This window comes from Pseudomonas sp. PDM22, from assembly GCF_014851965.1.
GTDB lineage: Bacteria > Pseudomonadota > Gammaproteobacteria > Pseudomonadales > Pseudomonadaceae > Pseudomonas.
Genome location: NZ_JACVAR010000008.1, coordinates 110,751 through 166,919 on the forward strand (window position 1 = coordinate 110,751; position 56,169 = coordinate 166,919).

Consider the following 56,169-nt stretch of genomic DNA (forward strand, 5'->3'; position numbering starts at 1 on the left):
GTGGTGCAGGCCGACGGCAACGACGTGCAGCCGGTGACGGTGGACGAACTGCGCATCGCCGTGGCCGAGACCTACGATGTGATAGTCCAGCCGCAGGAGGATCGCGCCTACACCTTCTTCGCCGAGGCCATGGACCGCAGCGGCTACGCCCGCGCCACCCTGACCCCGCGCGCCGGGTTGCAGGCCGAGGTGCCGGCGCTGCGCGAGCGGCCACTGCTGACCATGGCCGACATGGGCATGAGCCACGAGGGCATGGACCATGGCGGGATGGCGATGGCTGGCCCTGAGGCCGCGGATATGTCCGGCATGGATCATTCCAGCATGGCCGGCATGGACCACTCGCAGATGACGGGCATGGATCACTCGGCCATGGCCGCGCCGAAGTCCGACTACGCACCGGGCAGCGGGCTGACGCCGCAGCCGGCCGAGCCGGGCAATCGTCTGCTGGTCTATGCGGACCTCAAGGCCATGCGCCCCTATGCCGACTACCGGGCGCCGGACCGCACCATCGAGTTCCGCCTGACCGGCAACATGGAGCGCTACTTCTGGTCCATCGACGGCAAGAAGTACTCCGAGGCCGAGCCGATCCGCCTGACCTACGGCGAGCGGGTGCGCATCCGCTTCGTCAACGACACCATGATGACTCACCCCATGCACCTGCACGGCATGTGGATGCAACTGGACAAGGGCAACGGTCGCTTCAACCCGCTCAAGCACGTGGTCAGCGTGGCGCCGGGCAGCACCCTGGACGTCGACGTGCCCGCCGATGCGCTGGGCGAATGGGCCTTCCACTGCCACCTGATCTACCACATGGCCGCCGGCATGATGCGCAAGGTCATAGTCGAGCCGGCTCCCGCCAGCGCCAGCCTCTGAGGAACCGCCATGAAACGCATAGCAACGGTGGCCTGCGCGGCGACCCTGGGCCTGGCCTTGCCCGCCGAAAGTGCCGAGATGGACGACATGCCCATGGGCTCGCTGCTGATCCAGCGCCTGGAAAGCCGCTTCCACGGCAACGACCAGGCGCTGGGCTGGGAAGCCCAGGGCTGGTACGGCACCGATTACCAGAAGCTGCGCCTGAAACTGGAAGGCGAGCGCGACGCCGGCGGCCCGACCACCGACAACGAAGTGCAGCTGCTCTACCAGCGCATGGTCGCGGACTTCTGGGACTGGCAGGTGGGCGTGCGCCACGACGACCAGCCGGGACCGTCGCGCAGTTATGCGGTACTGGGTATCCAGGGCCTGGCGCCGCAGTGGTTCGAGGTGGACGCCAACCTGTTCCTCAGCGAGCGTGGGGATCCATCCCTGCGCCTGGAAACCGAGTACGAACTGCTGCTGACCCAGCGGCTGATCCTCGAACCCTCGCTGGAATACAACCTGGCGCTGGCCGATGACCGCGACATCGGCGTGGGCGCCGGTGGCAGCGAACTGGAGGCTGGCCTGCGCCTGCGCTACGAAGTGCGCCGGGAGTTCGCGCCGTACTTCGGCTACGTCTGGAGCAAGACCTACGGCCGCAGCGGCGACCTCGCCCGCGCGGAGGGCGAGGACGACGAGGAGGGGTACTGGGTCGCCGGTGTGCGCATGTGGTTCTGATTGGCTCTACGCCATCCTACAAAGGCATACGCCTTACACGCCTAAGTGCCCGGTTTGTCCGCCGCCTGCTGAAAGGGCCGGCGGATTTGTATACACTCGCCGCCTCGCGCCACCACCCGCATCGCCGATCCAGCAGGTCATCCCCATGCAGCATCCCGCCGAACACTCGCCCCTGGGCAAATCCAGCGAATACGTCTCCACCTACGCGCCGGAGCTGCTGTTCCCGATCTCCCGCACCACCAAGTGGGCGGAGCTGGGCCTGACCGCTCAGACCCTGCCGTACCAGGGCGTGGACCTGTGGAATTGCTACGAGTTGTCCTGGCTCACCGCATCGGGCAAGCCGGTGGTGGCCATCGGCGAATTCGCGATTCCGGCGCAGTCGCCGAACATCATCGAGTCCAAGTCCTTCAAGCTTTACCTCAACTCGCTGAACCAGACCGCCTTCGACAACGCCGAGGCCGTGCGGGCGGTGATGGAGCGCGACCTGTCCGCTGCTGCTGGCGCACCGGTGGGCGTGCGTGTGCGTGGGTTGGACGAAGTGGCGGGCGAGGGCGTGGCCGTCATCGAGGGCACCTGTGTCGACGACCTGGACATCGCGGTGGCGAGCTATGACCACCCGCGCCCGGAGCTGCTGCGCTGCGATGACACCCGCCGTGTCGACGAAGTGCTCTACAGCCACCTGCTCAAATCCAACTGCCCGGTCACCGGTCAGCCGGACTGGGGCACGTTGGTCGTGGAATACAGCGGTCCGGTGCTGGATGCCGCGAGCCTGCTGGCCTATGTCGTGTCCTTCCGCCAGCACCAGGACTTCCACGAGCAGTGCGTCGAGCGCATCTACCTCGACCTGCAGCGCCTGCTGCAACCGACCCGCCTGACCGTCTATGCGCGCTACGTGCGTCGTGGCGGGCTGGACATCAACCCCTATCGCAGCAGCGAAGCGGTGCAGCCGGACAATCGCCGGCTGGTGCGCCAGTAACGCTCGGCGCGCCTGTAAAACGCGGATACGAAAAACCCGGCCTTGGCCGGGTTTTTCACGTCGGGAGCGTCTGTCAGGGGCAATTAGATCCCCATGTTCGCCAGGCTCTGCACGATGGAGCGCAGCGTGCCGGCCAGCGTCGGATGGCTCGCCTCGAAGCGCTCCACGGCCAGGTTGACGTTGTCCATCAGGGTCTCGTCGGCCAGCGCCTCTTCGTTGGCCAGCTGCATCTCGATGTCCTTGATCAGGGCTTGCAGTGATTCGCGCTCTTCCGCGTTCAGCGGCGGCTGACGTTCCAGCTGGTCGCGCAGGGCCTGGAGTTCTTCCTGGAGGCGTTGTGTCGGCATGGTGGTGTCCTTCTGCGGTACGTACCCAAAGATGGACCTCGCCCGGCGGGGAAAAGGTCCATCGCCATGCCTTTGAGCTTAACTCGCCGCGCGCACCCTTGCCTGATGCCGATCAATTCGCAGGAGTCGTTCGAGCAGTGGGAAGAAGTGCTCCAGCTCCGGTGTGCGCATGGCCGGGTCCTTGCCCAGGTCATCCAGCCGGCGCAGGGTCAGCGCGTCCTGGGAGAAAGGCGCGTTGAGGAAGGCGCTGGAGCCGCGCTCATCGAACGGTCCACCCTGCAGCGCCAGGCTCTGCCGCGAAGCCCAGGACAGGCCGGCGTGGTAGGCCGGGTCGACCGCGCAGAGGTAGCGCTTGGCGGCCACGTGCAGGCGAATCGGCTGCCAGACGGATTCGGGCAGCAGTTCGCGCAGCAGTTGGGCGCCGAACTCCTCGTGGCGCTGGTCCTGTTCGTCGATCAACTGCGGGTCTTCATAGAGGTGGCCGATGTCGTGGAGCAGGGCGGCGATCACCAGGCTGTCGGAGCAACCGGCGCGCTCGGCCAGGGTGGCGCACTGGAGTGCGTGCTCGGCCTGGCTGACAGCTTCGCCATAAGGCTCGGCGCCGTGGCTGGCGAAGCGCTCGGCCAGCTCGTCGAGGAAACGGTGGCGTTCGTGCTTCATGGCTTTTCTCCTTTCAGGCGGCGGCCGGCGATGTCCTGCAGGCAGGAATCCAGCTCGCCCAGGTGATCGATGACCGAATGCACGCCGAGGCGGTACAGGCCCAGCGTTGCCTGCGCGCGCAGGCGGTCGCGGTCGAGGTTGCCGAGGGCGTCCCAGTCCCCCGGTGCGTGGCCGCAAAGAGGCCCGCTGGCGGCCAGGCCTATGGTCCACAGGCCGGCGTTGAGCCCCGCCTGGAGCAGGCGCGGCTGGCCGCTGACCAGCACGCAGCCGTCCAGGTGCGGGCTGTCCAGCTGCATCAGCGCCTGCCAGCAGGAGTCCGGTGCGGGCCATTGGCGCCCGGCGATGTCCAGGCCGGTGGCGAGGCGATCATCCAGGGCAGCGGCCAGGTGCAGCGTGGTGGCGTTGGGCAGCTCATCGAGCCAGGCGCAGGGCACGCCGCGCTGGTGCAACGTCTGCAGGGCGTCCAGGGCGCCGGGAGTGGCCTCGGCGTGGGCCTGGGCGGCGTCGTCCAGGGCGGCCTGGAAGCGGTTGCGCTCCTGCGGCTCGGCGCAGCGGCCCAGGGCAAGGTCCAGCGCATCCTGCGGGGGCAGGGCGAGGGCACTGGTCAGGCGCTCCGGCGGACAATCGGGGCAGGTGCGTTGCAGGGCAACCGGCAGCGTCCTTGCGCCGAAGTCCACCAGGTCGCCCGACAGTCCGAACAGCAGGGAGGTGAAGCGCGGAAGGTCGGCGGTCGCAGGCATGGTGGGCTTTTCTGATAATTGGTCTAGGCCAGACTAGCGGGCCAATGTGACGGTCCGATGAAGTCCGGCGCCATGTCGCTATAATCGCCGCGCCTTTTTGCGGAAGACGCCCATGCCGGTCGAACCCACGCCTCATTACCTGCGCATCCGTGACCAGCTGGCGCAGGACATCGCCAATGCCACCCTGAGCCAGCGCCTGCCCGCCGAGCGCGAGTTGGCCGAGCGCTTCGGCTGCACCCGCGTGACCCTGCGCGAGGCGCTGCAGCAACTGGAGACCGAGGGCGTGCTGTACCGCGAGAACCGCCGCGGCTGGTTCGTCTCGCCACCGCGCATCCGCTACAACCCGACTCGCACCACGGGCTTCATGGATTACGTCGAGGCCCAGGGCCGCGTACCGCGCACCGAGGTCCTGGCCGCCGAGCGCCGCGCCGCCGGGCCGGCCCTGGCGCGCCGCATGGGGCTGGACGAAGAGGCCGAGGTATTCCACATACTGCGCCGCCGCTGGGTTGACGAGCGGCCGGTGATGCTCGAGGAAATCACCCTGGACGCCTGCTGGTGCCCCGGCCTGCTCGATCACGGGCTGGATACCTCGCTCACCCGCGTGCTGCGCGAGGAGCTGGGGTTGAGCCTGTCGCGCTCCGAGCTGGCCATGCACTCCACGGCGTTGGTGGAGGCGCGGGCGACGCCGCTGCAATTGACGCCGGGCTCGCCGGGGCTCTACGTGGAACGCGCCAGCTATGTCGAGGGCGGCAGGCTGGTGGAGTGGGACCAGGAGTTCTGGCGTTCCGATGCGCTGGAAATTGTCATCGACGCACGGTATCCCGACTGAAGTGGCACTATGCTTTCAACTGCAAGCAAGCGAAACGGCACCCCACGCCCCTGAATCGAAATCCTGCGAGTTCGGTCCGGGTCTGCAAAACCGTTGCGCCTCTATATAATCTGCCCGCATAGCGGGGCCGCCATGGCTGGCCCGATTCACATTCACTGGAGAATTCCCGATGCGCCCACTAGGCGTCCAATGGACGAAACGCTGCTTCAGCCTGCTCGCCGCCGCCGGCCTGGCCACCATTCCCTTCCTGGCGCAAGCCGCCAGCGAAGACGACCCGTGGGAAAGCATCAACCGTCCGATCTTCACCTTCAACGACACCCTGGACACCTACGCCCTCAAGCCGCTGGCCCAGGGTTACCAGTACGTCACCCCGAACGTCGTGCAGGATGGCGTGCACAACTTCTTCGGCAACATCGGTGACGTGAAGAACCTGGTCAACGACCTGCTGCAGTTGAAGTTCCGCGATGCCGGCGTCGACACCAGCCGCCTGCTGTTCAACACCACCTTCGGCCTGGCCGGCTTCATCGACGTGGCCACCCACATGGGCCTGCGCCGCAACGACGAAGACTTCGGCCAGACCCTCGGCCATTACGGCGTGGGCAGCGGCCCCTACGTGATGCTGCCGCTGCTCGGCCCGAGCACGCTGCGCGATGCGCCTTCGCTGATCCCGGACTCCTACACCGGACCTTATCCGTACATCGACAACGTGCCGGTTCGTAACAGCATGCGTGCCGTGGACGTGGTCGACACCCGTGCCGACCTGCTCAAGTCCGAGAAGCTGATCAGCGGCGACAAGTACACCTTCATCCGCAACGCCTACCTGCAGAACCGCGAGTTCAAGGTCAAGGACGGCGAGGTCGAAGACGACTTCTGATCGGCCTTGCACGCAGGTCCCTCCTGTCCTCCAGCCCGCGCCATTCGTGGTGCGGGCGGCGCCTGCTTGAACCCTTGAGCGGATGGGAGTAGTGTCTGCGCCTTGTCGCGACCGACCCGCGCCGCTGTTCCCTAGAATGAGCGCCAAACCACAACCCCGGCGCCGTTTGCCTGGATGACCCATGCACAAAGCCAGTGCCTCGCTGCTGATTATCGATGACGACGACGTCGTCCGCGAAAGCCTCGCCGCCTACCTGGAAGACAGCGGATTCAAGGTCACACAGGCCACCAACGGCCTGGAAGGCCTGAAAGTCTTCGAACACGAACTCCCCGATCTGGTGATCTGCGATCTGCGCATGCCGCAGATGGACGGCCTCGAGCTGATCCGTCGCGTCAGCGAGATGGCGGTGGAAACCCCGGTGATCGTGCTGTCCGGTGCCGGCGTCATGAGCGACGCCGTCGAGGCCCTGCGCCTGGGCGCCGCCGACTACCTGATCAAGCCGCTGGAAGACCTCGCCGTCCTGGAGCACTCGGTTCGCCGTGCTCTGGATCGCGCCTACCTGCGCTCGGAAAACCGCCGCTACCGCGAAAAGCTGGAAACAGCCAATCGTGAGCTGCAGGCCAGCCTGAACCTGCTCCAGGAAGACCAGAACGCCGGTCGCCAGGTGCAGATGAACATGCTGCCGGAGACGCCGTGGGAATCCGAGGGCCTGGCCTTCTCCCACCAGATCATCCCGTCGCTGTATCTGTCGGGCGATTTCGTCGACTACTTCCGCGTGGACGCCCGTCGCATCGGCTTCTACCTGGCCGACGTTTCCGGCCATGGTGCTTCGTCGGCCTTCGTCACCGTGCTGCTGAAGTTCATGACCACGCGGCTGCTGTACGAGTCCAAGCGCAACGACATGTTGCCGGAGTTCAAGCCGTCGGACGTTCTCGGCCATATCAACCGCGGGTTGATCAACTGCAACCTGGGCAAGCACGTGACCATGCTGGGTGGCGTGATCGACCTGGATACCGACCGTCTGACCTACAGCATCGGCGGTCACCTGCCGCTGCCTGTGCTTTATGTCGACGGCGAAGCCCGCTACCTGGAAGGCCGTGGCCTGCCGGTGGGGCTGTTCGACGAAGCGACTTACGAGGATCATGTCCTCGATCTACCCAAGTCCTTCAGCCTTTCCCTGTTCTCGGACGGCATTCTCGACGTCCTTCCGGGAGCTACGCTGAAGGAAAAGGAGACGGCCCTGCCCGAACAGGTCGTCGCCGCCGGCGGAACCCTCGATGGCCTGCGTCAAGTCTTCGGACTGGCCAAGTTGTCCGAGATGCCGGATGATATTGCCTTGCTGGTGTTGAGCAGGAACCTTGCATGAGTACCGGTAAAATCCAGTTCGCCGAGCAGGATGGCTCATTTGTCCTGAAGTTTGTGGGCGAAGTCCGACTGACCCTGTGTTCGGCGCTGGATGCCACCATTGAAAAAATTTTCGCCGCGTTGAATTTCTCGGCGATCATCATCGATCTCACGGAAACCCAGAGCATCGACAGCACCACGCTGGGCCTCCTGGCGAAGCTGTCCATTCTCTCGCGGCAGAAGGTCGGTCTGTTGCCCACGCTGGTCACCACCAACGCGGACATTACCCGGCTGCTGCAATCGATGGGCTTCGATCAGGTGTTCAACATCGTCGATCGCCCGATCCCGTGCTCGGATTGCCTGACCGATCTGCCTCCCCAGGACCAGTCCGAGGAGGTGGTGCGCGGCAAGGTGCTCGAAGCCCACCGTATCCTGATGGGCCTGAACGAGACCAACCGCGAGGCCTTCCATGATCTGGTGAGCGCACTCGAGCGCCACTGATTCGATGAGCTCCAATGCAAACCGGCGCCCTGGGGCGCCGGTTTGCTTTTGCTCGTCTACAGCATTTGCCGCGATCAGCGGCCGGCGAGCAGCGCCTCGAGCTTCTCCTGGTCGCGGGCGAACAGGCGGATGCCTTCGGCGAGCTTCTCGGTGCCCATGGCGTCTTCGTTCATCTGCCAGCGGAAGGCACTCTCGTCCAGCACCTGGCGGGCTTCGCCGCCGCCCGGCTGCAAAGCGCGCGGCAGTTCGCCTTCGGCGTCGGCCAACTGTTGCAGCAGGTCCGGGCTGATGGTCAGGCGGTCGCAGCCGGCGAGCTGCTCGATCTGTCCGAGGTTGCGGAAGCTGGCGCCCATCACCACGGTCTCGTAACCGTTGGCCTTGTAGTAGCGATAGATGCGCGAGACCGACTGCACGCCTGGATCTTCCGCGCCCACGTAGTCGCGGTTGTTGGCCTTCTTGTACCAGTCATAGATGCGCCCGACGAAGGGCGAGATCAGGAATACGCCGGCGTCGGCGCAGGCCGCAGCCTGGGCGAAGGAGAACAGCAGGGTCAGGTTGGTCTGGATGCCTTCGCGCTCCAGCTGCTCGGCGGCGCGGATGCCTTCCCAGGTGGAGGCGATCTTGATCAGCACGCGATCGCGGCCGATGCCCTGCTGGTCGTACAGCTCGATCAGGCGATGGGCGCGCTGCAGCGTGGCTTCGGTATCGAAGGATAGGCGGGCGTCCACTTCGGTGGAGATGCGCCCCGGAATCACGCCCAGGATGTCCTTGCCCACGGCGACGGCGAAGCGGTCGCAGGCCAGGCCAGCGTCACCCTGCGCGCCTTCGGTGGCGCGAGCCAGGTGCTCGGTGTAGCGGGGCAGGGCGGCGGCCTTCAGCAGTAGCGACGGGTTGGTGGTGGCATCCACCGGCTTCAGGCGGGCAATGGCGTCGAAATCGCCGGTATCGGCGACAACCGTAGTGTACTGCTTGAGTTGTTCCAGCTTGGAGGTCATGGCGCGTCTTCCGTAGAGAGTGCATCGACCTTACCCGAGGCCGATGCGCCACTCAACGGGACTCAGTGACCGGCGAGAAGTTCTCCGGCCTGATCGAGCAGTCCGAGGGAATCCTTGGTCTTGTGAACGTCCACCGAGAGCAGCTGGCGGAAGCGTCGCGCCCCTGGGAATCCCTGGGCCAGGCCGAGCACGTGGCGGGTTACGTGGTGCATCGCGCCACCCTCGGCGATGTGCCGCTCGATGTACGGACGCATCCGCGCCAAGGCCTCGGCGCGGGTGATGGCCGGTTCCTGGGACCCGTACAGCGCGGCGTCCACCTGGGCCAGCAGGTAGGGGTTGTGGTACGCCTCGCGGCCGAGCATCACGCCGTCGAACACCTGCAGGTGCTCGCGGCATTCCTCCAGGGTCTTGATGCCGCCGTTGAGGACGATCTCCAACTCTGCGAAGTCGCGCTTGAGCTGCGCGGCGATGTCGTAGCGCAGCGGCGGGATTTCGCGGTTTTCCTTGGGCGACAGGCCTTCGAGGATGGCGATGCGCGCATGCACGGTGAAGCTGCGGCAGCCGGCGTCGCGCACCTGGCCGACGAAGTCGCAGAGCTCTTCATAGCTGTCACGACCGTTGATGCCGATGCGGTGCTTGACCGTCACCGGGATCGATACCGCGTCACGCATGGCCTTCACGCAATCCGCTACCAGGGCCGGATGGCCCATCAGGCAGGCCCCGATCATGTTGTTCTGCACGCGGTCGCTGGGGCAGCCGACGTTCAGGTTCACCTCGTCGTAGCCCGCTTCCTCGGCCAGTTTCGCCGCGGCCGCCAGGTCCGCCGGGATGCTGCCGCCCAGTTGCAGCGCCAGCGGGTGCTCGCATTCGTCGTGGCGCAGGAAGCGCGCGGCATCACCGTGCAGCACGGCGCCGGTGGTGACCATCTCCGTGTAGAGCAGCGCGTGGCTGGAAAGCTGGCGCAGGAAGTACCGGCAGTGTCGGTCAGTCCAATCCATCATCGGCGCCACGGAGAAGCGGCGGGAAGGCTCGGGGCGGGAGGTGGCGGTCGGTGCGGCAGTGGTCATGGTTACGTCGAATCTGGCTTCGCAAGGGGCGCGAAATCGCTCGCGCCGACGGAAAGGGCAAAGATTTTACCGGGGTTGCCGGCGCCGCGCACGGAAACCGGCAGGCGGTCTGCCGTCGGCTTGACCTGGTCGGGCGGTCCGCATCGATACAACTGCTACCCTCTGGGTTCCTGACAGAAGGATCTCACTCGATGAAACCCCTATTGTTGACGCTGCCGCTGATCCTGCTGGCCGCCTGTTCCTCGCCGGGCAAGCTTAAGGAGGAGGCGCCGGCATTGCGGCTCGAGAGCGGCAAGTCGCCCTCGGTCTACATGACCTGCCTGCTGCCAAAATGGCAGGCTATACGCCCTTCGGCGGCGGTGAAGGAAATCCGTTTCGGCTATCGGCTGCTGGCGCCGGCCGCCTCGGGTGATACCGCCGAAGTGCTGCTGGAGACGACGGCGGCGGACAAGGGCAGTGATGTCGTGCTCTATCGACGCAGTGCGCCGAGCCCGGACGATGCGATCACCCTGGCAGCGCGCAGCTGCCTGTAGCGACTCAAGCAGCGCCTCGTCTACCACTAAGGAACGATAGCCGCCGGGTGCAGCAGGCGGCCTAATGGCTCTGACAAGAATAATCGGGTTCCCCGGCAGCGTGCCCGCGCTGCGCAGCGGCAGGGCCCGCCAGAAGAGAGCTGTTGCCATGGATATCGCGCGCCCGCGTATCGTCCTCATTCTTACCCTGCAGACTTGCGGCCTGGTGCTGCTGTTCATTGCCCAGGCGCTGGGCGGCTGGCCGTTGTCTGTGTGCCTGCTGCTTGCCGCGATACTGCTCTGGGGGCCGTGGTTCGTCCCCGAGCGGGCGGCACCTGCTGGCGCGCTGGCGGTGCTGCCGGACGTCGCCGAGTTGACCCGCGAGCTGTCCCAGGGCACCAGTCGCAATGCTTTGTCCGCCGCCGGCGTGTCCTTCTCGGTGCAGCGGCTGGTGGAAAAGCTGGAATCCCAGGTGGTGGCCGCCGAGCAGATCGTCGGTAGCGCCGAAGTGATGATCCACACCGAGCGGGCTACCTCGAATCTCGCGCGCCAGGCGAAGGAGGCCGCCACGCTCGCTCGTGCTGGCAGTGATAGCGGGCGCAGCGAACTGCAGGCGGCCATCGATTGCATGCGCCAACTGAGCCAGCGCGCCAGTGCCAGCCGTGCGCTGATCGAGACCCTGAATGCGCGCAGCGAGGATATCCAGCGCGTCACCCAGGTGATCCAGTCCATCGCCAGCCAGACCAACCTGCTGGCCCTCAACGCGGCCATCGAGGCGGCGCGGGCAGGGGAGCACGGCCGTGGCTTCGCCGTGGTGGCCGAGGAGGTTCGCGGGCTCGCCGGGCGCACCGCCGAGGCTACCGACGAGGTGGGGCAGATGATCGAGGATATCCAGCGCCAGACCGGCGAGGTGGTGGAGCAGATTCGCCAGCTTACCGATGACCTGGGCCTGGGCGTCAGTCAGGTGGAGAGCACCGGCCGCCAGTTGCAGGATATCGCCGGGTTGGCCGCCACCGTGGAAACCCAGATCACCGAGATCGCCGAGGGTGCGGAGATCAACCGCAACCAGCTGGACAGCCTGTTCGCCGCCGTCGAGCAGGTGCGCGGCGACTTGCGCGCCAGCGACGAGCAGACCCACCGTCTGGCCGATGCCGCGATGCAGCTGGAAAGCCAGGCAGAGACCATCAGCGAGCGTCTCGCCGAGGTGGCACTGGACGACTATCACCAGCGCGCCTACGACCTCGCCCGTGCCGGCGCCCAGGCCATCGGCGCGAAGTTCGAGACGGACATGGAGAACGGCCGGATCGGCTTCGACGACCTGTTCGACCGTGACTATCAGCCGATGCCCGGCACCCGTCCGCAGAAGTTCCGCACGCGCTTCGACCGCTACACCGACGAGGTGCTGCCGCGCATCCAGGAAGACCTGCTGCAACGCCACGAAGGGCTGGTGTTCGCCATCGCCTGTACCGCCGAGGGTTATGTACCTACGCACAACCAGGCGTTCAGCCATCCGCCGAGCGGCGACCTGCAGGTGGACATGCTCAAGAGCCGCAGCAAGCGCCTGTTCAACGACCGTACCGGCGTGCGCTGCGGCAGCCACAACCAACCGATGCTGCTACAGACCTACTGCCGCGATACCGGCGAGTTGATGCATGACCTGTCTGTGCCGATTTACGTGCGCGGGCGCCAATGGGGTGGGTTGCGTCTGGGTTACCGGCCGGAGGCCTGAGACCCAAAGCCGAATCGCAGGCGAAAAAAAGCCGCGAGGAGTTGGACGCGGCTTGGTGCGGGCGTCCGGGAGACGCCCGCGAAAGGGACTCAGTGATGCCCGCAGAGGGCGTCGCGACCTTGTTCGCCGAGGATGTTGAAGAGGATGTTCAGCACCACGGCCCAGATCGCGGTCATCGCGATGCCGCTGTGGGTGATCGGCTCCATCCACTGGGGCAGGGCGGCGAAGAAGTCCGGGCGCACCACCGGCACCATTCCCATGCCAATGCTCACCGCCACCAGCAGCTGGTTGCGGCGGTCGACGATGTCCGCTTCGTGGAGGATGCGAATGCCGCTGGCGGCGACCATGCCGAACATGGCGATACCGGCACCACCCAGCACCGCCGGCGGGATCGAGGCGACCAGGAAGGCGGCCTTGGGCAGCAGCGACAGGGCGATCAGGAACAGCGCGGCGGCGGCGGTGACATAGCGGCTGCGCACGCCGGTCATCTGCACCAGGCCGATGTTCTGGGCGAACGAGGAATGGGTGAAGGTGTTCATGAAGCCGGCGATGAACGATGCGCCGGCGTCGCACAGCAGGCCGCGGCGCAGGCGGTTGGGGCAGATTTCGGTCTCGGTGATCTTGCCCAGCGCGAGGAACATGCCGGTGGACTCGACGAAGATAATCACCACCACCAGGCACATGGACAGCACCGGGGCGAGGTGGAACTCCGGCGTGCCGAAATGCAGCGGAGTGACCACGTCGAACCACGGGCGCTGCTCGATGCCGTCCAGGCTGACCATGCCCATGCTGGCGCCGATGATGTAGCCCAGCAGCATGCCGATCAGCACAGAGACGTTGACCCAGAAGCCCTTCATGAAGCGGTTGATCAGCAGGATCACCGCCAGCACGAAGGACGACAGGGCGAGGTATTCGATGGCGCCGAAATTGGCGGCTGCCTTGCCGCCACCGGCCCAGTTGATCGCCACCGGGAACAGGCACATGCCGATGGAGGTGATCACGGTGCCGGTCACCAGGGGCGGGAAGAAGCGCACGATGCGGCTCATGAACGGCGCGATGACCATGCCGAAGAACCCCGCGGCGATGGTGGCGCCGAAGATGCCGGTCATGCCCACGCCGGGCATCCCGGCCATGGCCACCATGCTGCCGACGGCGGCGAAGCTGGCGCCCATCATCACCGGCATGCGGATGCCCACCGGGCCGATGCCGAGCGATTGCACGAGCGTGGCGATGCCGGCGACCAGCAGGTCGGCGTTGATCAGGAAGGCGATTTCTTCGCGGGAGAGACCGGCGGCCTGGCCGACGATCAGCGGGACGGCGACGGCGCCGCCATACATCAGGAGAACGTGCTGGAAGCCGACCAGCAGCAGTTGCAGCAAGGGCAAACGCTGGTCGACGGGCGAGCCGGTATGGGAGCGCTCAGTTACCACGGACATGCAACACCTCGGTTTTTATTGTTGTCAGTCGCTGGTTGCCGGACGGGCACGACAACCGGGAAGTACTGGCCGATCTCACCCCCGGGGCCGAGCGGGTGAAGCGGTGCGGGACTTTATAAACGCGATGTGTATTACGTTCAATCGATTTTTGTATACAACTCGTCGGTCACGTTTTGTCTCCATGGTGCTGCATGGCTCTAGGCCGCATGTTTCCTGGCTTCGGTAATTCTGTAGCCATTGGTCGAGTGGACTACATTTTTTGTTTCAGCATTCGGCCCAACCTGTAGGAGCGCCATGCGGGCGATCGCGGGCATGGCCCGCTCCTGCAGGGAAATGCCGATCTGCGGGCATAAAAAAACCGCACCCGAAGGTGCGGTTTCTCTGGCCGTGCCGCAGGCTCAATTAACCTGGGCGCCCCTGGAGATCCAGTCTCCGACGAGCTTGCGCTCTTCCGGGGTCATCTGGGTGATGTTGCCCAGCGGCATCACCTGCGAGGCTACGGCCTGCGCCTGGATGCGCGGGGCGAGCTGCTGGATCTGCTGCGGGGTGTCGAACATCACGCCAGCCGGCGCGGTGCTGAACAGGTTGCTGGTCGGCTTGGCCGAGTGGCACACGGCGCAGCGTTCCTGGATGACGTGGTGAACCTTGTCGAAGCCTTCGGTCGAGCCGGCAGTGGACGCCTGGGCTGGAGCGGCCTGGGCCTGCTGGGCAGCGGCAGCCTTGGCGGCTTCCTCGTCCTTGGCGCGCTCGGCCGGGGTCTTGCCGCCGATGGCGGTTTCCGGCAGCGGCTGGTACTCCACCTTCGCCGGCTGGGCGCTGGCAGTGTTATCGCTGCTGGGGAGGTTCGGGCCGGTGACGAAGGCCAGGGCGATCATGCCGACGGCGCCGGCGGGCAGGGCCCAGGCCATGCCGTTGCCATTGTGGCGGGTGTTGAAGTAGTGACGCACGATCACTGCCAGCGCCGCGATGCAGGTCAGGATCAGCCAGTTGTAGTGGCTGCCGTAAGTGCTCGGGAAGTGGTTGCTGATCATGATGAACAGCACCGGCAGGGTGAAGTAGTTGTTGTGGCGCGAACGCAGCAGGCCTTTGGCCGGCAGTACCGGGTCGGGCTCGCGGCCTTCCTCGATGGCCTTAACCAGCGCGCGCTGGGCCGGCATGATCACGCGGAACACGTTGCCCACCATGATGGTGCCGATGATGGCGCCCACGTGCAGGTACGCACCGCGACCGCTGAACACCTGGCTGAGCAGGTAGGCAGCGAGGACCAGCAGGCCGAACAGGATGGCGCCGAGCAGGGCGGGTTTCTTGCCCAGCGGGGAGTCGCACAGGGTGCTGTAGACGAACCAGCCGGCGATCAGCGAGCCGATGCCGATGGCCACGGCGGCGGCCGGAGCGAGGTCGCTGCCCGGAGCGATCAGGTACAGGGTCGGGTTCAGGTAGAACACGATGGTCAGCAGGCAGACACCCGACATCCAGGTGGAGTAGGCCTCCCATTTGAACCAGTGCAGATTGTCCGGCATTTTCGGCGGGGCGAGCTTGTACTTCTCCAGGTGGTAGATGCCGCCACCATGGATCGCCCATAGGTCACCGGAAAGCCCCTCGCGCGGGTTGGCGCGGTTGAGGTTGTTTTCCAGCCAGACGAAGTAGAACGAGGCGCCGATCCACGCGATACCCACGATCATGTGGATCCAGCGGACCAGCAGGTTCAGCCATTCGATGAGATGTGCTTCCACAGTTTTTTACCTCTTGCCCGGGCATCGCCGTCGCGCTGCGCGGGCCTCTCTTATTAGTTCGCTTGGGGGTCGAGGAGGAGCTGTTCGTCCTCGGTGAAGAAATGCTCGTCGCAGTTGTTGCCAGAACCGCTGCGATCGACCACCAGGAAGTCATCCCGCTTTTCGATCGTCAGCACCGGGTGGTGCCAGACGCCGCGGTGGTAATTGACGCCCTGCTTGCCGTTGGACAGGAAAGCGCGGACGAGACCCGATACAGGTACATCGCCAACTGGCGCGACCACGATCAGAAATGGGTTGCCGAGCAGCGGAATGAACGCCTGGCTGCCCTGCGGGTGACGTTCCAGCATGCGGATGCGCAAGGGCATCTCCAGGGATTCGGCGCTGAAGATGCTGATGATCGCCTTGTCATCGGGCTGCGCCGTTTCGACGGTGGCGAGCTTGTGATAACGGCGGGTGGAACCGTTGTTGATCATGAAGAAGTCACTGCCTTCGGTTTCGATGACATCACCGAACGGTGCGAAGGCTTCCTTGGTCAACGGCTCGATCTTCAGGGTACGCATGGCTGGTCTTCTTTTTCGTTGTTCGCATTGGCCCCGTCGCTGGGACAGGGAGTGAAGGTCCGCTCGCTCAGAGCTGCTGCAGGCGGAACATCGCGATCTTGTTGATCTCCGCCAGGGCGGTCTGGAACTCCTGCTCCGGCGTGTTGTGGATGCGCTCTTCGAACGCGGCCAGGATCTGGTGGCGGTTGCTGCCCTTCACCGCCTTGATGAAGGGGAAGCCGAACTTGGCCTTGTAGGCGTCGTTGAGTTCGGTGAAGCGGGCGAACTCCTCGGCGGTGCAGTCCTGGATGCCGGCGCCGGCCTGTTCGGCGGTGCTCGAGGCGGTCAGTTCGCCACGTACGGCGGCCTTGCCGGCGAGGTCCGGGTGCGCGTTGATAAGCGCCAGTTGGGCATCGTGGCTGGCGGACAGGAGGATGTCGGCCATGCGCTGCTGCAGCAGTTCGATGTCGTTCAGGCTTTCGTCGACGCCCAGGTCATAGGCTTTCTCGGCGACCCACGGGGAGTGCTCGTAGATGTCGGCGAAGGTGGCGACGAAGGCGGCGCGGTCGAGGCTGGCCGGGGTCAGGGTCTGGAAGCGGCTCATGCCTGGTTCTCCTGCGCTTTGTACGGGTGGTTCTCGTGCCAGTGCTTGGCGATGTCGACGCGACGGGTGATCCACACCTTCTCGTGACCCTTAACGTACTGGATGAAACGCTCCAGCGAGGCCATACGCGCCGGACGGCCCAGCAGGCGGCAGTGCATGCCGATGGAGAGCATCTTCGGCGCGCCCTCGGCACCCTCGGCGTAGAGCACGTCGAAGGCGTCCTTGAGGTACTCGAAGAAGTCGTCGCCCTTGTTGAAGCCCTGTACCTGGGTGAAGCGCATGTCGTTGGTGTCCAGGGTGTAGGGGATCACCAGGTGCGGCTTCTCGGCGGTGCTCGCCGGGTCCCAGTAGGGCAGGTCGTCGTCGTAGGTGTCGGAGTCGTAGAGGAAGTTGCCGTCTTCGCGGACGATGCGCCGGGTATTCGGGCCCAGGCGGCCGGTGTACCAGCCCTGCGGCCGCTGGCCGGTCAGCTCGGTGAGGATGCGCACGGCCTCGAACATGTGCTCGCGCTCCTGCTCCGGGTCCATGTACTGGTAGTCGATCCAGCGGTAGCCGTGGCTGCAGATCTCGTGGCCGTCGGCGACCATCTGGCGGATCGCCTCGGGGTGGCGCTGGGCGGCCATGGCCACGGCGAACACGGTCAGCGGCAGGTCATACTTGCGGAACAGCTTGAGCAGGCGCCACACGCCAGCACGGCTGCCGTATTCGTACAGCGATTCCATGCACATATTGCGCTCGCCCTTGAGCGGCTGGGCAGCAACCATTTCGGAGAGGAAGGCTTCGGATTCGGCGTCGCCATGGAGGATGTTGCGTTCGCCGCCTTCTTCATAGTTGAGGACGAAGGACAGGGCGATGCGCGCATCGTTCGGCCAGTGCGGATGGGGGATGTTGTTGCCGTAACCGATCAGGTCGCGTGGGTAGTCAGCGCTCACTGCAGTGTTCCTTCTTGTGGTTGGCGGTCGGCGCCGGGTCGGTGGACTGTGCGCTGCCGTTGATGGGTGCATTGTATACAAAATGTGGAGCGGTCTGTAAATACAGTCTGCGCAACGGTCGTTTCATTGCTTTCGCCAGCGTTCGACAGGGCGTAGATGCCGGGTGTGCCCTGTTCTGGCGCGCGCTGAGGCGGGTTTGCCAGCTGTCTGGCACCAGGGTGTCGGTTGGCGCTGCAGGGGCTTTTTGCAGGATTGAATCAGTTTTTTGTATACAATCAATTGTGCCGCTGGGTATATTCGCTTCACCAAACGCACCCGCGGGCCGCTTCGATGGCGACCCGCTCATTCGCATCAACAAGACAGAGGAGGAAGGTGTCGGCCGGCTCCGCCGCAGGACACCGTTAAGCCCATGGGACGCCTGACCACTCACGTACTGGATTCCGCCCACGGCTGCCCCGGCCATGGCATCAAGATCGAGCTGTTCCGCGTCGAAGGCCAGCAACTGGAACTGATCGCCACCCGCGTGACCAACGACGATGGCCGCTGCGACGAGCCGCTGCTGCAGGGCGACGACTTCCGCGCCGGCGTTTACCAGCTGCTGTTCAACGCTGGCGACTATTACCGCGCCCGTGGCGTCGAGCTACCCCAGCCGGCATTCCTCGACCAGGTCGTGCTGCGCTTTGGCATCGCCTCGGAAAGCGACCACTACCATGTGCCGCTGCTGATTTCCCCCTACAGCTATTCCACCTATCGCGGCAGCTAGTCCCCGCCCGTAGGTCTTCCCCCGGACTCTTCGTGGAGTCTTCCTCAGCCCGCCCACACTGCGGGCTTTTTTTTGCCTGTCGTTCAGAGAAATGCGTAGGAATCACAGGCGGAAAGGGCACATTTGGGCTAGAAGAAAGGAGGGAAAAATCCGTTTCAAGGAGTGGTATGAGCAGGATTCTGATCGTCGATGAACAACCGGTGACCCGTCACGCGCTGCGGCTGATGATGGAAGCGGATCGGCACGAGGTCGTCGGCGAGGCGGACAACGGGCCCGATGCACTGCACCAGGTGCGGGTATGCAAGCCGGACCTGATGATCCTCGAACTGTCGATTCCACGCCTGGGTGGGCTGGAGGTCCTGCAGCGCCTGGTGGCACAGGAATCCCCCGTCAAGGTGCTGGTGCTCACTTCACAGGACTCCGAGTACTTCGCCGGGCGCTGCCTGACTGCCGGCGCCGCCGGCTTCGTCAGCAAGCAGGAGAACCCCCAGGCAGTGCGCGAAGCGGTGCGGGCCATCGCCCAGGGGCACAGTTATTTCCCCAGCCACGCGCTGGGCAGTGTCAGCGCGGCAGAAGAGGCCGGGCATGGCGAACTGATCAAGGGACTGTCGGTCCGCGAACTCAGCGTCCTGCAGCTACTGGCGCGAGGCTTGAGCAACATCGCCATCGCCGACCAGCTGGCCATCAGCGACAAGACCGTGAGCACCTACAAGGTGCGGCTGATGCAGAAGCTGCACGCCAAGTCTCTGGTCGAGCTGATCGATATCGGTCGCCGACATGGATTGGTGGAGGGCGGTGCCAGGGAAGAACCCGTTAGCGCAATGCCCGAGCTGGACGAGGCGCAGCATCGCGAGCTGGGCCTGTTGCGCAAGTTCATGGAATCCATTCCGTATCCGATCAGCCTGCGCGGGTTGGACGGTCGCATCCAGTACTGCAGTGATGCTTCGCTGGAAGCCTTGGGTAGAACACGCGAAGAGGTTATCGGCAGCACCTGGTCGGAGTTGGGCGTATTCGCCAGCACTGACGAGGCACGGCTGCTGCAGGAGCGCTTCCTGGCAGCGGTCGGCAAGGGTGAGAGCCTGGACTGGGATGTCGAATTCCAGGGAGCTCAGAATCGTCAGGTGATTCACGTCTGGGCGAGGCCCTACCGGGACGAGCAGGACGCCCTGCTGGGTGTGTTGAGCGGTGTCGTCGATATCACCCACCAGGACAATGTGATTCGCGGACTGCGCAATGCCAACGCCCGGATTGGCACCATCAGTCGGGGCAAGGGGTTGTTCCTCGCGAGCATGGGCAGCGAGTTGCAGGGGCCGCTGCAGAATATCCTGGCGATGATCGGCATGGCGCTGAACCAGGATGATCCTGCGCGGCGCGTCGAGCCGTTACAGGTGGCGCGCAGCATGGCGGAGAACATGCTGCACATGCTGGACGACCTGAACCTGCTCAGCCGCGCAGACCTGGGGCGGCTCCAGCTGGCGCCGGAAGAGGTGGACCTGAAAGCACTCGCGCAGCGTCAGTTGGATATGCTGGCTGAGCCGGCGATGGCGAAAGGACTGTCGCTGGATGCGGATTTCAGTCTGGCCTTGCAGCCCCGGGTCTGGTGCGATCCGATGCGCCTGCGGCAGGTGCTGAACAACCTGCTCAGCAATGCGCTGAAATTCACCGATCATGGGGCCATCATTTTGCGGCTGCTCGCGCGCGGTAGCGGGGAGGGCATGGTGGAGGTCCAGCTGGATGTCATTGACACAGGCGTGGGCATTCCGCTGGAAGAACAGGAAACCCTGTTCGAGCCCTTTACCACGCCGTTGAAGGGCGAGCGGGTGCGCCGTGGTGGTACTGGCCTGGGGCTGGCCCTGTCGCGCAGCCTGGTCGAGCTGATGGGAGGTGAGCTGACCATGAGCAGCCGCCCTGGAGTCGGCACCGAGTTCAGCATCAGGCTGCTGTTGCCTGCTGTGGAAGGCTGAGCCAATACCGCCTCGCTCCGATCGGGGATGGCCCACGGTCCCCCGCAGGGCGAAACAAAAAGGCCCCGGCAATCGCCGGGGCCTTTTTTATCGTGCGTAGCAGAGACTCAGAGGAAGATGAACTTGGCCACGAAGATCGCGCACAGCGCATACAGGCTGATGGTCACGTCCTTGTGGCGGCCGGTGAAGACCTTCATCGCCACGTAGGTCACGAAGCCCAGCGCGATGCCGTCGGCGACCGAGAAGGTCAGCGGCATCATGATCACGGTGACGATGGCCGGGATGGTCTCGGTGTGCTCGTTCCAGTCGATGTGGGCCATGCCGCCCATCATCAGCATGGCGACGTAGATCAGCGCGCCGGCGGTGGCGTAGGCGGGGATCATGCCGGCCAGCGGGGCGAAGAACATCGCGGCGACGAACAATACGCCCACCACCACGGCGGTCAGGCCGGTGCGGCCACCGGCGGCGACGCCCGCAGCGCTTTCCACGTAGCTGGTCACCGGCGGCACGCCGAGCACCGCGCCGAAGGCGCTGGAGGTGCTGTCGGCTTTCATGGCTTTCGACAGGTTCTCGATGCGACCGTCTTCACGCACCAGATGCGCACGCTGGGCAACGCCCATCAGGGTGCCGGCGGTATCGAACATGTGCACGAAGAGGAAGGCCAGGATCACGCTGATCATGGTGACGTTGAACGCGCCGGAAATGTCCATCGCCATGAAGGTCGGCGCCAGGCTCGGAGGCATGGAGAACACGCCGCCGAACTGGACGATGCCCAGCGCGATGCCGGCCACGGTGACGGTGAGGATGCTGATCAGGATGCCGCCGAACACACGGCGGTATTCCAGCACGGCGATCATCAGGAAGCAGATCGCGGCGAGCAGCGGGCCGGGGCTGGTCAGGTCACCCAGGTGAACCAGGGTGGCGGGGCTGGCGACCACGATGCCGGCGGTCTTCAGGCCGATCAGCCCGAGGAACAGGCCGACGCCGGCGCCCATGGCGAAGCGCAGGCTGACCGGGATGCTGTTGAGCAGCCATTCGCGGATGCGCGAGAAGGTCAGGATCATGAAGGCGATGCCGGAGATGAACACCGCGCCCAGCGCGATCTCCCAGCTGTAGTTCATGGTCTTGACCACGGTGTAGGTGAAGAAGGCGTTGAGGCCCATGCCCGGCGCCAGGCCCACCGGCCAGTTGGCGTACAGGCCCATCAGGAAGCAACCGAGCGCCGCGGCAAGGCAAGTCGCGACGAAGGCGGCGCCGTGGTCGATGCCGGCGTCGGCCATGATGTTGGGGTTGACGAAGATGATGTACGCCATGGTGATGAAGGTCGTGAGACCTGCGGCGAGTTCGGTCTTCACGGTGGTGCCGTGCTGGCTGAGCTTGAACAGGCGTTCGAGCAGGCCGGTAGCAGGCGGGCTGGTTGCAAAGGCTTGTTGTTCTTGTTTGGTGCTTTCCACAGCGGTACTCCTCAACGCTCTTGTTGTTGGTCCCTTGCCGTCGGCTGGTTCACCTGCGTCCCTTGCGCTAACGGAAAGAGTTGTGAGGGTGTGAATGTTGACCTTTGGGTCAGGAAGTCACGCCGCGATTATGCAGTTGTGTACAAAAAGTTCAAATAATGTTTAGTGTCTTGCTGAAAGATTTTTACAAGCAAAGCGTCGGAATGGTCGCACGCTGACCTTCGCCAGGCTCCTGTGCCGCGCGGCCTTGGGGTTGATGGGGAGTCGCTCGTGACGGCTGCACGATAGTGGCCACTTTGTGTACACTGTGCCCCATGCCTGGCCCGCGGCCAGCTCCACTCATGCCCCCACGGATTTCGCGCCGGTTCAACCCGGCTGAGCAGGGTTCGACTCCGATGACCGACCAGTTGCAACAGATCAGGAAGCAGCCGCGCAATGGCAAGGCGCGCAGCGGCACTCAGGACGAGATCGTCTACGCGCACATCTTCGACGCCATCCTCGAACAGCGCCTGGCGCCCGGCACCAAGCTGAGCGAAGAGGCCCTCGGTGAAATCTTCGGCGTCAGCCGCACCATCATCCGTCGCGCCCTGTCGCGCCTGGCCCACGAACAGGTCGTGCTGCTGCGTCCGAACCGTGGCGCGGTGGTGGCCAGCCCGAGTATCGATGAAGCCCGGCAGATCCTCTTCGCCCGCCGCACCGTCGAGCGCGCGATCACCGAGCTGGCCGTGGACAACGCCAGCAGCGACACCCTCGCCGAGCTGCGCGACATGGTTAAGCAGGAGCAATCCAGCTTTGCCCGCGGCGACCGCGGCGCCGGCATCCGCCTCTCCGGCGAATTCCACCTGAAGCTCGCCGAGATGGCGAAGAATGCCCCGCTGGTGGTCTTCCAGCGCAGCCTGGTGTCGCAGACCTCGCTGATCATCGCCCAGTACGAAAGCGGCGGCCGCTCGCACTGCTCGTTCGACGAGCACAACGAGATCCTCGACGCCATCGAGAAGGGCGACAAGGAAAAGGCCGTGACCCTGATGATGCACCACATGGCGCACATCGACGACAAGCTGAACCTGGACGTGGACGGCGCCTCCGGCGACCTGCACGCGGTGTTCTCGCACCTGCTGGCCGGCAAGAAGAAGCCGCGCCGCAGCAAGGCCGACGCCGACTCGGCGGCCTGATCACCGAGCCAGAAAAAAGCCCCGCAGATGCGGGGCTTTTTCGTTTCCTGGGGGCTCCCCGCAGGAACGCCCGATGGGCGCAATCGCGGGCATGCCCGCTCCTACAGATTCCGCGCGCTTTCCTCCGACTGCTGCCAGCCACCGCCGAGGGACTTGTAGAGCAGCACCAGGGTGGTCGCCACCGCTTCGCGGCTGCGCACCTGTTGTTCCTCGGTGGCCAGCAGTTCGCGCTGGGCGTTGAGCACGTTGAGGAAGTCCACCGCGCCGGCCTTGTATTGCTCACGGGCATTGGTCAGTGCGGTGCGGCCATGCTCGGCGGCCGTATCCAGGCTCGCCAGGCGACGCTGGTCGGCGGCGTAGTCGGTCAGTGCGTCGTCCACTTCCCGCCAGGCGTTGAGCACGGTGCGGCGGTAGGCGATGGCCGATTCCTGCTGCTGCGCCTCGCGCAGGGCGAGCATGCCCTTCAGGCGACCGCCCTCGAAGACCGGCAGCGACAGGCTCGGGCCGATGCCGAAGGTGCGGCTGTTCCAGTCGCCGAAATTCGACAGTTGCAGCGCCTGGAAGCCGAAGCTGCCGTTGAGGCTGATGCGCGGGTAGAAGTCCGCCTTGGCCACGCCGATGCTGGCGGTGGCGGCATGCAGCGCGGCTTCGGCGCGGCGGATGTCCGGGCGGCGCTGGGCCAGTTCCGACGGCAGGCCGACCGGTACTCCACGCGGCGGTTGTGGCACCGGTTTGGCCTGGGCGAGTTCCGCCTGTAGCGCACCGGGCGCTTCGCCGAGCAGGTAGCCCAGGGCGTTGATCAGCCGCGCCTGGCGCTTCTGGCTATCGGGCAGGCGCGCTTCGATGCTGGAGACCTGGGTCAACGCTTCTGCCACGTCGAGTTCGGTGGCGACGCCATCGGCGCGGCGCAGGCGGGTCAGCTCCAGGCTGCGCTGGGCAATCTCCAGGTTGCCGCGGATGATCGCTTCCAGGTCCTGTTCGGCGCGCAGTTGCAGGTAGTTGCGTGCGGTCTCGGCAAGCACCGAGACCAGCACGTCGCGACGGCTTTCCTCGGTGGCCTGGACGTTGGCGTCGGCGGCTTCCAGCTCGTGGCGCACACGGCCCCAGAAGTCCAGCTCCCAGGACAGGTCGAAGCCACCGTCGAGTTGGTTGAAGTTGTCCTTGCCGGCTTTGCCGGACGGGTCGCTCAGGCCGACCTCGCTGTTGCGCTTGCGCTGGTAGCCCAGGTCCGCGCCGACGTTGGGCATGGCATCGCCGCCCAGTGCCTGGCGGATCGCCCGGCTCTGCTGCAGGCGCGCATCGGCTTCGCGCAGGTCGAGGTTGGCTTCCGCCACGCGGCGTTGCAGGTCGTTGAGCTGCGGGTCGCCCAGCAGCGTCCACCACTGCGCTTCCAGCGGCGCATCGAGAGTCTGGCTCGGTGCGTCGCCGCGCCGGGAGGACCAGTCCACCGCGTCGGCATCGTCCGGGCGCTGGAAGTCCGGGCCGACGCTGCAGGCGCCGAGCGCGAGCAGGGCGATGCTCCCTAACACCAGGAGCGGGGACGTGCGCATGGCGGTCATTGCACGGCTACCTTCTGCTCGGCCTTGGTGTGCTTGCCGGTGTCGATGCGCGCGATCACCGACATGCCCACGCGCAGCCGGTCGCGCAGTGGCTGGTCGGCGTCGAGGACGATCTTCACCGGGATGCGCTGGACGATCTTGGTGAAGTTGCCGGTGGCGTTGTCCGGGGCGATGGGCGCAAAGCTCAGGCCGGTGGCCGGGGCGATGCTGTCGACGTGGCCGCGCAGCTTCTCGCCGGGGAAGGTGTCGATGCTGATCTCGACACGCTGTCCGGGCTGCACTTCGGTCAGCTGGGTTTCCTGGAAGTTGCCGACCACGTAGGCGTTCTGCAGCGGCACCACCGCAAGCAGCGCATTGCCCGGCGTGGTGTAGGCGCCGACGCGCACGGCGCGGCGGCCGACCATGCCGTCGAAGGGCGCGCGGATCTCGGTGTACGACAGGTTGAGCTGCGCCTGCTGCAGTTGCGCCTGGCCACGCTTCAGTGCGCCGAGGGCCTCGGCCTGCTGAGCGAGCAGCACGTCGAGCTGCTTGCGGGCGGCGAGGGCGGCAGCCTTGTCCTTGTCCAGCACGGCCTTCGCCGAGTCGACGCGCGAGCGTGCCTGCTGGGCATTCTGCAGCGTGCCGGCGCCCTGGGTCGCGAGGTGCTGGTAGCGGTTCAGTTCCTGCGCGGCAAAGGTCAGTGCGGCCTGATCAGCCTGCACCTGGGCGGCGCTCTGGGCGATCACCGCCTGCTGGCGTTCGAGGTCGGCGGCGACGTGGTGATGACGCGCCTCGGCGGCCAGCACGTCGGCCTCGGCGGCTTCCAGCGCGGCGCGGTAGTCGCGTGCATCGATGCGTGCCAGGACCTGCCCGGCCTTCACCGACTGGTTGTCTTCCACCAGCACTTGCTCGATGAAGCCGGCGACTTTCGGCGCGACCAGGGTGAAGTCGGCATGGATGTAAGCGTCGTCGGTGCTCTGCTCGCGGCTGGGACCCAGCAGGCGCAGCAGCAGGTAGACGACGAGGGCGAGAAGCAGCACGGCAACCAGGGCCAGACTGCCGCGACGGGAGCTCAGTTGCGACATGGGCAGACCTTTCATTGATTAGGAATGACAGGGCGCGGCGGGTAGACCCGCAGCGGCATCAGGGGAATCAGGACGAGCAGGGCGGCGGCCAGCCAGGACATCGCCAGCAGCGTGTCGGAGGCGGCGAGCACGCCGGCCTGGCCGCGCACCTGGCCGGCCAGGCGGCCTATGTTCTCAGCGCCACCCAGTTGTTCCAGGCGCAGGCCGAGGGCTTGCGAGGCATTGCCCAGATGGTCGACCAGGCGGTTGGAGTGGTAGTGCTCGCGCCAGGTCATCAGGATCGACACCACGGCGCTGCCAAGCACCGCCGAGAAGCCGCGCACGCTGTTGAACCAGGCCGAGGCGAAGGGCCCTTCGATGGGCGCGACGACGCTGGTGGCGGACATCAGCAGCGGCACGATGGCCATCGGCTGGCCGATGATCTGCAGCGCCAGCAGCCAGTAGAAATTCTCCCGCGTCCACTCGCTGGTCAGCTGGCTCATGCCGAAGGCCGACAGCCCGCACAGGCTGATGCCGATGGCGAGCACCCAGCGGCAGTCCACCCGCGGGATGTTGCACAGCGCGGCCACCAGCGGCAGCGAGATCAGCTGCGGCAGCGCCACCAGCAGCGCCATGGGCGCCGATTGCAGCGGGCGATAGCCGTGGGCGGAGGCGAGGTAGGACGCCGGCACGCCAGCGCACGCGCCGAGAACCACCAGCACGCCGGCCAGGGTGATCAGCGAGTGGGTGAAGTTGCGCCGCTTGAGGATGTCCAGGCGGAAGAAGGGCAGCGGGTGCGTCCATTCGTTGATGAAAAAGGCCACCAGCAGCCCGGCACCGCCGATCACCAGCAGGGTGACCAGGTCGGATTCGAACCAGTCCAGGCGCTCGCCCTGTAGCAGGCCCATCACCAGCATCAGGATGCCCGGCAGGCCGAGGGCGAGGCCGAGGTAATCGAACTGCTTCAGGCGCTCCAGGCGCAGCGGGTCCTGGGGGATGCCCCAGGCGACGGCGGCCAGCGCCACTGCGCAGAGCGGGATGACCTGCCAGAACACCCACTGCCAGCCGACGAACTCGGTCCACAGCGCCGCCAGCGGCATGCCGAGGTTCGGCGCAAAGGTCGCGGTCAGCGCGTAGGCGCCCAGGCCGTAGAGCTTGATCCCAGGAGGCAGGAAGCGCAGTGCCACGGTCATCAGCATCGGCGGCATGCAACCGCCGGCGAAGCCCTGCAGCAGGCGCAGCAGGTAGAGCGTCTCGACATTCGGCGCGAAGGGGCAGAGCAACGCGAGCAGGGCGAAGCAGGCGATGGCGCCTAGGGTGAAGCGGCGCAGCGACACGGTGACCGAGAACCAGGGCGCGAAGGCCATGGCGGCGACCTGCGCCGCCGAGTACAGGGCGATCAGCCAAGTGCCTTCGTCGTGGCCGATGGACAGCGCGCCACGCACGTCGGTCATGGCCAGGTCGGTGACTTTTTCGTTGAGGCCGGCGCTGAGGGAGGCGATCAGTACGCCGATCATGCCGACCACGATGCGCAGGCCGAATGGCTGGGCAACCGGTGCGGCAGGCTTCGCTGGTTGTGGGCTGGCGGCGGAAATCGGGGCGAGCGCGGTCATGGCCGGCCTCCATGGGGATGGCCGATGCCGCCGCCCTTGGGCGGTGATGTGCAAGGCATAGGAATCAACTCGGGTATTTGCGACCGAGTCTAGGGAAGGGTGATAGCTGTGGAAATTGAAATGATTGCAGCTAATTAGTGCGTTCAGTGCACTTTATGCGCATTCAGCTCAGCAGACCGGAGCTCTCGCGCAATTCGATGCAGACGCGCTTCACCGTTTGCCGCAACCAACTGTGCGCCGGGTCATTGTCGAAGCGCGGGTGCCAGGCCTGGATGATCACCACCGATTTGAGCGGCAGCGGAATGTCGAACTGGCGCAGGGCGAAGCCCAGGCGGTCCAGGCGCCATAGCGAGTGCTCCGGAATGGGCAGCACCAGGTCGGACTCCAGCAGCGCGAAGATCGAAGAGTGAAAGGTCGGCGCGGTGAGGCGGATTTCCCGCTGCAGGCCCAAGTTGGCGAGTTCCTCGTCGATCGGCCCGCGGGATTTGCCGCGCCGCGACACACTGATCTGAGGAAACGAGGCGAAGCGCTCGGCGGTGATCTCGTCGGCGAAGATCGGATGGTCGCGCCGCGCCAGGCCGACGAAATTGGTGGTGAACAGGGTCTGCGTGCGGATTTCCGGTTCCAGCGTGGAAGCGCCGCCGATGTACAGGTCGATGCGGTTCTGCCGCAGGGCTTCGTCGTCGAAGTCGGCCTCCGGGGCGATGCGCAGGCTGCAGCGCGGCGCTTCTTCCTTCATCACCGCCAGCATGCGCGAGGCGAAACCGCCCACCAGCACGTTGTTGGAGCGCAGCACGAAGCAGCGTTCGAGCTGGTCCATACGCAGGTTTTCCTTGGCGTTGAACAGGCGCATGGCGTGTTCCACCAGGTCGCTGACTTCCTCGCGCAGTTGCAGCGCACGGGGCGTCGGCACCAGGTTGCGCCCGGCGCGAACCATGATCGGGTCGCCCACCGCCTCGCGGATGCGCGACAGGGTGCGGCTCATTGCTGGCGGGCTGAGGTGCATGCGCCGCGCGGCGCCGACCACGCTGCCTTCTTCCAGCAGGATATTGAGGGCGACCAGCAGGTTGAGATCGGGCAAGGCCATGGCGACTCCGGAGGGTTGGCGCGGTGTCATTCATGTTCCATTGCGACGGGCCCGATGGGCAAGCGTGCGTTTCATGCAATGGTCCATTACGTTTTGCGTGCCTTTACGCTCCGCGCTGTGGCCCGAAGAATGGCGGCGGATTTCGTTTCACGAAGGAGAAAGGCATGTTCAAACGGATTCTGCTGGCTATCGACGGCGCGGCGCAGTCGCCACGCATCATCGCGACCGCCGGCGAGCTGGCGCGCTGCAACGGGGCCCAGGTGCATGTGGTCTGCGCCGTGGATCGCGCCTTTGCCATGCCGCGAGAGGACGCCCTGGAGTACCCGCCGGCCGAACAGGAACAGCACGAGGCACAGACGCTGGTGGACGAGGCGGTGGCGCAGTTGCAGTCCGGCGATGCTTCGGGCGCTGTGGTGGCAGGTGATCCGGTGCGGGCGATCCTGCGCGAGGCGGAACGGTTGGCGTGCGACCTGATCGTGATCGGCCACCGACACCTGGGGCGTATCGAACGGCTGCTGGACCCCTCGGTGGGGCAGCGGGTGATCGAGCGGGCGCCATGTCCGGTGCTGGTCGAGGTGCGGGAGTAGGAGCGCCTGTTGGCTCCGTGCCGGATTCCGATATTGCCGGCTAACGCCGAGGCTCCTTGTAGGAGCGGGGTTGCCGCGCAAAGGTGCCGGAAAGAAAAGCGGCCCCGGCGCCGGGTTGGTCCTGAGCGAGGACCCGGCGCCGAAGCCGTAAGGGGTCAGCCGCGGCGATGCACGTTGCGGCCGTGCGCGAAGGTTTCCTTCACGGTACGGTCGTCGCCGAGGATGACCAGTGCGAAGAGTTTTTCCTCCAGGGTTTTCGCCTGCTGCAGGCGGTAGTCCAGCAGCGGGGTGGCCTTGTAGTCGAGGACCACGAAGTCGGCCTCGTTGCCCTGGGCAAAGCTGCCGACCTTGTCCTCCAGCTCCAGCGCGCGGGCGCCGCCAAGGGTGGCCAGGTACAGCGACTTGAACGGGTCGAGCTTGATGCCCTGCAGCTGCATCACCTTGTAGGCCTCGTTCAGCGACTGCAGCTGGGAGAAGCTGGTGCCGGCACCGACATCGGTGCCCAGGCCGACCTTGACCTTGTGCTTCTCAAGCTTGGCCAGGTCGAACAGGCCGCTACCCAGGAACAGGTTGGAGGTCGGGCAGAAGGCCACAGCCGAGCCGGTTTCGGACAGGCGCTGGCACTCGCCGTCGCACAGGTGCACGCCGTGGGCGAACACCGAGCGCGGGCCCAGCAGGCCGTGGTGGTCATAGACATCCAGGTAGCCCTTGCGCTCCGGGAACAGTTCCTTGACCCACTCGATTTCCTTGAGGTTTTCCGACAGGTGCGTGTGCATATAGACGCCCGGGTGCTCCTTGAGCAGGCGGCCAGCGGCGTCCAGCTGTTCCGGGGTGCTGGTAGGGGCGAAGCGCGGGGTCACTGCGTAGAGCAGGCGGCCCTTGCCGTGCCAGCGCTCGATCAGCGCCTTGCTGTCGGTGTAGCTGCTTTCGGCGGTGTCGGTCAGGTAATCCGGCGCGTTGCGGTCCATCATCACCTTGCCGGCGATCAGGCGCAGGTCGAGCTTCTGCGCAGCGCCGAACAGCGCGTCCACCGACTGCGGGTGCACGGTGCCGAACACCAGCGCGGTGGTGGTGCCGGCGCGCAGCAGTTCCTTGAGGAAGATGCCGGCGACATCGGCGGCGTGGGCCGGGTCGGCGAACTGCTTTTCCGTGGGGAAGGTGTAGGTGTTCAGCCAGTCCAGCAGTTGCTCGCCGTAGGAGGCGATCATGCCGGTCTGCGGGTAGTGGATGTGGGTGTCGATGAAGCCGGGGGTGATCAGCGCGTCGCGGTATTCCACCACTTCGACGCCAGCCAGTTGCGGCAGCAGGTCGGCAGCGTGGCCGAGGCGGGCGACCTTGCCGTCTTCCACCAGCAGGATGCCGTCCTCGAAGTACTGGTAGGACTTCTCCATGCCGACTTCGGCCGGGTCGGCGACGCTGTGCAGGATGCTGGCGCGGTAGGCTTTGGCTTGAGTGCTCATCGATCTCTCTTCAGTCGTGTTTCGGGGCCGGGGCGCGCGCAGGCGCCGGGGCGGGATGGGCATGCGCCCATGCTACGGAAATTTCAGGCGCCGCTTTCGGCGGTGCGGGCGCGGCGGCTCGTGGGTAACAGTTTGGCCACGGTGTTCTCGCCCTTGCCGGTCTCCTGACCGAAGGTGGCGTTGTAGGTGGCGATCACCTCGCCGGCGATGGACACGGCGATCTCCACCGGGAGCTTGCCCTTCACCTCGCTGATGCCCATGGGGCAACGCATGCGCTGCACGGTGTCGGCGGCGAAACCGCGGTCGCGCAGGCGGTGCTCGAACTTGGCGCGCTTGGTGTCGGAGCCGATCAGGCCGAAGTAGGTGAAGTCGTTGCGCTCGAGGATCTTCGCGGTCAGCTCCAGGTCCAGCGCGTGGTTGTGGGTCATGACGATGAAGTAGCTGCCGGCGGGCATCTCGTCGATCTCGTCGATCACTTCCTCGTTGATCACGCGGGTCACGCCCTCGGGGATGTAGCCGGGGAACTCGGCCTCCCGCGAGTCGATCCAGCGCACCTTGCACGGCAGGCTGGCGAGCAGCGGTACCAGCGCGCGGCCGACGTGGCCGGCGCCGAACACGGCGATGTGCGCCTGGGGCTGGCCCATGGGTTCGAACAGCAGCACGGTGGCGCCGCCGCAGCACTGGCCGAGGCTGGCGCCGAGGCTGAAGCGCTCAAGCTTTGGCTCGCGCTCGCGGGCCAGCAGCATGTCACGGGCGATCTGCATGGCCTTGAATTCGAGGTGGCCGCCGCCGATGGTGTCGTAGGCCTGGTCGGCGCTGACGACCATCTTCGAACCGGCGTTGCGCGGGGTCGAGCCGCGCTCTTCGATGATGGTCACCAGCACGCTGGCTTCGGCGCGCTGTTGCAGGTCGGCGAGGGCACTGATCCAGTTCATCGTTGCGAACCTCAAGGATGTAGACGTGGGGCGCGCGATGCGTTCCACGGTTACTTGTAAGGGTGGGGCGCCGCTGGCAGGGCGGAGGACGGAAGTGGGGACGTCTCTCCCTGCCAGCGGTGCCCCATGGTCACGTCACGCCGGCTCTACCTGAGCCGGTGCCTTCTCGACCTGGGCCAGCTTCAGCTTGCGCATCTGCTCCACGCCCCAGAGCACGCGCTCAGGGGTGGCCGGGGCGTCGATCTGCGGCTGGGCGCGGTAGTCGGCGAGGCTGGCCACGGCATCCTTGATCGCGCAGAACACCGAGATACCCAGCATGAACGGCGGCTCGCCGACGGCCTTGGAGTGGAACACCGTCTGCTCCGGGTTCTTGCGGTTCTCCACCAGCTTCACCCGCAGGTCGATGGGCATGTCGGCGATGGCCGGGATCTTGTAGCTCGCCGGGCCGTTGGTCATCAGCTTGCCCTTGGCGTTCCACACCAGCTCTTCCATGGTCAGCCAGCCCATGCCCTGGACGAAGCCACCTTCCACCTGGCCGATGTCGATGGCCGGGTTCAGCGAGGCGCCGACATCGTGGAGGATGTCACTGCGCAGCATCTTGTACTCGCCGGTGAGGGTGTCGACGATTACTTCCGAGCAGGACACGCCGTAGGCGAAGTAGTAGAACGGCCGGCCGCGCGCCTGGCTGCGGTCGTAGAAGATCTTCGGCGTGCGGTAGAAACCGGTGGAGGAGAGTGAGACCTGGCCGAAGTAGGCCTGTTGCACGAGCTCCTCGAAGGGCAGGAACTGGTCGCGTACGCGCACCTGGTTGTTGCGGAACTCGACGTCTTCCTCGGTCACTTTCCAGTGCTTGGCGGCGAACTCCACCAGGCGCTGCCTGAGGGTCTCGGCGGCGTTCTGCGCGGCCTTGCCGTTCAGGTCGGCACCGGAAGAAGCGGCGGTCGGTGACGTGTTGGGCACCTTGTCGGTGTTGGTGGCGGTGATCTGCACGCGGTCGATGTCGACCTGGAAGACCTCGGCCACCACCTGGGCGACCTTGGTGTTCAGGCCCTGGCCCATCTCGGTGCCGCCGTGGTTCAGGTGGATGCTGCCGTCGGTGTAGATGTGGATCAGCGCGCCAGCCTGGTTGAGGAAGGTGGCGGTGAAGCTGATGCCGAATTTCACCGGGGTCAGCGACAGACCTTTCTTCAGCACCGGGCTGTCGGCATTGAACTCGCGGATTTCGGCGCGGCGCTTGGCGTACTCGGCGCTGGCTTCCAGTTCCTCGGTCATTTCCTGCAGCAGGTTGTGTTCCACCTGTTGGTAGTAGTGGGTGACGTTGCGCTCGTCCTTGCCATAGTAGTTGCGCTTGCGCACTTCCAGCGGGTCCTTGCCGAGGTGGCGCGCGACCGCGTCCATGATCTCCTCGATGGCGACCATGCCCTGCGGGCCGCCGAAGCCGCGGTAGGCGGTGTTCGACGCGGTGTTGGTCTTGCAGCGGTGACCGTTCACCGTGGCGTTGCCGAGGAAGTAGGCGTTGTCGGAGTGGAACATCGCGCGGTCGACGATGGACCCGGAGAGGTCCGGCGAGTAGCCGCAGTTGCCGGCCAGCTCGATGTTGATGCCGTGCAGCAGGCCGTCGTCCTCGAAGCCCACGTCGTATTCGACGTAGAAGGGGTGGCGCTTGCCGGTCATCTGCATGTCTTCGACGCGCGGCAGGCGCATCTTCGCCGGGCGACCGGTGAGGCGCGCGATCACCGCGCACAGGCACGCCGGTGCGGCAGCCTGGGTTTCCTTGCCGCCGAAGCCGCCGCCCATGCGGCGCATGTCGATGACCACCTTGTTGAAGGAGATACCCAGCACTTCGGCGACCAGCTTCTGCACTTCGGTGGGGTTTTGCGTCGAGGTGTAGACGATCACACCGCCGTCTTCGGTGGGCATCACCGAGGAAATCTGCGTCTCCAGGTAGAAGTGTTCCTGGCCGCCGATGTGCAGGGTGCCCTGGATGCGGTTCGGCGCGGTGGCGAGCTGGCCTTCCGAGTCACCGATCTTGTGCTGGTGGCTGTCGAGTACGAAGTGCTTCTTGCGCAGCGCTTCGACCACGTCGAGCACCGGCTCCAGGTCTTCGTACTCGATGATCGCGGCCATGGCGGCCTTGCGTGCGGTTTCCAGGCTGTCGGCGGCGACGGCGATGACCATCTGGCCGACGTACTCGACCTTGCCGTCCGCCAGCAGCGGGTCACCGGCAACCACCGGGCCGATGTCCAGCTGGCCGGGAACGTCATCCTTGGTGATCGCGATGGCGACACCGGGGAACTGGTAGCAGGGGCTCACGTCCAGCTTGGTAATGCGTGCGTGGGCGCGGTCGCTCATGCGGGCATAGACGTGCAACTGGTTGGGGAACTCCAGGCGGTCGTCGATGTAGATCGCCTCGCCGCTGACGTGCTTGGGCGCGCTCTCGTGCTTGACGCTGCGGCCCACGCCGGTGGTGAGGTCGGCGCGGAACAGGGCAATGAGTTCTTCCTGGCTCTTCTGGGGCTTATGCATAGTGGGTCACCCGGGTCACGGCCTGAGGGGCTTCCAGTTCCAGGAAGCACTTGCGCAGCAGGTTCTGCGCGGTGAGCAGGCGGTACTCCTTGCTCGCACGGAAGTCGGTGAGCGGGGCGAAGTCCTCGCTCAGTGCCTGCGCGGCACGCTCGAAGGTGGCGCTGTTGAAGGTCTGGCCGAGCAGTGCGGCTTCGCAGGCGGCGGCGCGTTTCGGGATGGCGGCCATACCGCCGAAGCCGGTGCGCACGGCGGTGATCCGGCAGTTCTCCACGGTCAGGTTGAAGGCAGCGCAAACGGCGGAGATGTCGTCGTCCAGGCGCTTGGAGACCTTGTACGCGCGGAACGCCTGGCTGGCCTGCGGGCGCGGGATGATCACCTGCTCGATGAACTCGCCTTCCTGGCGCGCGGTGACCTTGTAGTCGATGAAGTATTCGTCGATCGGCAGTTCGCGACGTTCGTTGCCCTTGCGCAGTACCAGGCGCGCGCCCAGTGCGATCAGCAGCGGCGGCGAGTCGCCGATGGGCGAGGCGTTGCCGATGTTGCCGCCCAGGGTGCCCTGGTTGCGGATCTGCAGCGAGGCGAAGCGGTGCAGCAGCTCGCCGAAGTCCGGGTAGTCGCGGGCCAGGGTTTCGTAGCAGTCGGTCAGCGGAGTCGCGGCGCCGATCTCGATGCGGTCGTCGAAGACTTCGACGCGCTTCATTTCCTCGACGTGGCCGACGTAGATCATCACCGGCAGTTCGCGGTGGAACTGCGTGACTTCAAGGGCCAGGTCGGTGCCACCGGCCAGCAGGCGAGCCTGCGGGTTGGCGGTGTAGATGTCGGCCAGGTCGGCGATGGTCAGCGGCAGCAGGCAGCGCTTGTCGCCGCTGTTGAGCTCGGCGGTTTCGCGCGGGGCGATGGCTTTCAGCTGGGCGATGATCTCGGGCTGGGCAACATCGAACTGGTCCGGCTGCTTCTGGCAGCAGGATTGCTCGGCGGCGTCGAGGATCGGGCGGTAGCCGGTGCAGCGGCACAGGTTGCCGGCCAGCGCTTCATGGGCCTCGGCCTTGCGCTCTTCGGCGGTCTCGCCTGCGGTGTTCTTCTGCAGGGCGAACAGCGACATGACGAAGCCGGGGGTGCAGAAGCCGCACTGCGAACCGTGGCAGTCGACCATGGCCTGCTGCACGCCGTGCAGTTCGCCGCGGTGCTTCAAGTCATCGACGCTGATCAGCTGCTTGCCGTGCAGCGACGAGACGAAGGTCAGGCAGGAGTTGAGGGTGCGGTAGCGGATGCGCTCGGCGCCTTCTTCGCCGACCAGTTCACCGACGACCACCGTGCAGGCGCCGCAGTCACCGGAGGCGCAGCCTTCCTTGGTGCCTGTCTTGCTCAGGTTCTGGCGCAGGTAATTGAGCACGGTGAGATTGGGATCGAGGCGGTCTTCGACGCGCAGCTCGCGATTGAGCAGGAACCTGATCAAGGCTTGCCTCCAGGCTGGTTCTTGTTTTTGGTAGGGCACTGGAGGCGAATCTATGGAAAGCTGACTTTTGAGTCAATAAATTTTCTGTCCGGATGGTCAGAAAGTTTTTCCGCAGCTGATGAGCGGCGTGGTTGGGTTTTGTGCAGGAGCTGGCCGTAGGATGGGTGGAGCCTAGGCGATACCCATGCTGTGACCGCGCGAGGCGTGATGGGTATCGCTGCGCTCCACGCCATCCTACGAAGAGCACAAGGGTAGGGCGGATAACGCGCCAGCGTTATCCGCCGTGTGGCCTCCGGCGGATAACCCGTTCCGGGTTATCCGCCCTACGTCCAGCAACTGCGCTCCTGCGAAAAGCCAGAAAGAAAAAAGGCGGCAAGCCGGGGTAGGGCTTGCCGCCAAGGCGTGGAACTCGTCGATCAGGCCTGCTGGGTAGCGCTCAGCTGGTATTCCTCGCCGGCGTAATAGGCGCGCACGCGGCGGTCCATCACCGCCCGCCAGAGCGGTGGGAACAGCGCGAGGACGATCATCCCGGCGTAACCGTTGGGCAGCTGCGGGCTCTCGTCGAAGTGCCGCAGCACCTGGTAGCGGCGCTTGGCGTTGGCGTGGTGGTCGGAATGGCGCTGCAGGTGGAAGAGGAACAGGTTGGTCAGCAGGAAGTTGCTGTTCCAGGAGTGCTCGTGGGTGGTCCGCTCGTAGCGTCCGGTATCCAGGCGGCGGCGGTGCAGGCCGTAGTGCTCGACGTAGTTGACGATCTCCAGCAGGGTGAAGGCCATCACCGACTGGCCGATGAAGTACACCGCGCCGATCCAGCCAAAGGCGACGCTGAAGCCGACCAGGAACAGCGCGCTGATCACGTACCACCAGATCAGCTCGTTGCGCCAGTGCAGCGCCGGCAGGCCCTTGCGCTTGAGGCGTTCGGTCTCAAGCCGCCAGGCGTTGAGGAAGTTGTGCTTGTAGGCGTGGGGCAGGAAGGCATACAGGCTCTGGCCGTAGCGCGAGGAGGAGGCGTCTTCCGGCGTGGAGACATGCACGTGGTGGCCGCGCACGTGTTCCACCTTGAAGCCCGCGTAGCACACCGCCGCCAGCAGCAGGCCGCCGGCGTTCTGCTCCAGCTCCGGGTCCTTGTGGATCAGTTCGTGGGAAACGGTGATGCCGATGGCGCCCATCACGGTGCCGACGGAAAGTATCCAGCCGAGCTGGCCGACCCAGTTCCAGGCGTCATAAGTGGCCAGTACCCAGCCGCCGTAGACCAGCATGCCCAGCAGCAGCGGCACGGTCAGCAAACTGAGGAAGCGGTAGTAGCCCTCGCGCTCCATGGGCGGGACATCCTCCACCTCGTCGGGATTGGCCGGATCGCGGCCGACCACGAAGTCCAGCAGCGGGATGACCCCGAACACCACGGTGATGACCAGCCACGCCCAGGCATTGGGATAGTCGCTGCCGTAGGACCACCAATAGCTGACGGGAATGCCGAAGACGGGAACCAGCCAGATCCAGTAGCCGGCTTTCTTAAGACGCAACATCCAGGCAGGGGAAAGGAACAAAGCAAACATGGACGACTCCCGATACGTCTCTTGTGTAGGATTGTCAGACAATCCTGCGCCTGTTCCTTCCGGCGGATGCACCAACCTTTGTTCTGTCGTCCCTCCTGGGCGGGGGATGGCGCGGTAACACCCTGTGTTACACTTCGCGTCCGCAGCACCCCCTCGAAAGCGCCCCGATTCTTAAGGACAACCATGACGTTCAAGGCCCCGGACAGCCTGGCTGAGCAGATCGCGCATCACCTTGCCGAACGCATCATCCGGGGCGAACTCAAGGAACGCGAACGCATCCAGGAACAGAAGGTCACCCAGACCCTCAACGTCAGCCGCGGCTCGGTCCGCGAAGCGCTGCTGATCCTCGAGCGCCGCCACCTGGTCGTCATCCTGCCGCGCCGGGGGGCGCAGGTGTCCGAGCTGTCCGCGGCCCACGTGGAAAGCCTCTATTCGCTGGTGATGGAGCTCTACATCATGCTCGCCAGCAGCGTGGCGCGGACCTGGCGCGAAGAAGCCGACCTGGCGCCCTTCATGGCGATCCAGCAGCGCCTGCTGGACGAACTCGAACGCGGCGACATCAACGCCTTCGTCGAATCCAGCTTCGACATCATGCGCGCTGCCTTCCCGTTCGCTGCCAATCCCTACCTGCAGGAAACCGTGGAAAATCTCCTGCCGGCCATCAGTCGCACCTATCATCTGGCCCTGGAACGCCGCAAAGGCGAGATGAGTCAGTTCATCGGCAGCTTCGAAAACCTGCTGCGCGCGGTGGTGGGCCGCGACGAGGCGGGCATCCGCGAGGTCCTGCTCGACTACGGTCGGCACAACAGCCAACTGGTCCTGGCCGCACTGGCTGAACGATAAGAAGAGAAAAGGGGGAAGAGGGCGCATGCGGCTCAAGTGCATCAAGCTGGCGGGCTTCAAGTCCTTCGTCGACCCGACGACGGTCAATTTCCCGAGCAACATGGCGGCCGTGGTCGGCCCCAACGGCTGCGGCAAGTCCAACATCATCGACGCCGTTCGCTGGGTGATGGGCGAGAGTTCGGCGAAGAACCTCCGCGGCGAGTCGATGACCGACGTCATCTTCAATGGCTCCAACACGCGCAAGCCGGTGACCCAGGCGTCCATCGAACTGGTGTTCGACAACTCCGACCAGACCCTGCTGGGCGAATACGCCAGCTACGCCGAGATTTCCATCCGCCGCCGCGTGACCCGCGACGGCCAGAACACCTACTTCCTCAACGGCACCAAGTGCCGGCGCCGTGACATCACCGACATCTTCCTCGGCACCGGCCTGGGGCCGCGCAGCTACTCGATCATCGAACAGGGCATGATCTCCAAGCTGATCGAGGCCAAGCCCGAGGATCTGCGCAACTTCATCGAGGAAGCCGCCGGCATCTCCAAGTACAAGGAGCGCCGCCGCGAGACCGAGAATCGCATCCGCCGTACCCAGGAAAACCTCGCGCGCCTCACCGACCTGCGCGAAGAGCTGGAGCGCCAGCTGGAACGCCTGCACCGCCAGGCCCAGTCGGCGGAGAAGTACCAGGAATTCAAGGCCGAGGAGCGCACCCTCAAGGCCCAGCTCGGCGCCCTGCGCTGGCGCGATCTGAACGAGCAGGTCGGGCAGAAGGAAAAGGTCATCGGCGACCAGGAAGTGGCTTTCGAGGCGCTGGTGGCCGAACAGCGCAGCGCCGATGCCAGTATCGAGCGCCTGCGTGACGGCCACCACGAACTGTCGGAAACCTTCAACCAGGTGCAGGGCCGCTTCTATTCCGTGGGCGGCGACATCGCCCGCGTCGAACAGAGCATCCAGCACGGCCAGCAGCGCCTGCGTCAGCTGCAGGACGACCTGCGAGAGGCGGAAAAGACCCGCCAGGAAACCGAATCCCACCTGGGCCACGACCGCACCCTGCTCGCCACCCTGGGCGAGGAGCTGGAGCGCCTGGCCCCGGAACAGGAAATCAGCGCCGCCGCCGCCGAAGAAGCTACCGTCGGCCTGGAAGACGCCGAGCAGCGAATGCACGACTGGCAGCAGCGCTGGGACGCCTTCAACCAGCAAAGCGCCGAACCGCGCCGCGAAGCGGAGGTGCAGCAGTCGCGCATCCAGCACCTGGAACAGAGCCTGGAACGCCAGGGCGAGCGTCAGCGCCGCCTCAACGACGAGCGCACGCAACTGGCCGCCGATCCGGAGGATGCCGCAATCCTCGAGCTGGGCGAACAGGTCGCCGCCATCGAGTTGCTGCTGGAAGAGTCGCAGATCGAGGAACAGGAACTGGCCGAGCGCCTGGAGCGCGTGCGCCAGTCCCTGCAGGAAAGCACCGCCGCGCAGCATCAGGCGCAGGGCGAGCTGCAACGCCTGAATGGCCGCATTGCCTCGCTGGAGGCGCTGCAGCAGGCCGCGCTCGATCCGGGCGACGGCACCGCGCAATGGTTGCGCCAGCAAGGGCTGGAGCAGCGTCCGCGCCTTGCCGAGGGCCTGCGCGTGCAGGCGGGTTGGGAGCTGGCAGTGGAAACCGTGCTCGGCGCCGACCTGCACGGCGTGCTGCTGGATGACGTGAAGGGGCTGCCCTTCGACGCGCTGGAGAAGGGCGAGCTGCGCCTGCTCGATCTGACCGCTGGCGCCGTTTCCCGACCCGGCAGCCTGCTGGACAAGGTCGAGACGAATGTCGACCTGAGCTACTGGCTGGGCCGCGTGCGCCCGGTCGAAACCCTGGAGCAGGCGCTGGCCCAGCGCGCGTCGCTGGGCGACGGCGAAAGCCTGATCAGCCGCGACGGCTACTGGGTTGGTCGCAACTTCCTGCGCGTGCGCCGTGGCGAATCCGCCGATGGTGGTGTACTGGCCCGTGGCCAGGAGCTGGAGCGCCTGTACGCCGAGCGCGAGACGCTGGAGCAGCGCCTCGCCGAGATCGATGAACAACTGGTGCGCCTGCGCGACGAGCAGCGCCAGGCCGAGGAAGGCCGCGACCAGGTGCGTCGCCGCCTGCAGGACGAAGGCCGCCGCCAGGGCGAGCTGAAGGCGCAGCTGTCCGCGCAGCAGGCCAAGGTCGAGCAGCTGACCCTGCGCCGTCGCCGTCTGGACGAAGAGCTGGCCGAGCTGGCCGAACAGCACGCCATCGAGCAGGAGCAGCTGGGTGAAGCCCGCTTGAGCCTGCAGGAAGCGCTGGATGCCATGGCCGTGGACACCGAGCGGCGCGAATCACTGCTCGCCGAGCGCGACGGCATGCGCGAGAAGCTCGACCGCATCCGCCAGGAGTCTCGCCAGCACAAGGATCACGCCCATCAGCTGGCTGTGCGCGTCGGCTCCCTGCGCGCCCAGCACGAATCCACCCGCCAGGCGCTGGAGCGCCTGGACAGCCAGGCCGTGCGCCTGGTCGAGCGTTGCGAGCAGCTCAACCTCAACCTGGAGGAGGGTGCCGCGCCGCTGGAAGAACTGCGCATGCGTCTCGAGGAACTGCTCGACCGGCGCATGGCGGTGGAAGACGAACTCAAGCACGCGCGCCTGGCGCTGGAAGATGCAGACCGCCAGCTGCGCGACGCCGAGAGGCGCCGCACCCAGGCCGAGCAGCAGTCGCAGCTGCTGCGCGGCCAGCTGGAGCAGCAGCGCATGGAGTGGCAGGCCCTGAACGTGCGGCGCAAGTCGCTGCAGGAACAACTCCACGAGGATGGTTACGACCTGCACGGCGTGCTGGGAACCTTGCCCCATGACGCTGCCGAGAAGGTCTGGGAAACCCGCCTGGAGGAACTGGCCGCGCGCATTGGTCGCCTGGGCCCGATCAACCTCGCGGCGATCGAGGAATACCAGCAGCAATCCGAGCGCAAGCGCTACCTGGACGACCAGAACGACGACCTGGTGGAGGCGCTGGATACCCTGGAAAACGTCATCCGCAAGATCGACAAGGAAACCCGCAACCGCTTCAAGGAAACCTTCGACCAGATCAATGCTGGCCTTCAGGCATTGTTCCCCAAGGTTTTCGGCGGCGGTCATGCCTATCTGGAACTTACCGGCGAGGATCTACTCGATACCGGGGTGGCGATCATGGCGAGGCCCCCGGGCAAGAAGAACAGCACCATCCATCTTCTGTCCGGTGGCGAAAAGGCCCTGACCGCTCTGGCGCTGGTATTTGCGATCTTCCAGCTGAACCCGGCACCGTTCTGCATGCTCGACGAAGTCGACGCGCCGCTGGACGATGCCAACGTCGGCCGTTATGCGCGGCTGGTGAAGGAGATGTCGGAGAAAGTGCAGTTCATCTATATCACCCACAACAAGATCGCCATGGAGATGGCCGATCAATTGATGGGCGTGACCATGCACGAACCGGGTTGTTCGCGTCTGGTAGCGGTGGATGTGGAAGAGGCTGTTGCACTCGCCGAAGCGTGATCGTCCGGGCGAACTTGAGCTATGCTGGCAAGATGCTTTGTTTCCAGCCTAACGCGTTGATTTGATTGGGGTAGGCTTCACTTCGGGCGCGCAGCTGGCGACCGCTATGAAAAGTTGCAAAGAGTGCGGCGGAGTGTCGCCTCAGACAGTGTAAAGTTATGTGAGAGCGTGTTAGCTTAACCCCCACTTTTGTATCGCGTGGAAAACATCAGTCAGAACATGAAGTTGGCTCCACGTTTTCAAGGGATAGGATGTCCTTTTTTTCATCATCATTTTTTGTTCAGGGGCTACGGGATTAGATGGATATCGGTCTGCGCGAATGGCTGATCGTCATTGGGCTTATCGTCATCGCCGGCATTCTGTTCGACGGTTGGCGTCGCATGCGGGGTGGCAAGGGCAAGTTGCGTTTCAAGCTGGATCGCCAGTTTGCCAACCAGCCCGATGACGGGGACGAAACCAACCCGGAACTGCTCGGGCCTTCCCGTGTAGTCGAGCACCGCGAGCCGGAGCTGGACGAGGAGGACCTGCCCAAGCTCAGCGCCAAGGAGTCGCGCGGCAAGCGTCGCGGGGAACCGCGCCAGGGTGACCTGAACCTGGACGACCCGGCGCCGAATCTGCTCGGCCCGCTGGACGAAGAGGATTTCCCCAATCCGCTGGACGAAGTGCCGGCAGAGAAGGACAAGCCGAAAAAGGACCGCAAGAAGGACAAGGAGCGTGCAGCTCCCGCGCCTGCTGCTCCGTCGGCGCCGCAGGCGCCGGTCGACGAAGTGCTGATCATCAACGTGATCAGCCGCGACGAGAACGGCTTCAAGGGCCCGGCGCTGCTGCAGAACATCCTCGAAAGCGGCCTGCGTTACGGCGAGATGGACATCTTCCATCGTCACGAGAGCATGGCCGGCAACGGTGAAGTGCTGTTCTCCATGGCCAATGCGGTCAAGCCGGGCACCTTCGATCTGGATAACATCGACCAGTTCAGCACCCGCGCGGTGAGCTTCTTCCTTGGCCTGCCGGGCCCGCGTCATCCCAAGCAGGCGTTCGATGTGATGATCGCCGCTGCCCGCAAGCTGGCCCAGGAACTCAATGGCGAGCTGAAGGACGAGCAACGCAGCGTGATGACCGCGCAGACCATCGAGCATTACCGTCAGCGCATCATCGACTTCGAGCGACGCGCCCTGACCCAGAAGCGCTAAGCTTTCCGCACGCTGCACAAAAAGCCCCAAGCGACCCTTGGGGCTTCGCATTTCTAGCCGCAACCTCTTGCCGCCCGAGATTCCCGCATGACCGACTCCCAATCCGCTGCCGAACGCATTGCCCAGCTGCGCAGCGAACTCGACGACCACAACTACCGCTACTACGTGCTCGACGAGCCGAGCGTGCCGGACGCCGAGTACGACCGCCTGTTCCGCGAACTGAAGGCGCTGGAAGCCGAGCATCCCGAACTGATCACCCCCGAATCGCCGACCCAGCGCGTCGGCGGTGCGGCCGCCTCGGCCTTCGGTGAGGTGCGCCATGAAGTCCCGATGCTCAGCCTGGGCAACGCCTTCGAGGAGCAGGACCTCAACGACTTCGATCGCCGTGTGCGTGAAGGCCTGGCGGACCAGTTGCCATCTTCCGACCTGTTCGGCGGCGGCGCCGAAGTGGAGTACAGCTGCGAGCCCAAGCTCGACGGCCTGGCGGTCAGCCTGCTGTACGAGAACGGCGTGCTGACCCGCGGCGCCACCCGTGGCGACGGCACCACCGGCGAGGACATCAGCGTCAACGTGCGCACCATCCGCAATGTGCCGCTGCGCCTGAAGGGCGAGGGCTGGCCGGCGGTGCTGGAAGTGCGTGGCGAGGTCTTCATGTCCAAGGCAGGTTTCGACGCGCTCAACGAGCGGCAGATGGAAGCCGGCGGCAAGACATTCGCCAACCCGCGCAACGCCGCGGCCGGCAGCCTGCGCCAGCTGGATTCAAAGATCACCGCCAGCCGCCCGCTGGAGTTCTGCTGCTACGGTTTCGGTCGCGTCGAGGGCGGCGCGCTGCCCGGTACTCAGGTCGATATCCTCGAAGCCCTCAAGGGCTGGGGCATTCCGATCAGCCGCGAGCTGAAACTGGCCAGGGGTGTCGAAGGCTGCCGCGCCTACTACGAAGACATCGGTGCCCGCCGCGACAGTCTCGCCTACGAGATCGACGGCGTGGTGTTCAAGGTCAACCGCATCGACTACCAGCGTGAACTGGGCTTCCGTGCCCGCGAGCCGCGCTGGGCCATCGCCCATAAATTCCCGGCCCGCGAAGAACTGACCGAACTGCTCGATGTGGAATTCCAGGTCGGCCGTACCGGTGCGGTAACGCCCGTGGCGCGTCTGAAGCCGGTGCAGGTGGCTGGCGTGACCGTATCCAATGCCACGCTGCACAACATGGACGAGGTCGCCCGCCTGGGCCTGATGATCGGCGATACCGTGATCATTCGCCGTGCCGGCGATGTGATTCCGCAGGTCATGCAGGTCGTCACCGAGCGCCGTCCAGCGGATGCTCGCCCGGTGGCGATCCCCACCCAGTGCCCGGTATGCGGCTCGCAGGTCGAGCGCACCCAGCTGGTCAAGCGCAGCAAGGGCAAGGAGTCGGTCAGCGAAGGCGCCATCTACCGCTGCGTCGGCCGGCTGTTCTGCCAGGCGCAGCTCAAGCAGGCGATCATCCATTTCGTCTCGCGCCGCGCCATGGACATTGACGGTCTCGGCGACAAGATCGTCGAGCAACTGGTGGACAAGGGCCTGGTGAAGTCCCCGGCCGACCTCTACACCCTGACCTTCGAGCAGGTCATCGAGCTGGAAGGCTTCGCCGAAGTCTCCACGCGCAACCTGCTCGCGGCCATCGCCGACAGTCGCAGGCCCGCGCTGGCGCGCTTCGTCTTCGCCCTGGGCATCCCGGACGTCGGCGAGGAAACCGCCAAGCTGCTGGCGCGCTCCCTGGGCTCCCTGGCGCGCATCCAGAAGGCGCTGCCGGAAGTGCTCACCTACCTGCCGGACGTCGGCGGCGAAGTGGCCTACGAGATCCACAACTTCTTCGATGACGAGCACAACCGCAGCGTGATCGCTGAGCTGCAGAATCCAGAGCATGGCGTCCAGTTGCAGGACGAAGGCGAGGTTTCCGCCGAGTTCGCCGCCGTCGCCACTCTGGCGGGCTTCATCGACAAGCTGAACATCCCCTTCATCGCCGCTACCGGCGCCGAGAAGCTGGCCGACCGCACGGGCAGTCTCGACGCGCTCATCACCCTCAGCCAGGACTGGCTCGACCTCAGCACCCTCAAGGGTGTGAACGAGAAGGCCAAGCAGTCGGTGCGCGAGTACTTCGCCGATGCCGCCCGCGTCGAGCGCGCGAAGGCGGTCGAAGCGCAGCTGGCGGAGTTCGGCATGCACTGGCGCAGCGAGCGCAAGGTGGTCGAAGGCCTACCCCTGGCCGGCCAGACCTGGGTGCTGACCGGCACCCTGGAGGCCATGAGCCGCGACGTCGCCAAGGAAAAGCTCGAAAGCCTGGGCGCCAAGGTGGCCGGTTCCGTCTCGGCCAAGACCCACTGCGTCGTTGCAGGACCGGGAGCGGGTTCAAAGTTGGCCAAGGCCCAGGAACTTGGCGTCGCCGTAATGGACGAAGAGCAGCTGATCAAGCTGCTGGCCGACCATGGCCTCGGCGCCTGACACGCATCCATCAAGATCAATGCATCAAGGAGTCATTCCATGCCCATGACCAAGGACCAACTGGTTCGCGATATCGCCGAATCCCTCGACCTGACCCAGGCCGCCGTGCGCGGCGTGTTCGAGCAACTGGCGCAGATCGCCCAGGACGCCCTGGAGAACGACGGTGAGCTGACCCTGCCGGGGATCGGCAAGCTCAAGGTCAGTGAACGCGCTGCCCGCACCGGCCGCAACCCGCAGACTGGCAAGACCATCGAGATCGCCGCGAAGAAGGCGGTACGCCTGGTGCCTGCCAAGGCCCTGGTCGACAGCCTGAACTGATCGGCGGGCCCGCTCCGATCCCTGCGTTGCAACGCAGGGCGGGGTGGGCCAGCGATTGACGGAGAGCGAGATGGACAAGGCAAGAAAGCAGCGCCTGCTCGGCGTCGGGGCGCTGGTGGTGCTGTTCGGGGCCTACGTGGCCTGGACCGAGCGCCCGCAGATCGTCCTTCATTACGAGGGCGTGGGCGGGCCGGCGGTGAGCTACAGCTTCAAGGAAAATGGCGAGGAAACCCTCGCGGGCGAGATCAAGCCGGGCGAAGCACGCGCCTTCCCGCTGCGCCTGCTGCGTTCGGGCGAATACCGCGTCGCCTTCCAGTTCCACCAGGGGGCGGAGCGCTACTCCACTTTCAGCACCCGTCCGGGCTACAGCAAGATGGACCTGTTCATCGGGCCGAACCTGGAGGTCTCCACCCAGCCTCGGCCCGAAGGGCTGCTCCAGGGGCAGTAACGCCCCTTACAGGTACTCGGCCACCAGCACCACATTGCGCTGGCCCGCGGCTACGCCACCCTTGGCGATCTCGCGGATCACGCTGTCGGTGTCGCCGGTGGCCGCGATGCCATTCCCCAGTGCATTGCCGCGCGCATCGGTCAGCCGGTAGCTCACGCTGGGCATCGCGCCGCGCGGCTGGTTCAGCATCATCGTCATGGCCCGGTTGCACTCGCTCAATTGCACGCGGGCGCTGCGGGCGGTTACGTCGGTCAGCCCGACCTGGCAGGTCGGTTCGACCACCGCACCGCTGAAATGGATGACCCCGTCGTAGGCCAACAGCGGGGTCGAGAAGAGCAGGGCAACGAGAGTGGTGGATCGCAGTGCAACGGACATGCTGGCATTCCTCGCTCGGTCACGGCCCGCCTGTGAGCGACGGGTTCTTCCTTAAGCGTCGGCGCCGTTGGAATTTTCTGAATTGGCTGTAGGGTAATTCCCCTAATGAAAAGGCAAATTCGTGATGAAGGTCAGGAATTGCATGTGGAACGTCGCTAAGTGCTTGAAGTGCTTGTAAGTTGCGCTCAAGCCGCTACAATGGCGCGGCTCGCTGATCTGGCGAGCTTCTCGTGATGGTGGCCCTGTCGGTCCCCCCGCAACGATTACTCGCTTACCTGGTCAGGTCCGGAAGGAAGCAGCCAAGGCGGGGACATTGTGTGCCGGGGTGTGGCTGGCGGGGCCGCCTCCATTTCGGGGTCGGTAAAATCCGCCCGATCCTGTCGATGCACGCGTCGCCTCAGCGATAGTGACCCAGGATTTCCTCGATCTTCCCCGACGCCTTGATCTTCGCCAGCACCGAGAGCACCTCGTCGGCGCGGACTTCGGGCGTATCCAGCACCATGCACGACAGCGGCGTCTCCTCGATCACGCTGGCGATTCGCAGACGCTCCGCCTCGGGCAATTCACGGTTGAACCAGTTCAGCGCGAACTCGCTGCTGATTGCGTACTGATAGCGACCGATACGCAGCTTCTTCAACACCAGTTCCTGGTTGCGCGCGTCGTCGCGGGTCAGCCAGTGGCTGTCCAGCAGCGGCTGCAGGCGCGGGTAGTGATAGCCCAGCACGGTGCCGACAGATTGGCTGGGCAGGGTTTCCAGCTTGTCGGCGGGGGCATCGCGGACTACCAGCAGGTCGCGTTGCACCATCAGCGGTGCGGTCCAGCGGTAGTCCTTGAATTCATGCTCGGTCCAGGTGCGCGACACGTAGCAGCGCACGTCGACGGAGCGGCTCAGCAGGGCCTGCTCGATGCGTGCGCGGGGCACGATGTGGAAGGCTGCCGGGCGCCCCAGTTCGCGTGCCGTCTCGTTGAACAGCTCGAACATGATGCCGCCGGTCAGTTCGCCATTCTCGATCTGCGCCAGCGGCATCGCCCAGCTATCGACCACCGAAAAGCGCAGGGGACGGTCGTCGGCCTGGGCGAGGGCGGTGGTCAGCAGCAGGGTGGTGGCGAGGAAGCGCATCAAGGCTCCGTTGATGGCAGAACGACAACACAATGCCGTGTAGCCCGGCCCTTGCCAAGATGCGATAGCGACCGGTGCGGACATCGGGTGCAATTTACGGTCCGCTTCGCTAGGATTAGCGCACTTCTGCTCACCTGTCGCGATGGATTTCAATGAGTTATCAGGTTCTTGCCCGCAAATGGCGTCCGCGCTCGTTCCGCGAAATGGTCGGCCAGACCCATGTGCTCAAGGCCCTGATCAACGCGCTGGACAACCAGCGCCTGCACCACGCCTACCTGTTCACCGGTACCCGTGGCGTGGGCAAGACCACCATTGCGCGCATCCTGGCCAAGTGCCTGAACTGCGAGACCGGCGTCAGCTCGACCCCCTGCGGGCAGTGCTCGGTGTGCCGCGAGATCGATGAAGGCCGCTTCGTCGACCTCATCGAAGTGGACGCCGCCAGCCGCACCAAGGTCGAGGACACCCGCGAGCTGCTCGACAACGTGCAGTACTCGCCGAGCCGCGGGCGCTACAAGGTCTACCTGATCGACGAAGTGCACATGCTCTCCAGCCACAGCTTCAACGCCCTGTTGAAGACCCTGGAGGAGCCGCCGCCCCACGTGAAGTTCCTGCTGGCGACCACGGATCCGCAGAAACTGCCGGTGACCATCCTCTCGCGCTGCCTGCAGTTCTCGCTGAAGAACATGCCACCGGAGCGCGTGGTGGAGCACCTCACCCACGTCCTGGGCGCCGAGAACGTGCCGTTCGAGGACGATGCGCTGTGGCTGCTCGGTCGCGCGGCCGATGGCTCCATGCGTGACGCCATGAGCCTCACCGACCAGGCCATCGCTTTCGGCGAAGGCAAGGTGCTGGCCGCCGATGTGCGCGCCATGCTTGGCACCCTGGATCACGGGCAGGTCTATGGCGTGCTCCACGCACTGCTGGAAGGCGACGCCCGTGCGCTGCTGGAAGCCGTTCGCCACCTGGCCGAGCAAGGCCCGGACTGGGGCGGCGTGCTGGCCGAAATGCTCAACGTGCTGCACCGCGTGGCCATCGCCCAGGCGCTGCCGGAGGCCGTGGACAACGGCCAGGGCGACCGTGACCGCGTGCTGGCACTGGCCCAGGCACTGCCGGCCGAGGACGTGCAGTTCTACTACCAGATGGGCCTGATCGGCCGCCGCGACCTGCCGCTGGCGCCCGATCCCCGTGGCGGCTTCGAGATGGTGCTGCTGCGCATGCTGGCGTTCCGCCCGGCCGATGCCGACGGCGCGCCCAGGTCGCCACTAAAGGACCTGGGGATCAGCAAGGCCACGGCTGATTCCAACCCGAACCCAGTGGCCGGCGCCGCCGTTGCAGCGCCGGTTGCATCCATTGCTCCGCCGCCTGCTGCGCCAGCGCCGGTCGCTCCTGTAGCGCCGGTCGCCGAGGTTGCCCCGGCTGTTGCCGCGCCGCAGCCTCAGGTGGCTCCGGCTCCGGCTCCGGCTCCGGCTCCGGCTCCGGTGGTGGAGGCAGCGCCTGTCGCTGCTCCCGCGCCGGTTGTCGAGGCGGTTCCTGCTCCTATCGAAGCGCAACCGGAAGTGGTCGTCGCTGCAGAGCCTGTCGCTCCGGCCGTCGAGCCGCAGCCGCCAGTTGCCGAAGCGCCGGTCGACCTGCCGTGGGACGAACCCTCGGCACCGGTTGCCACCGCTCCCGCGCCGGTCGAACCTGCTGCACCTGCACCTGCACCTGCACCTGCACCTGCACCTGCACCCGTAGCGGCAGCGCCAGCACCTGCATCAGTGGCTGCCCCTGCACCGGTGGAAGCACCCGCACCCGTCGTGGCAGAAGCACCGGCCGACGACGATGATCGCGATGACGAGCCGCCGCCCGCCGAGGATTACTACGAAGTCGACATGGAATCCTACGGCTACCTCGAGAGCGAGGCGCCGCAGGAGCAGGCCGAGCCGGAGCCCGAGCCCGCCGCCATGCCCGCCACCGGCCTTGCCGCCGAGTGGCTGGACCTGTTTCCGCGTCTGGGCCTGGCCGGCCTCACCGCCAGCATCGGCGCCAACTGCACCCTGGTGGCGGTGGACGGCGACAACTGGCACCTGCACCTGGACCCGGGCCAGAGCGCGCTGTTCAACGCGACCCAGCAGCGTCGCCTGAACGATGCTCTGAACCAGTTCCACGGGCGTACCCTGACCCTGCAGGTCACCCAGCAGAAGCCCGAGCAGGAAACCCCGGCCCAGGCCGCCGCGCGCAAGCGCGCCGAGCGTCAGCGCCAGGCCGAGGCTTCGATTGCCGCCGACCCTTATGTGCTACAGATGAAGCAACAGTTCGCCGCGGTGGTCCGCGACGGTACTATCGAACCCCTGGAGGCCAAGGCTTGAGCCTGGGCCGACGACTGAACGAATCGAGGAACTCGACATGATGAAAGGTGGCATGGCCGGCCTGATGAAGCAGGCCCAGCAGATGCAGGAAAAGATGCAGAAGATGCAGGAAGAGCTGGCCAACGCCGAAGTGACCGGTCAATCCGGCGCCGGCCTGGTGAGCGTGGTGATGACCGGTCGCCACGACGTCAAGCGCGTCTCCCTGGATGACAGCCTGATGCAGGAAGACAAGGAAATCCTCGAGGACCTGATCGCCGCCGCGGTGAACGACGCCGTGCGCAAGATCGAGCAGAACAACCAGGACAAGATGTCCGGCATGACCGCCGGCATGCAGCTCCCGCCTGGCTTCAAGATGCCTTTCTGATCCAGGCATCCCGCTGACCTGTAGGAGCGAGCTTGCTCGCGAACGCTCTACCGGCCCTTCACGGCCTGGCAGGGTTCGCGAGCAAGCTCGCTCCTACAGTCGTTCTACCCCTCCGAAAAATATCCTGAGACCGCCCCATGAGCTTCACGCCGCTGATCCGCCAACTGATCGACGCCCTGCGCACCCTGCCCGGAGTGGGGCAGAAGAGTGCCCAGCGCATGGCGCTGCAGCTGCTGGAGCGTGACCGCAGTGGTGGTCTGCGCCTGGCCCAGGCACTGACCCAGGCGATGGAGGGTGTCGGTCACTGCAAGCAGTGCCGCACCCTGTCTGAGGACGAGTTCTGCCCGCAGTGCACCGACCCGCGCCGCGACGATAGCCTGCTGTGCGTGGTCGAAGGTCCGCTGGACGTGTTCGCCGTCGAGCAGACCGGTTACCGTGGCCGCTACTTCGTGCTCAAGGGGCACCTGTCGCCGCTGGACGGCCTCGGCCCGGAAGCCATCGGCATTCCCGAGCTGGAAGCGCGAATCAAGGCCGGCAACTTCAGTGAGATCATTCTCGCCACCAACCCCACGGTGGAAGGCGAGGCAACCGCCCACTACATCGCCCAGCTGCTGGGCGGCGGCGACCTGGTGCTGTCGCGCATCGCCCACGGCGTACCGCTGGGTGGCGAGCTGGAGCTGGTCGACGGCGGCACCCTGGCCCACGCTCTGGCTGGGCGCCGGCCGATCAGTAGCTGAGCCATCCAAGCACTTCCTGTACGACGAACAAGGCCGGAGCAATTCCGGCCTTGTTGCATTCGGGCTCAGCAGGCGCAGCTGATGCTTTCACCGCCTGCAAGCAACGAGTCACCTGCCACGCCGACCAGAGCCAGGCCTTCGTCCAGCCAGCCGGTCACCCCGCCGATCATCTCCTTCACCGGCAAACCCAGCGCGGCGAGCTTCGCGGCGGCGCGGTGCACGCCGTTGCAGTGCGGTCCGGCGCAGTAGACGACGAACAGGGTGCCCGAGGCGAACTGCGCCATGCGCCGGGCATCGATCTCGCGAGTCGGCAGGTTCAGTGCTCCGGGTACATGCCCACGGGCAAAAGCGGCGGCGTTGCGCACATCGAGCAGGACGAAATCCTGCTCGCCGTTCTGCAGGGCGTGGTTGACGTCGGAACAGTCGGTTTCGAAGGCCAGGCGGTGGCTGAAGTGGGCGAGGGCATCGGCCGGCAGGGCGGCGGGGAACTGGCTGACGAGGCTGGGCATGGCAAGGCTCCTGTGGAAGATGGGGGCACTGTATGTGGCCTTGCGAGTCGGCTACAGTGGCGGCCTGGACAGTGATCGGAAGTTTTCCGCCAAATGCCGCGCAATCCCCTGGAAGTCGCCATTCTTGCCTACGACGGCCTGTGCACCTTCGAATTCGGCATCGCCGTGGAAATCTTCGGCCTGCCGCGTCCCGAGTTCGATTTCCCCTGGTATCGCCACCGGGTCGTTGCCGTGGATGCGGGGCCGATGCGCGCCATGGGCGGCATCCAGGTGCTCGCCGATGGCGGGCTGGAAGCCCTCGACACGGCGGGCACGATCATTGTGCCGGGCTGGCGGGATCGTGCCGAGGCGCCTTCTGCCGAGCTGGTACAGGCGCTGCGCGAGGCCCACGCTGAGGGCGCGCGGCTAGTGTCGATCTGCTCCGGTGTCTTCGTCCTGGCCGCCACCGGATTGCTGGACGGCCAGCGGGCGACCACGCACTGGCGCTACGCCGAGGAGCTGGCGACGCGCTTCCCGGCCATCGAAGTCGATGCCCAGGTGCTCTATGTAGACGCCGGGCAACTGATCACTTCCGCTGGTAGCGCGGCGGGCATCGATGCCTGCCTGCACCTGGTGGCGCGGGACTTCGGTGCGCAGGTTGCCAATACCGTCGCGCGGCGCCTGGTGATGTCGCCGCAGCGCGGCGGCGGTCAGGCGCAGTTCATCCCCGCGCCGGTGGCGCAGGCGCCCCGGCATGACTTCGCCGGGCTGCTGGACTGGGCCCGGCAGCGGCTGGACCGGTCGATCAGCGTCGGCGAACTGGCGAGCCGCGTGGCCATGAGTGAGCGCACCTTTCTGCGCCGCTTCAGCGAAGCGACGGGGATGACGCCCAAGGCCTGGCTGCAGCACGAGCGCATGCTGCGCGCCCGTGAATTGCTCGAAAGCAGCGCTGACAGCGTCGAGCGGATCGCCGAGCAATGCGGCTTCGGTACCGTGGAGAGCTTCCGCAATGCCTTCCGTGGTGCGGCTGGCGTAGCGCCTTCGGCTTACCGCGAGCGATTCGGGACGGCACATCTGTCCTAGCCGATGGCGGGTGTCTCGCCTTGAAAACCAAGCAAGCGCTCGGTAAGTTTCAGTCAAACCGTCTGGAGCCTTGCCATGTCCGTGTTCGCCGAATACTTCGATGACAACCACCGCCTGGTCCGCGACAGCGTGCGGCGCTTCGTCGAGCGTGAAATCCTGCCCCACGTTGCCGACTGGGAGGAGGCGGAGGAGTTTCCCCGCGAGCTGTACCGCAAGGCGGGCGAGGCCGGCATCCTCGGCATCGGCTATCCCGAGGCGTTCGGCGGCAGCCACGAGGGCGACCTGTTCGCCAAGGTGGCAGCCAGCGAAGAGCTGATGCGCTGCGGCTCCGGCGGGTTGGTGGCGGGGTTGGGTTCGCTGGATATCGGCCTGCCGCCGCTGATCAAGTGGGGCCGCCCGGAGCTGCGCAAGCGCATCGCGCCGCAGGTGTTGGCCGGCGAGAAGATCATGGCACTGGCGGTCACCGAGCCCTCCGGTGGCTCCGACGTCGCCAGCCTGAAGACCCGCGCCGTGCGCGACGGCGACCACTACCGAGTCAGCGGCAGCAAGACCTTCATCACCAGTGGCGTGCGCGCTGACTACTACACCGTGGCCGTGCGCACCGGCGGCGATGGCTTCGGAGGTGTCAGCCTGCTGCTGGTGGAAAAGGGCACGCCCGGCTTCACCGTGAGCCGCAAGCTGAAGAAGATGGGCTGGTGGGCGTCGGATACCGCCGAGCTGTTCTTTGACGACTGCAAGGTGCCGGTGGAAAACCTGATCGGCGCGGAGAACATGGGCTTCGCCTGCATCATGGCGAACTTCCAGAGCGAGCGCCTGGCCCTGGCGATCATGGCCAACATGACTGCGCAGCTGGCGCTGGACGAGGCGCTGGCCTGGAGCCGCGAGCGCGAGGCGTTCGGCAAGCCGGTCGGCAAGTTCCAGGTGCTCAAGCACCGGCTGGCGGAGATGGCCACCCAGGTCGAAGTGTCCCGCGAGTTCACCTACCGCCAGGCGGCGAAGATGGCGGCCGGCAAGAGCGTGATCAAGGAAATCTCCATGGCCAAGAACTTCGCCACCGACGTGGCCGACCGGGTGACCTACGACGCGGTGCAGGTACTGGGCGGCATGGGCTACATGCGCGAGAGCCTGGTGGAGCGGCTGTACCGCGACAACCGCATTCTCTCCATTGGCGGCGGCACGCGGGAGATCATGAACGAGATCATCGCCAAGCAGATGGGGCTCTGAGCGCCCTTACATCGACGGGCGTGCGCCGGCGGCCTGGCTGCGCCGCCACGCCGCCGGCGGGCAGCCGTATTCGCGGCGAAAGGCGCGGCTGAAGGCCGTGTCTGTCTGATAGCCGACGTCCTCGGCGATCCGCGCCAGCGGGGCGTTGCTGCCGCGCAGCAGGTTGGCGGCCAGCAGCATTCGCCACTGAGTCAGGTACTGCATTGGCGGGCAGCCCACCAGCCCGAGGAAGCGCTCGGCCAGCACCGAGCGCGAAGTACCGGCGCAGCGCGCCAGTTCCTCCAGGCTCCAGGGATGAGCCGGTGACTTGTGCAGGGCGCCCAGGGCGCTGCCGACTATGCGGTCGTGCAGCCCGGCCAGCCAGCCGCTGCGGTCCTCGCCCTGTTCCTCCATGTACAGGCGCAGCACCTCGATGAACAACACCTCCGCCAGCTTGGCCAGCACGCCGGCACCGCCGGGACGGGGCGAGCGCGCCTCGGCCAGCGCGTAGCGCACCGAGGACTCCAGCCAGGCGCCAGCGGCCGAGCCGCGCACGTTGACCTTCACCAGCGCCGGCAGCCCGGCGAGCAGCAGCCTCGCCAGCCGTGCGTCGCAGGCGAGGTAGCCGCAGACAAGGCGCGTCGTCGCACCACCGCCGCCATAGGCCAACTGGCGCGGCCGACGGGCCAGCACCGCGTCCAGTCGTGCTCCCGTGGCCGGTGGGACGCCGGGTTGCGAGGCCATGCGATGGGCGTGGCCCTGGGGGAAGATCACTGCATCGCCGGCCACCAGCCGCACTGGCTCGGCTCGGCCCATTTCGACGAAGCATTCTCCCTCGGTGATGAGGTGGAAGATCACCACCTGTTCGGCGCCCGGCTCCAGCAGCTCGACCACCGAATCTGCCCTTGGCGATTGATAGCACCAGGGCGCGGTGAAGCGCGCATTGATGAAAATGGCGCCGACCAACCGGACTACGCGCAGGGTCTCCGACAGTGCGTCCATCAGGGGGTGCCGCTGTCGATGTCCAGGCGCACCGGTACGGCTTCGGCCAGTGCGCTGAGCATCGGGGAGACGCGCATGGCCTGCTCGACCATCTCGCGTACTTCTGCATCCGGGGCACCCGGCACGCTGATGCTGACCTGCACGTGGACGGCCAACGGGCCGGCGGGGATGTGCTGGCCATCTTCGCGGCGCAGCCCGAGCAGGCCGTGCAGGTCGGTGTCGCTGGTGACTTGCGCCTCCAGCCGCTGTGGCTGCATTCCTCGCTCGGCGGCCAGCATGGCGATGCGTGTAACGGCGCAGGAGGCCAACGCGGCGCGCAGCAGCCAGCCGGGGCTGACACGCTCGCCATCGCCACCCAGTTCCTGCGGCAGGTCGGTATGGATCAGGTTGCCGTCCGGATGACGCGTCTGCGTCTTGCCGCCGCCTTCCCAGAGCGCGGTGGCGGGGACGTCGCGGACCTGGGCGACGCCAGGCCGCTGGCGCACCAGGCGCTCCAGGCGCTGCTGGGCGGTGAGGATGCTTTGCGTGCTCATCGAGGGGCGCCTCCGGAGCGGGGTTCTCAGTCGAAGTCTGGGCGCGAAAGCGAAGCCGTGGCGAGCCGCCGGACGATCGGACAGGCAACACCGACGCTGGAGCAGGACGGCGGCCAGGCCGCGGCGCAGCATGAAGGTGCGGGATGTCGCGGTACCCGCATCAGCCCACCCATGGAGAGTGTCATGCCGAAGTTCGTCATAGAGCGCGAGATCCCCGGCGCCGGAGCCCTGACCGACCGCGATTTCCAGGCTATCGCGCAGAAGTCCTGCAAGGTCTTGAACCAGCTGGGGCCGCAGGTGCAGTGGTTGCACAGCTACGTGGTCGCAGACCGCATCTACTGCCTGTACATAGCCCCCGACGAAGCCGCCGTGCGAGAGCACGCGCGACTGGGCGGCTTCCCGGCCAATCGGATATCGCAGGTCGTCACCACCCTCGATCCGACCACCGCCGAATGAGCGCGCCTTGCCCGTCAGGAGAACCACAAATGACTACCGCTGTAGACCTCAATGCCCTGAAACAACGCCAGATGGCCACCTGGGCCAGCGGCGACTACGCCGTGATCGGCACCACCCTGCAGATCGTCGGTGAGCGCCTGGCCGAAGCCTGCGACCTGCTCTGCGACGAGCGGGTACTGGACGTCGCCGCCGGCAACGGCAACGTCACCCTGGCCGCCGCCCGGCGTGGTTGCCGGGTGATCTCCACTGACTACGTGCCGCGCTTGCTGGAACAGGGCGCCGAACGCGCCCGTGCCGAGCATCTGGCCGTGGAGTTCCGCGAGGCCGATGCCGAGGCGCTGCCCTTCGAAGCCGGCAGCTTCGATGCGGTGGTCTCGACTTTCGGCGTGATGTTCACCCCCGACCAGGCGAAAGCCGCGTCGGAACTGGCGCGGGTCTGCCGTTCCGGCGGACGCATCGGCCTGGCCAACTGGACGCCCGAGGGCTTCATCGGCCAGGTGTTCAAGGTGCTTTCGGGTTACATCCCGCCGGCGGCGGGTGTTCGCCCGCCGTCCGCGTGGGGACGGGAGGAGCATCTGCGCGAGCTGTTCGACGGATCGATCGGCGAGTTGCGTGCGACGCGGCAGGTCTTCAACTTCCGCTATCGCTCCGCCGCGCATTTCATCGAGGTCTTCCGCGACTGGTACGGCCCGCTGCACAAGGCTTTCGCCAACCTGCCGGAAGCGGATGGGAAGTTGCTGGAGCGTGATCTGACGCAGCTGCTCGAAGCGAGCAATCGCGCGGGCCCCTCGTCGCTGGTGGTGCCCAGCGAATATCTGGAGGTGGTGCTGACCCGTCGGTGATCGCTGTCCGGCAATGATCCCTGAAAAAAACGGCGCCCATCCGGGGGTAAGGGGGATGGGCGCCGGCCCGACAGGGAAAAAGGGACTCTTTGCCTGGAAACTTCAGATTGGCGCGTTACTTGGCCTCGTAACCCTCGGCGGCGGACTTGCGCTTGGGCTTGGGCGCGAAGCGCCTGGCCAGCTTCATGCTGCCGGTGACCACCTTCTGGTACCAGACCGGCAGCAGGCGCAGCATCACGTCGAT

At 65.8% G+C, this 56,169-nt stretch carries 52 protein-coding genes and 1 other RNA gene (2 of these 53 running past the window's edge); 27 read left to right on the forward strand and 26 right to left on the reverse strand.

The features are described from left to right. From IB255_RS25425 to queF, 3 genes are all read left to right on the forward strand, one after another. A protein-coding gene (locus IB255_RS25425; protein ID WP_081518604.1) for a copper resistance system multicopper oxidase crosses the window boundary here: on the forward strand, positions 1 to 873 show its 3' portion. Its footprint begins 801 nt before the window's first position; only the last 873 of its 1,674 coding nucleotides appear in the window; its start codon lies off the left edge, out of view; its stop codon occupies positions 871 to 873. A 9-nt stretch (positions 874 to 882) separates the two neighbouring features. After that, entirely contained in the window at positions 883 to 1,590 is a 708-nt protein-coding gene (locus IB255_RS25430) for a copper resistance protein B (protein ID WP_081518603.1), read from the forward strand. Between the two features lie 145 nt (positions 1,591 to 1,735). After that, positions 1,736 to 2,566 carry an NADPH-dependent 7-cyano-7-deazaguanine reductase QueF gene (gene queF / locus IB255_RS25435; RefSeq protein WP_081518602.1) on the forward strand — a complete coding sequence of 277 codons (831 nt, stop codon included), beginning with the start codon at positions 1,736 to 1,738 and terminating at the stop codon, positions 2,564 to 2,566. 83 nt (positions 2,567 to 2,649) lie between these two features. Here the strand turns inward: queF and IB255_RS25440 are convergent, their stop codons facing one another. The 3 genes from IB255_RS25440 to IB255_RS25450 all read right to left on the reverse strand — a co-directional run bounded on the left by IB255_RS25440 (position 2,650) and on the right by IB255_RS25450 (position 4,313). Beyond that, positions 2,650 to 2,913 (reverse strand): DUF4404 family protein, encoded by a 264-nt coding sequence (locus IB255_RS25440; protein WP_081518601.1) that lies wholly within the window; start codon positions 2,911 to 2,913, stop codon positions 2,650 to 2,652. 78 nt (positions 2,914 to 2,991) lie between these two features. Then, positions 2,992 to 3,573: a phosphonate degradation HD-domain oxygenase gene (locus tag IB255_RS25445; RefSeq protein ID WP_081518600.1), complete on the reverse strand. Its 582-nt coding sequence runs from the start codon at positions 3,571 to 3,573 to the stop codon at positions 2,992 to 2,994. Beyond that, positions 3,570 to 4,313, reverse strand: coding sequence for a phosphatase (locus tag IB255_RS25450; RefSeq protein ID WP_081518599.1), 744 nt, complete (start codon positions 4,311 to 4,313; stop codon positions 3,570 to 3,572). The genes IB255_RS25445 and IB255_RS25450 overlap by 4 nt, the downstream gene beginning before the upstream one ends. A 112-nt stretch (positions 4,314 to 4,425) precedes the next feature. On the opposite strand from IB255_RS25450, the gene IB255_RS25455 reads away from it, so the two are divergent. From IB255_RS25455 to rssC, 4 genes are all read left to right on the forward strand, one after another. Continuing rightward, complete coding sequence (locus IB255_RS25455; RefSeq protein WP_081518598.1) at positions 4,426 to 5,142, forward strand: UTRA domain-containing protein; 717 nt, start codon at positions 4,426 to 4,428, stop codon at positions 5,140 to 5,142. 169 nt (positions 5,143 to 5,311) lie between these two features. Continuing rightward, entirely contained in the window at positions 5,312 to 6,016 is a 705-nt protein-coding gene (locus IB255_RS25460) for a VacJ family lipoprotein (protein ID WP_081518597.1), read from the forward strand. A gap of 181 nt (positions 6,017 to 6,197) precedes the next feature. Then, on the forward strand, positions 6,198 to 7,382 hold the full coding sequence (gene rssB, locus IB255_RS25465) for a two-component system response regulator RssB (protein WP_081518596.1): 1,185 nt from the start codon (positions 6,198 to 6,200) through the stop codon (positions 7,380 to 7,382). Then, positions 7,379 to 7,861 carry an anti-sigma factor antagonist RssC gene (gene rssC, locus IB255_RS25470; RefSeq protein WP_017517513.1) on the forward strand — a complete coding sequence of 161 codons (483 nt, stop codon included), beginning with the start codon at positions 7,379 to 7,381 and terminating at the stop codon, positions 7,859 to 7,861. The genes rssB and rssC overlap by 4 nt, the downstream gene beginning before the upstream one ends. Positions 7,862 to 7,935: 74 nt before the next feature. Here the strand turns inward: rssC and tal are convergent, their stop codons facing one another. Beyond that, positions 7,936 to 8,856 carry a transaldolase gene (tal, locus tag IB255_RS25475; RefSeq protein ID WP_081518595.1) on the reverse strand — a complete coding sequence of 307 codons (921 nt, stop codon included), beginning with the start codon at positions 8,854 to 8,856 and terminating at the stop codon, positions 7,936 to 7,938. A 62-nt stretch (positions 8,857 to 8,918) separates the two neighbouring features. Continuing rightward, positions 8,919 to 9,923: a tRNA dihydrouridine(20/20a) synthase DusA gene (dusA, locus tag IB255_RS25480; RefSeq protein ID WP_081518594.1), complete on the reverse strand. Its 1,005-nt coding sequence runs from the start codon at positions 9,921 to 9,923 to the stop codon at positions 8,919 to 8,921. 191 nt (positions 9,924 to 10,114) lie between these two features. Here dusA and IB255_RS25485 point away from each other — a divergent pair, with 191 nt between their 5' ends. Further along, complete coding sequence (locus tag IB255_RS25485; protein ID WP_081518593.1) at positions 10,115 to 10,456, forward strand: hypothetical protein; 342 nt, start codon at positions 10,115 to 10,117, stop codon at positions 10,454 to 10,456. Positions 10,457 to 10,946: 490 nt separating this feature from the next. Continuing rightward, positions 10,947 to 12,164, forward strand: coding sequence for a methyl-accepting chemotaxis protein (locus tag IB255_RS25490; protein WP_412548137.1), 1,218 nt, complete (start codon positions 10,947 to 10,949; stop codon positions 12,162 to 12,164). Positions 12,165 to 12,253: 89 nt separating this feature from the next. Here IB255_RS25490 and IB255_RS25495 read toward each other — a convergent pair whose 3' ends face one another. The 5 genes from IB255_RS25495 to puuE form a co-directional block, all read right to left on the reverse strand. Continuing rightward, entirely contained in the window at positions 12,254 to 13,600 is a 1,347-nt protein-coding gene (locus IB255_RS25495) for a nucleobase:cation symporter-2 family protein (protein ID WP_081518591.1), read from the reverse strand. Positions 13,601 to 13,998: 398 nt separating this feature from the next. Further along, the gene (locus IB255_RS25500; protein ID WP_081518590.1) at positions 13,999 to 15,333 is read right to left on the reverse strand and encodes a urate hydroxylase PuuD; all 1,335 of its coding nucleotides are present in this window, start codon (positions 15,331 to 15,333) and stop codon (positions 13,999 to 14,001) included. Between the two features lie 53 nt (positions 15,334 to 15,386). Beyond that, positions 15,387 to 15,893: an ureidoglycolate lyase gene (locus tag IB255_RS25505; RefSeq protein ID WP_017517520.1), complete on the reverse strand. Its 507-nt coding sequence runs from the start codon at positions 15,891 to 15,893 to the stop codon at positions 15,387 to 15,389. Between the two features lie 67 nt (positions 15,894 to 15,960). Further along, the gene (gene uraD / locus IB255_RS25510) at positions 15,961 to 16,476 is read right to left on the reverse strand and encodes a 2-oxo-4-hydroxy-4-carboxy-5-ureidoimidazoline decarboxylase (protein ID WP_081518589.1); all 516 of its coding nucleotides are present in this window, start codon (positions 16,474 to 16,476) and stop codon (positions 15,961 to 15,963) included. Then, positions 16,473 to 17,408 carry an allantoinase PuuE gene (puuE, locus tag IB255_RS25515; protein WP_081518588.1) on the reverse strand — a complete coding sequence of 312 codons (936 nt, stop codon included), beginning with the start codon at positions 17,406 to 17,408 and terminating at the stop codon, positions 16,473 to 16,475. Before puuE ends, uraD begins: the two co-directional genes overlap by 4 nt. Before the next feature lie 409 nt (positions 17,409 to 17,817). Between puuE and uraH the strand changes: the two genes are divergently transcribed. Continuing rightward, positions 17,818 to 18,171 (forward strand): hydroxyisourate hydrolase, encoded by a 354-nt coding sequence (gene uraH / locus IB255_RS25520; RefSeq protein WP_081518587.1) that lies wholly within the window; start codon positions 17,818 to 17,820, stop codon positions 18,169 to 18,171. Positions 18,172 to 18,338: 167 nt separating this feature from the next. Beyond that, positions 18,339 to 20,135, forward strand: a complete 1,797-nt coding sequence (locus IB255_RS25525) for an ATP-binding protein (protein ID WP_081518586.1) — start codon at positions 18,339 to 18,341, stop codon at positions 20,133 to 20,135. Between the two features lie 107 nt (positions 20,136 to 20,242). On the opposite strand, the gene IB255_RS25530 is transcribed toward IB255_RS25525, so the two are convergent. Further along, positions 20,243 to 21,589 (reverse strand): NCS2 family permease, encoded by a 1,347-nt coding sequence (locus IB255_RS25530; RefSeq protein ID WP_151187671.1) that lies wholly within the window; start codon positions 21,587 to 21,589, stop codon positions 20,243 to 20,245. Between the two features lie 395 nt (positions 21,590 to 21,984). Here IB255_RS25530 and IB255_RS25535 point away from each other — a divergent pair, with 395 nt between their 5' ends. Next, positions 21,985 to 22,761 (forward strand): GntR family transcriptional regulator, encoded by a 777-nt coding sequence (locus IB255_RS25535; RefSeq protein ID WP_017517526.1) that lies wholly within the window; start codon positions 21,985 to 21,987, stop codon positions 22,759 to 22,761. Positions 22,762 to 22,862: 101 nt separating this feature from the next. Here the strand turns inward: IB255_RS25535 and IB255_RS25540 are convergent, their stop codons facing one another. The 4 genes from IB255_RS25540 to IB255_RS25555 form a co-directional block, all read right to left on the reverse strand. Further along, on the reverse strand, positions 22,863 to 24,311 hold the full coding sequence (locus IB255_RS25540; protein WP_081518714.1) for an efflux transporter outer membrane subunit: 1,449 nt from the start codon (positions 24,309 to 24,311) through the stop codon (positions 22,863 to 22,865). A gap of 5 nt (positions 24,312 to 24,316) precedes the next feature. After that, positions 24,317 to 25,384, reverse strand: coding sequence for an HlyD family secretion protein (locus tag IB255_RS25545; RefSeq protein ID WP_081518584.1), 1,068 nt, complete (start codon positions 25,382 to 25,384; stop codon positions 24,317 to 24,319). 11 nt (positions 25,385 to 25,395) lie between these two features. Further along, positions 25,396 to 26,976, reverse strand: coding sequence for an MFS transporter (locus tag IB255_RS25550; RefSeq protein ID WP_081518583.1), 1,581 nt, complete (start codon positions 26,974 to 26,976; stop codon positions 25,396 to 25,398). A gap of 163 nt (positions 26,977 to 27,139) precedes the next feature. Then, a complete protein-coding gene (locus IB255_RS25555; RefSeq protein ID WP_081518582.1) occupies positions 27,140 to 28,063 on the reverse strand; it encodes a LysR family transcriptional regulator in 924 nt (307 codons plus the stop codon). A gap of 164 nt (positions 28,064 to 28,227) precedes the next feature. Between IB255_RS25555 and IB255_RS25560 the strand changes: the two genes are divergently transcribed. Beyond that, complete coding sequence (locus IB255_RS25560) at positions 28,228 to 28,650, forward strand: universal stress protein (RefSeq protein WP_081518581.1); 423 nt, start codon at positions 28,228 to 28,230, stop codon at positions 28,648 to 28,650. Between the two features lie 155 nt (positions 28,651 to 28,805). Here the strand turns inward: IB255_RS25560 and guaD are convergent, their stop codons facing one another. From guaD to IB255_RS25585, 5 genes are all read right to left on the reverse strand, one after another. Beyond that, positions 28,806 to 30,110 (reverse strand): guanine deaminase, encoded by a 1,305-nt coding sequence (gene guaD / locus IB255_RS25565; RefSeq protein ID WP_081518580.1) that lies wholly within the window; start codon positions 30,108 to 30,110, stop codon positions 28,806 to 28,808. 83 nt (positions 30,111 to 30,193) lie between these two features. Next, a complete protein-coding gene (gene xdhC, locus IB255_RS25570; RefSeq protein ID WP_081518579.1) occupies positions 30,194 to 31,045 on the reverse strand; it encodes a xanthine dehydrogenase accessory protein XdhC in 852 nt (283 codons plus the stop codon). 135 nt (positions 31,046 to 31,180) lie between these two features. Next, positions 31,181 to 33,571, reverse strand: coding sequence for a xanthine dehydrogenase molybdopterin binding subunit (xdhB, locus tag IB255_RS25575; protein ID WP_081518578.1), 2,391 nt, complete (start codon positions 33,569 to 33,571; stop codon positions 31,181 to 31,183). Next, positions 33,564 to 35,027 (reverse strand): xanthine dehydrogenase small subunit, encoded by a 1,464-nt coding sequence (gene xdhA, locus IB255_RS25580; protein ID WP_081518577.1) that lies wholly within the window; start codon positions 35,025 to 35,027, stop codon positions 33,564 to 33,566. Before xdhA ends, xdhB begins: the two co-directional genes overlap by 8 nt. Positions 35,028 to 35,443: 416 nt before the next feature. Then, the gene (locus IB255_RS25585) at positions 35,444 to 36,580 is read right to left on the reverse strand and encodes an alkane 1-monooxygenase (RefSeq protein WP_081518576.1); all 1,137 of its coding nucleotides are present in this window, start codon (positions 36,578 to 36,580) and stop codon (positions 35,444 to 35,446) included. 183 nt (positions 36,581 to 36,763) lie between these two features. On the opposite strand from IB255_RS25585, the gene IB255_RS25590 reads away from it, so the two are divergent. The 6 genes from IB255_RS25590 (at position 36,764) to IB255_RS25615 (ending at position 45,374) form a co-directional block, all read left to right on the forward strand. Continuing rightward, positions 36,764 to 37,423 carry a GntR family transcriptional regulator gene (locus IB255_RS25590; RefSeq protein WP_081518575.1) on the forward strand — a complete coding sequence of 220 codons (660 nt, stop codon included), beginning with the start codon at positions 36,764 to 36,766 and terminating at the stop codon, positions 37,421 to 37,423. A 25-nt stretch (positions 37,424 to 37,448) separates the two neighbouring features. After that, positions 37,449 to 40,937 carry a chromosome segregation protein SMC gene (gene smc, locus IB255_RS25595; RefSeq protein ID WP_081518574.1) on the forward strand — a complete coding sequence of 1,163 codons (3,489 nt, stop codon included), beginning with the start codon at positions 37,449 to 37,451 and terminating at the stop codon, positions 40,935 to 40,937. 299 nt (positions 40,938 to 41,236) lie between these two features. Then, positions 41,237 to 42,127, forward strand: a complete 891-nt coding sequence (gene zipA / locus IB255_RS25600; protein ID WP_081518573.1) for a cell division protein ZipA — start codon at positions 41,237 to 41,239, stop codon at positions 42,125 to 42,127. An 87-nt stretch (positions 42,128 to 42,214) separates the two neighbouring features. Then, positions 42,215 to 44,608, forward strand: a complete 2,394-nt coding sequence (gene ligA, locus IB255_RS25605; RefSeq protein ID WP_081518572.1) for an NAD-dependent DNA ligase LigA — start codon at positions 42,215 to 42,217, stop codon at positions 44,606 to 44,608. Positions 44,609 to 44,623: 15 nt separating this feature from the next. Then, positions 44,624 to 44,926, forward strand: a complete 303-nt coding sequence (locus IB255_RS25610) for an HU family DNA-binding protein (protein WP_226046604.1) — start codon at positions 44,624 to 44,626, stop codon at positions 44,924 to 44,926. A gap of 70 nt (positions 44,927 to 44,996) precedes the next feature. Then, positions 44,997 to 45,374, forward strand: coding sequence for a hypothetical protein (locus tag IB255_RS25615; RefSeq protein ID WP_081518571.1), 378 nt, complete (start codon positions 44,997 to 44,999; stop codon positions 45,372 to 45,374). Positions 45,375 to 45,380: 6 nt separating this feature from the next. On the opposite strand, the gene IB255_RS25620 is transcribed toward IB255_RS25615, so the two are convergent. After that, positions 45,381 to 45,749, reverse strand: coding sequence for a hypothetical protein (locus IB255_RS25620; protein ID WP_081518570.1), 369 nt, complete (start codon positions 45,747 to 45,749; stop codon positions 45,381 to 45,383). A 243-nt stretch (positions 45,750 to 45,992) separates the two neighbouring features. On the opposite strand from IB255_RS25620, the gene ffs reads away from it, so the two are divergent. Continuing rightward, an RNA gene (gene ffs / locus IB255_RS25625) (signal recognition particle sRNA small type) lies at positions 45,993 to 46,089 on the forward strand. Positions 46,090 to 46,146: 57 nt separating this feature from the next. On the opposite strand, the gene IB255_RS25630 is transcribed toward ffs, so the two are convergent. Continuing rightward, entirely contained in the window at positions 46,147 to 46,869 is a 723-nt protein-coding gene (locus IB255_RS25630) for a substrate-binding periplasmic protein (protein ID WP_081518569.1), read from the reverse strand. A gap of 152 nt (positions 46,870 to 47,021) precedes the next feature. Here IB255_RS25630 and dnaX point away from each other — a divergent pair, with 152 nt between their 5' ends. The 3 genes from dnaX to recR all read left to right on the forward strand — a co-directional run bounded on the left by dnaX (position 47,022) and on the right by recR (position 50,318). Next, positions 47,022 to 49,217, forward strand: a complete 2,196-nt coding sequence (gene dnaX / locus IB255_RS25635; RefSeq protein ID WP_192211025.1) for a DNA polymerase III subunit gamma/tau — start codon at positions 47,022 to 47,024, stop codon at positions 49,215 to 49,217. 37 nt (positions 49,218 to 49,254) lie between these two features. Next, positions 49,255 to 49,581, forward strand: coding sequence for a YbaB/EbfC family nucleoid-associated protein (locus IB255_RS25640; protein WP_045209089.1), 327 nt, complete (start codon positions 49,255 to 49,257; stop codon positions 49,579 to 49,581). Positions 49,582 to 49,718: 137 nt separating this feature from the next. Next, positions 49,719 to 50,318: a recombination mediator RecR gene (gene recR, locus IB255_RS25645; protein WP_081518567.1), complete on the forward strand. Its 600-nt coding sequence runs from the start codon at positions 49,719 to 49,721 to the stop codon at positions 50,316 to 50,318. A gap of 65 nt (positions 50,319 to 50,383) precedes the next feature. Here recR and IB255_RS25650 read toward each other — a convergent pair whose 3' ends face one another. Then, the gene (locus IB255_RS25650) at positions 50,384 to 50,827 is read right to left on the reverse strand and encodes a rhodanese-like domain-containing protein (RefSeq protein ID WP_081518566.1); all 444 of its coding nucleotides are present in this window, start codon (positions 50,825 to 50,827) and stop codon (positions 50,384 to 50,386) included. Positions 50,828 to 50,920: 93 nt separating this feature from the next. Here IB255_RS25650 and ftrA point away from each other — a divergent pair, with 93 nt between their 5' ends. Beyond that, a complete protein-coding gene (gene ftrA / locus IB255_RS25655) occupies positions 50,921 to 51,889 on the forward strand; it encodes a transcriptional regulator FtrA (protein WP_081518565.1) in 969 nt (322 codons plus the stop codon). A gap of 75 nt (positions 51,890 to 51,964) precedes the next feature. Beyond that, positions 51,965 to 53,113, forward strand: coding sequence for an acyl-CoA dehydrogenase family protein (locus IB255_RS25660; RefSeq protein ID WP_081518564.1), 1,149 nt, complete (start codon positions 51,965 to 51,967; stop codon positions 53,111 to 53,113). 6 nt (positions 53,114 to 53,119) lie between these two features. Here IB255_RS25660 and IB255_RS25665 read toward each other — a convergent pair whose 3' ends face one another. Both IB255_RS25665 and IB255_RS25670 read right to left on the reverse strand, forming a co-directional pair. Then, the gene (locus IB255_RS25665; RefSeq protein ID WP_151187656.1) at positions 53,120 to 54,094 is read right to left on the reverse strand and encodes an AraC family transcriptional regulator; all 975 of its coding nucleotides are present in this window, start codon (positions 54,092 to 54,094) and stop codon (positions 53,120 to 53,122) included. After that, the gene (locus IB255_RS25670; protein ID WP_192211026.1) at positions 54,094 to 54,627 is read right to left on the reverse strand and encodes an OsmC family protein; all 534 of its coding nucleotides are present in this window, start codon (positions 54,625 to 54,627) and stop codon (positions 54,094 to 54,096) included. Before IB255_RS25670 ends, IB255_RS25665 begins: the two co-directional genes overlap by 1 nt. A gap of 183 nt (positions 54,628 to 54,810) precedes the next feature. Here IB255_RS25670 and IB255_RS25675 point away from each other — a divergent pair, with 183 nt between their 5' ends. Continuing rightward, positions 54,811 to 55,083, forward strand: a complete 273-nt coding sequence (locus IB255_RS25675) for a DUF4242 domain-containing protein (RefSeq protein ID WP_081518561.1) — start codon at positions 54,811 to 54,813, stop codon at positions 55,081 to 55,083. 29 nt (positions 55,084 to 55,112) lie between these two features. Continuing rightward, a complete protein-coding gene (locus IB255_RS25680; protein ID WP_192211027.1) occupies positions 55,113 to 55,925 on the forward strand; it encodes a class I SAM-dependent methyltransferase in 813 nt (270 codons plus the stop codon). A gap of 115 nt (positions 55,926 to 56,040) precedes the next feature. On the opposite strand, the gene IB255_RS25685 is transcribed toward IB255_RS25680, so the two are convergent. Continuing rightward, positions 56,041 to 56,169, reverse strand: partial view of an SDR family NAD(P)-dependent oxidoreductase gene (locus IB255_RS25685; protein WP_192211028.1) — the 3' end only. The gene runs 762 nt beyond the window's last position; the window shows 129 of its 891 coding nt (coding positions 763–891); the start codon falls outside the window, past its right edge; it ends in the stop codon at positions 56,041 to 56,043.

Coding starts and splice junctions, on each gene's coding strand:
- ftrA (WP_081518565.1), top strand. CDS start 50,921: ATGCCGCGCAATCCCCTGGAAGTCGCCATTCTTGCCTACGACGGCCTG.
- zipA (WP_081518573.1), top strand. CDS start 41,237: ATGGATATCGGTCTGCGCGAATGGCTGATCGTCATTGGGCTTATCGTC.
- IB255_RS25525 (WP_081518586.1), top strand. CDS start 18,339: ATGAGCAGGATTCTGATCGTCGATGAACAACCGGTGACCCGTCACGCG.
- IB255_RS25630 (WP_081518569.1), bottom strand. CDS start 46,869: ATGCGCTTCCTCGCCACCACCCTGCTGCTGACCACCGCCCTCGCCCAG.
- IB255_RS25490 (WP_412548137.1), top strand. CDS start 10,947: ATGATCCACACCGAGCGGGCTACCTCGAATCTCGCGCGCCAGGCGAAG.
- dusA (WP_081518594.1), bottom strand. CDS start 9,923: ATGACCACTGCCGCACCGACCGCCACCTCCCGCCCCGAGCCTTCCCGC.
- IB255_RS25555 (WP_081518582.1), bottom strand. CDS start 28,063: ATGGCCTTGCCCGATCTCAACCTGCTGGTCGCCCTCAATATCCTGCTG.
- IB255_RS25495 (WP_081518591.1), bottom strand. CDS start 13,600: ATGTCCGTGGTAACTGAGCGCTCCCATACCGGCTCGCCCGTCGACCAG.
- recR (WP_081518567.1), top strand. CDS start 49,719: ATGAGCTTCACGCCGCTGATCCGCCAACTGATCGACGCCCTGCGCACC.
- IB255_RS25620 (WP_081518570.1), bottom strand. CDS start 45,749: ATGTCCGTTGCACTGCGATCCACCACTCTCGTTGCCCTGCTCTTCTCG.
- queF (WP_081518602.1), top strand. CDS start 1,736: ATGCAGCATCCCGCCGAACACTCGCCCCTGGGCAAATCCAGCGAATAC.
- tal (WP_081518595.1), bottom strand. CDS start 8,856: ATGACCTCCAAGCTGGAACAACTCAAGCAGTACACTACGGTTGTCGCC.
- IB255_RS25535 (WP_017517526.1), top strand. CDS start 21,985: ATGACCGACCAGTTGCAACAGATCAGGAAGCAGCCGCGCAATGGCAAG.
- IB255_RS25445 (WP_081518600.1), bottom strand. CDS start 3,573: ATGAAGCACGAACGCCACCGTTTCCTCGACGAGCTGGCCGAGCGCTTC.
- IB255_RS25585 (WP_081518576.1), bottom strand. CDS start 36,580: ATGTTTGCTTTGTTCCTTTCCCCTGCCTGGATGTTGCGTCTTAAGAAA.
- IB255_RS25590 (WP_081518575.1), top strand. CDS start 36,764: ATGACGTTCAAGGCCCCGGACAGCCTGGCTGAGCAGATCGCGCATCAC.
- ligA (WP_081518572.1), top strand. CDS start 42,215: ATGACCGACTCCCAATCCGCTGCCGAACGCATTGCCCAGCTGCGCAGC.
- IB255_RS25505 (WP_017517520.1), bottom strand. CDS start 15,893: ATGCGTACCCTGAAGATCGAGCCGTTGACCAAGGAAGCCTTCGCACCG.
- xdhB (WP_081518578.1), bottom strand. CDS start 33,571: ATGCATAAGCCCCAGAAGAGCCAGGAAGAACTCATTGCCCTGTTCCGC.
- IB255_RS25485 (WP_081518593.1), top strand. CDS start 10,115: ATGAAACCCCTATTGTTGACGCTGCCGCTGATCCTGCTGGCCGCCTGT.
- IB255_RS25430 (WP_081518603.1), top strand. CDS start 883: ATGAAACGCATAGCAACGGTGGCCTGCGCGGCGACCCTGGGCCTGGCC.
- IB255_RS25670 (WP_192211026.1), bottom strand. CDS start 54,627: ATGAGCACGCAAAGCATCCTCACCGCCCAGCAGCGCCTGGAGCGCCTG.
- xdhC (WP_081518579.1), bottom strand. CDS start 31,045: ATGAACTGGATCAGTGCCCTCGCCGACCTGCAACAGCGCGCCGAAGCC.
- IB255_RS25460 (WP_081518597.1), top strand. CDS start 5,312: ATGCGCCCACTAGGCGTCCAATGGACGAAACGCTGCTTCAGCCTGCTC.
- IB255_RS25615 (WP_081518571.1), top strand. CDS start 44,997: ATGGACAAGGCAAGAAAGCAGCGCCTGCTCGGCGTCGGGGCGCTGGTG.
- IB255_RS25660 (WP_081518564.1), top strand. CDS start 51,965: ATGTCCGTGTTCGCCGAATACTTCGATGACAACCACCGCCTGGTCCGC.
- guaD (WP_081518580.1), bottom strand. CDS start 30,110: ATGAGCACTCAAGCCAAAGCCTACCGCGCCAGCATCCTGCACAGCGTC.
- IB255_RS25640 (WP_045209089.1), top strand. CDS start 49,255: ATGATGAAAGGTGGCATGGCCGGCCTGATGAAGCAGGCCCAGCAGATG.
- IB255_RS25550 (WP_081518583.1), bottom strand. CDS start 26,976: ATGACCGCGCTCGCCCCGATTTCCGCCGCCAGCCCACAACCAGCGAAG.
- uraD (WP_081518589.1), bottom strand. CDS start 16,476: ATGAGCCGCTTCCAGACCCTGACCCCGGCCAGCCTCGACCGCGCCGCC.
- rssC (WP_017517513.1), top strand. CDS start 7,379: ATGAGTACCGGTAAAATCCAGTTCGCCGAGCAGGATGGCTCATTTGTC.
- IB255_RS25540 (WP_081518714.1), bottom strand. CDS start 24,311: ATGCGCACGTCCCCGCTCCTGGTGTTAGGGAGCATCGCCCTGCTCGCG.
- IB255_RS25545 (WP_081518584.1), bottom strand. CDS start 25,384: ATGTCGCAACTGAGCTCCCGTCGCGGCAGTCTGGCCCTGGTTGCCGTG.
- IB255_RS25680 (WP_192211027.1), top strand. CDS start 55,113: ATGACTACCGCTGTAGACCTCAATGCCCTGAAACAACGCCAGATGGCC.
- IB255_RS25440 (WP_081518601.1), bottom strand. CDS start 2,913: ATGCCGACACAACGCCTCCAGGAAGAACTCCAGGCCCTGCGCGACCAG.
- rssB (WP_081518596.1), top strand. CDS start 6,198: ATGCACAAAGCCAGTGCCTCGCTGCTGATTATCGATGACGACGACGTC.
- IB255_RS25665 (WP_151187656.1), bottom strand. CDS start 54,094: ATGGACGCACTGTCGGAGACCCTGCGCGTAGTCCGGTTGGTCGGCGCC.
- IB255_RS25650 (WP_081518566.1), bottom strand. CDS start 50,827: ATGCCCAGCCTCGTCAGCCAGTTCCCCGCCGCCCTGCCGGCCGATGCC.
- IB255_RS25450 (WP_081518599.1), bottom strand. CDS start 4,313: ATGCCTGCGACCGCCGACCTTCCGCGCTTCACCTCCCTGCTGTTCGGA.
- IB255_RS25560 (WP_081518581.1), top strand. CDS start 28,228: ATGTTCAAACGGATTCTGCTGGCTATCGACGGCGCGGCGCAGTCGCCA.
- smc (WP_081518574.1), top strand. CDS start 37,449: ATGCGGCTCAAGTGCATCAAGCTGGCGGGCTTCAAGTCCTTCGTCGAC.
- uraH (WP_081518587.1), top strand. CDS start 17,818: ATGGGACGCCTGACCACTCACGTACTGGATTCCGCCCACGGCTGCCCC.
- dnaX (WP_192211025.1), top strand. CDS start 47,022: ATGAGTTATCAGGTTCTTGCCCGCAAATGGCGTCCGCGCTCGTTCCGC.
- IB255_RS25455 (WP_081518598.1), top strand. CDS start 4,426: ATGCCGGTCGAACCCACGCCTCATTACCTGCGCATCCGTGACCAGCTG.
- IB255_RS25675 (WP_081518561.1), top strand. CDS start 54,811: ATGCCGAAGTTCGTCATAGAGCGCGAGATCCCCGGCGCCGGAGCCCTG.